The 57,671-nt window shown below is 42.3% G+C and carries 38 protein-coding genes, 2 tRNA genes, 3 rRNA genes and 3 pseudogenes (1 of these 46 running past the window's edge); 28 read left to right on the top strand and 18 right to left on the bottom strand.

Going from position 1 to position 57,671, the window contains the following annotated elements:
* The 9 genes from secE to BFG52_RS15015 all read left to right on the top strand — a co-directional run.
* Positions 1-91: the final stretch of a preprotein translocase subunit SecE gene (gene secE / locus BFG52_RS15055; RefSeq protein ID WP_067558058.1), read on the top strand. The gene continues 350 nt to the left of window position 1, outside the view; the window shows 91 of its 441 coding nt (coding positions 351-441); the start codon falls outside the window, past its left edge; the stop codon is at positions 89-91.
* Positions 92-98: 7 nt separating this feature from the next.
* Positions 99-632, top strand: a complete 534-nt coding sequence (nusG, locus tag BFG52_RS15050) for a transcription termination/antitermination protein NusG (protein ID WP_067558056.1) — start codon at positions 99-101, stop codon at positions 630-632.
* Positions 633-743: 111 nt separating this feature from the next.
* Positions 744-1,172: a 50S ribosomal protein L11 gene (gene rplK / locus BFG52_RS15045; protein ID WP_004868049.1), complete on the top strand. Its 429-nt coding sequence runs from the start codon at positions 744-746 to the stop codon at positions 1,170-1,172.
* Positions 1,173-1,175: 3 nt separating this feature from the next.
* A complete protein-coding gene (gene rplA, locus BFG52_RS15040) occupies positions 1,176-1,871 on the top strand; it encodes a 50S ribosomal protein L1 (RefSeq protein ID WP_067558053.1) in 696 nt (231 codons plus the stop codon).
* Between the two features lie 314 nt (positions 1,872-2,185).
* Positions 2,186-2,692 (top strand): 50S ribosomal protein L10, encoded by a 507-nt coding sequence (rplJ, locus tag BFG52_RS15035; RefSeq protein WP_067558050.1) that lies wholly within the window; start codon positions 2,186-2,188, stop codon positions 2,690-2,692.
* Between the two features lie 48 nt (positions 2,693-2,740).
* Positions 2,741-3,112, top strand: coding sequence for a 50S ribosomal protein L7/L12 (gene rplL, locus BFG52_RS15030; RefSeq protein WP_067558047.1), 372 nt, complete (start codon positions 2,741-2,743; stop codon positions 3,110-3,112).
* 306 nt (positions 3,113-3,418) lie between these two features.
* Positions 3,419-7,507, top strand: coding sequence for a DNA-directed RNA polymerase subunit beta (gene rpoB, locus BFG52_RS15025; RefSeq protein ID WP_067558044.1), 4,089 nt, complete (start codon positions 3,419-3,421; stop codon positions 7,505-7,507).
* Between the two features lie 124 nt (positions 7,508-7,631).
* A complete protein-coding gene (rpoC, locus tag BFG52_RS15020; RefSeq protein WP_067558041.1) occupies positions 7,632-11,825 on the top strand; it encodes a DNA-directed RNA polymerase subunit beta' in 4,194 nt (1,397 codons plus the stop codon).
* 85 nt (positions 11,826-11,910) lie between these two features.
* Positions 11,911-13,452 (top strand): IS1182 family transposase, encoded by a 1,542-nt coding sequence (locus BFG52_RS15015; RefSeq protein WP_067552400.1) that lies wholly within the window; start codon positions 11,911-11,913, stop codon positions 13,450-13,452.
* 195 nt (positions 13,453-13,647) lie between these two features.
* Here the strand turns inward: BFG52_RS15015 and BFG52_RS15010 are convergent, their stop codons facing one another.
* The 5 genes and pseudogenes from BFG52_RS15010 to BFG52_RS17135 form a co-directional block, all read right to left on the bottom strand.
* A complete protein-coding gene (locus BFG52_RS15010) occupies positions 13,648-14,361 on the bottom strand; it encodes a PqiC family protein (RefSeq protein WP_067558038.1) in 714 nt (237 codons plus the stop codon).
* Entirely contained in the window at positions 14,362-16,014 is a 1,653-nt protein-coding gene (locus tag BFG52_RS15005; RefSeq protein WP_067558035.1) for a PqiB family protein, read from the bottom strand.
* Positions 16,015-16,016: 2 nt separating this feature from the next.
* The gene (locus tag BFG52_RS15000) at positions 16,017-16,838 is read right to left on the bottom strand and encodes a paraquat-inducible protein A (protein ID WP_067558032.1); all 822 of its coding nucleotides are present in this window, start codon (positions 16,836-16,838) and stop codon (positions 16,017-16,019) included.
* Positions 16,835-17,485: a paraquat-inducible protein A gene (locus BFG52_RS14995; RefSeq protein ID WP_067558029.1), complete on the bottom strand. Its 651-nt coding sequence runs from the start codon at positions 17,483-17,485 to the stop codon at positions 16,835-16,837. The genes BFG52_RS15000 and BFG52_RS14995 overlap by 4 nt, the downstream gene beginning before the upstream one ends.
* A gap of 142 nt (positions 17,486-17,627) precedes the next feature.
* Positions 17,628-17,792 (bottom strand): annotated as a pseudogene (locus BFG52_RS17135) (RNA-guided endonuclease InsQ/TnpB family protein); the annotation flags it as partial.
* A 41-nt stretch (positions 17,793-17,833) separates the two neighbouring features.
* On the opposite strand from BFG52_RS17135, the pseudogene BFG52_RS17355 reads away from it, so the two are divergent.
* The 4 genes and pseudogenes from BFG52_RS17355 to BFG52_RS14980 form a co-directional block, all read left to right on the top strand.
* Positions 17,834-18,018: pseudogene (locus BFG52_RS17355) on the top strand (transposase); the annotation flags it as partial.
* Positions 18,019-18,111: 93 nt separating this feature from the next.
* A complete protein-coding gene (locus BFG52_RS17350; RefSeq protein ID WP_228703771.1) occupies positions 18,112-18,837 on the top strand; it encodes a hypothetical protein in 726 nt (241 codons plus the stop codon).
* 438 nt (positions 18,838-19,275) lie between these two features.
* Positions 19,276-19,698: pseudogene (locus BFG52_RS14985) on the top strand (hypothetical protein); the annotation flags it as partial.
* A gap of 60 nt (positions 19,699-19,758) precedes the next feature.
* Positions 19,759-20,136 (top strand): hypothetical protein, encoded by a 378-nt coding sequence (locus BFG52_RS14980; protein ID WP_067558023.1) that lies wholly within the window; start codon positions 19,759-19,761, stop codon positions 20,134-20,136.
* Positions 20,137-20,201: 65 nt separating this feature from the next.
* Here BFG52_RS14980 and fadA read toward each other — a convergent pair whose 3' ends face one another.
* Entirely contained in the window at positions 20,202-21,374 is a 1,173-nt protein-coding gene (gene fadA / locus BFG52_RS14975; protein ID WP_067558021.1) for an acetyl-CoA C-acyltransferase FadA, read from the bottom strand.
* Positions 21,375-21,386: 12 nt separating this feature from the next.
* Complete coding sequence (gene fadB, locus BFG52_RS14970; RefSeq protein WP_067558018.1) at positions 21,387-23,540, bottom strand: fatty acid oxidation complex subunit alpha FadB; 2,154 nt, start codon at positions 23,538-23,540, stop codon at positions 21,387-21,389.
* A gap of 501 nt (positions 23,541-24,041) precedes the next feature.
* Between fadB and lpxO the strand changes: the two genes are divergently transcribed.
* From lpxO to adhP, 5 genes are all read left to right on the top strand, one after another.
* The gene (lpxO, locus tag BFG52_RS14965) at positions 24,042-24,962 is read left to right on the top strand and encodes a lipid A hydroxylase LpxO (protein ID WP_067558015.1); all 921 of its coding nucleotides are present in this window, start codon (positions 24,042-24,044) and stop codon (positions 24,960-24,962) included.
* Between the two features lie 890 nt (positions 24,963-25,852).
* Positions 25,853-28,537 (top strand): TonB-dependent receptor domain-containing protein, encoded by a 2,685-nt coding sequence (locus tag BFG52_RS14960; RefSeq protein ID WP_067558012.1) that lies wholly within the window; start codon positions 25,853-25,855, stop codon positions 28,535-28,537.
* Between the two features lie 198 nt (positions 28,538-28,735).
* Positions 28,736-30,535: an excinuclease ABC subunit UvrC gene (gene uvrC / locus BFG52_RS14955; RefSeq protein WP_067558008.1), complete on the top strand. Its 1,800-nt coding sequence runs from the start codon at positions 28,736-28,738 to the stop codon at positions 30,533-30,535.
* Between the two features lie 210 nt (positions 30,536-30,745).
* Positions 30,746-31,333, top strand: a complete 588-nt coding sequence (gene pgsA, locus BFG52_RS14950; RefSeq protein ID WP_067558005.1) for a CDP-diacylglycerol--glycerol-3-phosphate 3-phosphatidyltransferase — start codon at positions 30,746-30,748, stop codon at positions 31,331-31,333.
* A 203-nt stretch (positions 31,334-31,536) separates the two neighbouring features.
* Positions 31,537-32,568 carry an alcohol dehydrogenase AdhP gene (gene adhP / locus BFG52_RS14945; protein WP_067558002.1) on the top strand — a complete coding sequence of 344 codons (1,032 nt, stop codon included), beginning with the start codon at positions 31,537-31,539 and terminating at the stop codon, positions 32,566-32,568.
* 187 nt (positions 32,569-32,755) lie between these two features.
* Here adhP and BFG52_RS14940 read toward each other — a convergent pair whose 3' ends face one another.
* The 4 genes from BFG52_RS14940 to BFG52_RS14925 form a co-directional block, all read right to left on the bottom strand.
* Positions 32,756-33,343 carry a hypothetical protein gene (locus BFG52_RS14940; protein WP_067558000.1) on the bottom strand — a complete coding sequence of 196 codons (588 nt, stop codon included), beginning with the start codon at positions 33,341-33,343 and terminating at the stop codon, positions 32,756-32,758.
* Between the two features lie 168 nt (positions 33,344-33,511).
* Entirely contained in the window at positions 33,512-34,036 is a 525-nt protein-coding gene (locus BFG52_RS14935; RefSeq protein WP_067557997.1) for a hypothetical protein, read from the bottom strand.
* Between the two features lie 392 nt (positions 34,037-34,428).
* A complete protein-coding gene (locus BFG52_RS14930; RefSeq protein ID WP_067557994.1) occupies positions 34,429-34,974 on the bottom strand; it encodes a glutathione peroxidase in 546 nt (181 codons plus the stop codon).
* A gap of 253 nt (positions 34,975-35,227) precedes the next feature.
* Positions 35,228-36,475 (bottom strand): MFS transporter, encoded by a 1,248-nt coding sequence (locus BFG52_RS14925; protein WP_067557991.1) that lies wholly within the window; start codon positions 36,473-36,475, stop codon positions 35,228-35,230.
* Between the two features lie 125 nt (positions 36,476-36,600).
* On the opposite strand from BFG52_RS14925, the gene BFG52_RS14920 reads away from it, so the two are divergent.
* A complete protein-coding gene (locus BFG52_RS14920; RefSeq protein WP_067557988.1) occupies positions 36,601-37,257 on the top strand; it encodes a TetR/AcrR family transcriptional regulator in 657 nt (218 codons plus the stop codon).
* A gap of 177 nt (positions 37,258-37,434) precedes the next feature.
* The gene (locus tag BFG52_RS14915) at positions 37,435-38,325 is read left to right on the top strand and encodes a DMT family transporter (RefSeq protein WP_067557985.1); all 891 of its coding nucleotides are present in this window, start codon (positions 37,435-37,437) and stop codon (positions 38,323-38,325) included.
* Between the two features lie 186 nt (positions 38,326-38,511).
* Here BFG52_RS14915 and BFG52_RS14910 read toward each other — a convergent pair whose 3' ends face one another.
* The 3 genes from BFG52_RS14910 to def form a co-directional block, all read right to left on the bottom strand.
* Complete coding sequence (locus BFG52_RS14910) at positions 38,512-40,641, bottom strand: TonB-dependent receptor domain-containing protein (RefSeq protein WP_067557982.1); 2,130 nt, start codon at positions 40,639-40,641, stop codon at positions 38,512-38,514.
* Between the two features lie 66 nt (positions 40,642-40,707).
* Positions 40,708-41,178, bottom strand: a complete 471-nt coding sequence (locus BFG52_RS14905) for a DUF2946 family protein (RefSeq protein WP_067557979.1) — start codon at positions 41,176-41,178, stop codon at positions 40,708-40,710.
* An 82-nt stretch (positions 41,179-41,260) separates the two neighbouring features.
* Positions 41,261-41,779 carry a peptide deformylase gene (def, locus tag BFG52_RS14900; RefSeq protein WP_067557976.1) on the bottom strand — a complete coding sequence of 173 codons (519 nt, stop codon included), beginning with the start codon at positions 41,777-41,779 and terminating at the stop codon, positions 41,261-41,263.
* Positions 41,780-42,029: 250 nt separating this feature from the next.
* Between def and dprA the strand changes: the two genes are divergently transcribed.
* The 7 genes from dprA (at position 42,030) to rrf (ending at position 49,748) form a co-directional block, all read left to right on the top strand.
* Positions 42,030-43,157 carry a DNA-processing protein DprA gene (gene dprA / locus BFG52_RS14895; RefSeq protein WP_067557973.1) on the top strand — a complete coding sequence of 376 codons (1,128 nt, stop codon included), beginning with the start codon at positions 42,030-42,032 and terminating at the stop codon, positions 43,155-43,157.
* A 44-nt stretch (positions 43,158-43,201) separates the two neighbouring features.
* Complete coding sequence (locus BFG52_RS14890) at positions 43,202-43,771, top strand: Sua5/YciO/YrdC/YwlC family protein (RefSeq protein WP_067557970.1); 570 nt, start codon at positions 43,202-43,204, stop codon at positions 43,769-43,771.
* Between the two features lie 607 nt (positions 43,772-44,378).
* Positions 44,379-45,915: ribosomal RNA gene (locus tag BFG52_RS14885) — 16S ribosomal RNA — on the top strand.
* Positions 45,916-45,972: 57 nt separating this feature from the next.
* Positions 45,973-46,049: transfer RNA gene (locus BFG52_RS14880), tRNA-Ile, on the top strand.
* Positions 46,050-46,124: 75 nt separating this feature from the next.
* Positions 46,125-46,200, top strand: a tRNA-Ala gene (locus tag BFG52_RS14875).
* 355 nt (positions 46,201-46,555) lie between these two features.
* Positions 46,556-49,447 (top strand): 23S ribosomal RNA (locus BFG52_RS14870).
* A 186-nt stretch (positions 49,448-49,633) separates the two neighbouring features.
* Positions 49,634-49,748 (top strand): 5S ribosomal RNA (gene rrf, locus BFG52_RS14865).
* The 16S, 23S and 5S rRNA genes sit together here with 2 tRNA genes alongside, the layout of an rRNA operon.
* 242 nt (positions 49,749-49,990) lie before the next feature.
* Here the strand turns inward: rrf and sfnG are convergent.
* Together sfnG and msuE are read right to left on the bottom strand one after the other, a co-directional pair.
* A complete protein-coding gene (gene sfnG / locus BFG52_RS14860; RefSeq protein ID WP_067557967.1) occupies positions 49,991-51,109 on the bottom strand; it encodes a dimethylsulfone monooxygenase SfnG in 1,119 nt (372 codons plus the stop codon).
* Between the two features lie 44 nt (positions 51,110-51,153).
* Positions 51,154-51,891, bottom strand: a complete 738-nt coding sequence (msuE, locus tag BFG52_RS14855; protein ID WP_067557964.1) for an FMN reductase — start codon at positions 51,889-51,891, stop codon at positions 51,154-51,156.
* 365 nt (positions 51,892-52,256) lie between these two features.
* Between msuE and BFG52_RS14850 the strand changes: the two genes are divergently transcribed.
* Entirely contained in the window at positions 52,257-52,907 is a 651-nt protein-coding gene (locus tag BFG52_RS14850) for a response regulator transcription factor (RefSeq protein WP_067557961.1), read from the top strand.
* A 74-nt stretch (positions 52,908-52,981) separates the two neighbouring features.
* Here BFG52_RS14850 and BFG52_RS14845 read toward each other — a convergent pair whose 3' ends face one another.
* The gene (locus BFG52_RS14845) at positions 52,982-53,752 is read right to left on the bottom strand and encodes a hypothetical protein (RefSeq protein ID WP_067557958.1); all 771 of its coding nucleotides are present in this window, start codon (positions 53,750-53,752) and stop codon (positions 52,982-52,984) included.
* Between the two features lie 392 nt (positions 53,753-54,144).
* Positions 54,145-57,636 carry a PAS domain-containing hybrid sensor histidine kinase/response regulator gene (locus tag BFG52_RS14840; RefSeq protein ID WP_067557955.1) on the bottom strand — a complete coding sequence of 1,164 codons (3,492 nt, stop codon included), beginning with the start codon at positions 57,634-57,636 and terminating at the stop codon, positions 54,145-54,147.
* Positions 57,637-57,671: the final 35 nt, after the last annotated feature.

Below are 57,671 nucleotides of genomic sequence, written 5' to 3'. Positions count from 1 at the left end.
GCAAGTGTTATTGGTTGTGATTATTGCAGCACTGGCATTGTGGGGCTTTGATCATCTGATCAACTGGTGCATGAAGTTTATTATCGGGTAAGAAAGCGATGAAACGTTGGTACATTATTCATGCCTATTCAGGTTATGAAAAACAAGTGATGCGTTCACTTAATGATCGAATCCAGCGCAGCGCTGTAGCTGATAGCTTTGGTGAAGTCCTTGTTCCTACCGAAGAAGTGGTAGAAATGAAGGATGGTAAAAAACGTAAATCTGAACGTAAATTCTTTCCAGGCTATGTATTAGTTGAAATGGAAATGAATGATGAAACTTGGCATATCGTAAAAGAATGTCCAAAAGTTTTAGGATTTATCGGTGGTACTGCGGAAAAACCGGCACCAATTACCCAAAAAGAAGCAGATGCCATTCTAGCTCGCGTGAAAAACATTGGTGAAGCACCGCGTCCGAAGACGATGTTTGAGCCAGGTGAAGAATTATTGGTTATTGACGGTCCATTCACTGACTTTAAAGGTGTGGTGGAAGAAGTCTTATATGAGAAGTCGCGGTTAACCCTGACCATCAACGTATTTAATAGACCGACACAAGTTGAACTTGAGTTTCGCCAAGTCGAAAAAACAGTTTAATTTGTATTGGAAGAAAAAGGCCCGACCTTGTCGGGCATTGTTGTTGTAACGCATCGCGTTATATTAAATATTGGGGAGCCGTAAGGCGTTTGTACCCAGAGGTAATAGATAATGGCTAAGAAGATTGACGGCTATATCAAGCTGCAAGTTCCAGCTGGTAAAGCGAATCCATCTCCACCGATCGGTCCTGCACTCGGTCAACGTGGTGTAAACATCATGGCATTCTGTAAAGAATTCAATGCTGCTACACAAAAAGTTGAAGCGGGTCTACCAATCCCTGTCGTGATCACAGTGTACAACGATAAGTCGTTCACTTTCATCATGAAAACTCCACCTGCTGCGATCTTGTTGAAGAAAGCTGCTGGTATCCAAAAAGGGTCAGCTGTACCAAACAAAACTAAAGTTGGTAAATTGACTCGCGCTCAATTAGAAGAAATTGCAACCACAAAAGAACCAGATTTAACTGGTGCTGATTTGGATGCACGTGTACGTACCATCGCTGGTTCTGCGCGTTCTATGGGCTTGGAAGTGGAGCTATAAGACATGGCAAAGTTAACTAAACGCCAAAAGGCCATCGCTGCAGCTGTTGAAGCAAACAAAGTTTATACTTTGGAAGAAGCAGTACAAGTCCTCAATAGCCTACCTGCTGCAAAATTCAAAGAATCTTTGGATATTTCAGTCAACCTAGGCGTAGACCCACGTAAATCAGACCAAGTGGTACGTGGTGCAACCACATTACCAGCAGGTACTGGTAAAACTGTACGTGTTGCAGTATTTGCACAAGGTGCTGCTGCTGAAGCTGCTAAAGCTGAAGGCGCTGATGTTGTTGGTTTTGATGATCTTGCTGAAAGCATCCAACAAGGTAATCTTGACTTTGATGTTGTTATTGCTGCTCCAGATGCAATGCGCGTTGTGGGTAAGTTAGGTACAATTTTGGGTCCACGTGGTTTGATGCCAAACCCGAAAGTGGGCACCGTAACACCTGACGTTGCAACTGCTGTGAAAAATGCTAAAGCTGGTCAAGCACGTTATCGTGTAGACAAAGGCGGTATTATCCATGCTGCAATCGGTCAAGTAGGCTTTGATGTTGCTGCTGTTCGCCAAAACGTTGAAGCACTTGTTGCTGATTTGAAAAAAGCGAAACCTGCTACATCTAAAGGTGTATACATCAAGAAAATTACTTTGAGCTCAACAATGGGTCCTGGTTTAACGATTGATGTAAACAACGTTTCACTTTAAGTTTAACGTTTGCAAGAATTTTAAAGTCCTAAACCAAGGATGAATAGAGCAGAAGCATGTTTATGATTCGCACTGTTCGGGCAAACTTTTAAAGTTGTGCTGTTTCTTGTTTGGGCAAGCTTTGAATTGATAAATGTATATTTATCAGCGTCAAAGACCTCAGGAGTAACTGATGTTCGCATTGGCTACTTAATATTTCCTGAGTAGACGCGGTGGTGTGATTTATTCCTCCTCCGCGTTTAAGTCAAGTGATTGGCTTAAGAACTGGGAGTGCATCTTTGCGGATGCATGAATCACCATTAGGAGGTTTTACAATGGCTCTTCGTTTAGAGGACAAAAAAGAGATCGTTGCTGCGGTAAATACTGCTGCTTCAACTGCTTTCTCTGCTGTTGTTGCTGACTACCAAGGTTTGAACGTTACGCAATTGACTGAATTGCGTGTTCAAGCTCGTCAAGCAGGTGTTTATTTACGTATTGTTCGTAACACTTTGGCGAAACGTGCGTTTGAAGGTACTCAATTCGATATCTTGAACGACACCTTGACTGGTCCAACAATCATCGGTTTATCAACTTCTGAAGATGACATGGGTGCTGCTGCACGCGTATTTGAAGACTTTGCAAAAACAAACAAAGCCTTTGAATTAAAAGCTGCTGCATTCGATGGCAAAATTTATCAAGGTGCTGAAGTTAGTACAATTGCTAACCTTCCGAACCAAGAGAAAGCACTTACTATGCTTGCCAATGTTCTTCAAGCTCCTGTTTCAAAATTGGGTCGCCTACTTACAGCACTCAAAGAGAAAAACGAGCAAGAAGCTGCTTAATCGCACATTTTATTTCACACCATTCAATATCCATTTGGAGTTTATCTCATGGCTTTAACTAACGAAGAAATCTTAAATGCAGTTGCTGAAAAAACTGTTCTTGAACTTGTTGAATTAATCTCTGCTTTCGAAGAAAAATTCAATGTATCTGCTGCTGCAGTTGCTGTAGCTGCTGCTCCTGGCGCGGCTGGTGCTGCTGCTGAAGAGCAATCAGAATTCAATGTTGAATTGACTTCTTTCGGTGCGAACAAAGTTGCTGTAATTAAAGCAGTACGTGAAGCTACTGGCCTTGGTCTTAAAGAAGCAAAAGACCTTGTTGAAGGCGCTCCTTCTGTTATTAAAGAAGGCGTTTCTAAAGAAGAAGGTGAAGAGCTTAAGAAAAAACTTGAAGAAGCTGGCGCAGCTGTTACACTTAAGTAATTTCTTAAGGAGTCGTTTTTTTTCAAAACGACTCCAAAAATTGGCTGATGGCTCTTGGGTCATCAGCCTTTTTGCGTTACAATAATCGGCTCGATTTTGAATTGCACGGCATTGTTGTGGCAATTTTTTAAATAAGCATTATAAATCAAACGCTTAGCAATATTTTCAGTTTTTTAAAATATTGCTAAGCGTTTTATACCACTGAACATTGCAGCATTTGTAAAAGGTGGTGGTCATATCGACCTGCGTAATTCCTTCTAAGTCCGTTCTGCAGGCGGGCTTGGTTTTACTTTCCGAGGACTCCAGATGGCTTACTCATATACCGAAAAAAAACGGATCCGTAAGAATTTTGGTAAATTGCCCCAAGTGATGGATGCTCCGTACTTGCTCGCGATACAAGTCGACTCGTACCGAACATTCTTGCAAGATGGCAAAACGCCAAAAAACCGCGAAGATATCGGTCTCCAAGCCGCATTTCGTTCAGTATTTCCAATTGAAAGTTATTCGGGCAATGCGGCTTTAGAATTTGTTGAGTATAGTCTTGGTAAACCAGAGTTTGATGTACGTGAGTGTATTCTTCGCGGCTCAACTTATGCGGCACCAATGCGCGTTAAGATTCGTCTGATCATCAAAGATCGCGAAACAAAATCTATCAAAGACGTACGTGAACAAGAAGTCTACATGGGCGAAATGCCTTTGATGACAGATAACGGTACTTTCGTTATTAATGGTACAGAGCGTGTGATTGTATCCCAATTACACCGTTCACCAGGTGTGTTCTTTGACCACGACAAAGGAAAAACACACTCAAGCGGTAAAGTACTGTACTCTGCGCGTATTATTCCTTACCGTGGTTCATGGTTAGACTTTGAATTTGACGCCAAAGATTTGGTCTACGTGCGTATTGACCGTCGTCGTAAATTGCTTGCAACCGTTATTTTACGTGCGCTCAATTATAATGATGAACAAATCTTATCTATGTTCTATGAGAAAGTACCGGTCTATGTGGACATGGGAAGCTATCAAATTGACTTAGTGCCTGAGCGTCTGCGTGGCGAAATGGCGCAATTTGATATTGTAGATAATGATGGCAAAAGCATTGTAGAACAAGGTAAGCGTATCAACGCACGCCATGTTCGTCAAATGGAAGCAGCAGGTTTAAGCAAACTTCCTGTTCCAGATGAATACCTCTATGAACGCATCACGGCAGAAGACATTACTTTACGTGATGGTGAAGTGATTAGTGCCAATACCGTACTGAGCCATGAAGTGATGGTGAAGTTGGCTGAAGGTGGTGTTAAAGAGTTTAACATCCTATTTACCAACGACATCGACCGTGGTCCATTCGTTGCAGATACACTACGTGCTGATTTAACCCGTGATCGTGCTGAAGCGCTAGTTGAAATCTACAAAGTAATGCGTCCAGGTGAGCCACCAACACACGAAGCCGCAGAAAATCTATTCAATAACTTATTCTTCTCTTCAGAGCGTTATGACTTATCGCCTGTGGGTCGTATGAAGTTTAACCGTCGTTTGGGTCGCCCTTACGATGTTGGTACAGATCAGAAATCACGTGAAGTCGAAGGCATTTTGTCGAATGATGACATCATTGATGTACTGAAAACACTGGTTGAAATCCGTAACGGTAAAGGTGAAGTCGACGATATCGATCACTTGGGTAACCGTCGTGTTCGTTCTGTTGGTGAAATGACTGAAAACCAATTCCGTGTTGGTTTGGTGCGTGTTGAACGTGCGGTCAAAGAACGTTTAAGCCAAGCAGAAACAGATAACTTGTCACCACAAGATTTGATCAATGCGAAACCTGTTGCAGCTGCAATCAAAGAATTCTTTGGTTCAAGCCAATTGTCACAGTTCATGGACCAAAACAACCCATTATCAGAAATCACGCATAAACGTCGTGTTTCTGCACTTGGACCGGGTGGTTTAACCCGTGAGCGTGCAGGCTTTGAGGTACGTGACGTACATCAAACGCATTATGGTCGTGTTTGTCCAATTGAAACACCGGAAGGTCCAAACATTGGTTTGATCAACTCGTTGTCGGTATATGCCAAAGCTAACGATTTCGGTTTCTTAGAAACGCCATATCGTAAAGTGGTTGACGGTCGTGTGACGGAAGAGGTTGAGTACCTTTCTGCAATTGAAGAAGTGGGCACTGTGATTGCACAAGCCGACTCTGAAATGGATGAGAGCAACCACTTAACAGAAGAATTCGTTTCTGTACGTTACCAAGGCGAATTTGTACGCATGCCGCCAGAAAAAGTAACGCATATGGACGTTTCTGCACAGCAAGTTGTATCTGTTGCAGCATCATTGATTCCATTCCTTGAGCACGATGACGCCAACCGTGCCTTGATGGGATCAAACATGCAACGTCAAGCAGTACCTACTTTATTGGCAGATAAGCCTTTGGTCGGTACGGGTATGGAAGCGCACGTTGCGCGCGACTCTGGTGTGTGTGTGATCGCTAAACGTGGCGGTATGATCGAATATGTTGATGCATCACGTGTGGTGATTCGCGTCAATGAAGATGAGATGGTTGCGGGTGAAGCAGGCGTTGATATCTATAACTTGATCAAATACACCCGTTCTAACCAAAACACCTGTATTAACCAAAAAGTATTGGTGAATTTGGGTGATAAAGTTGGTCGTGGTGATGTTCTTGCCGATGGTCCTTCAACTGATGGTGGTGAATTAGCACTGGGTCAAAACATGCGTGTCGCATTTATGACTTGGAATGGCTATAACTACGAAGACTCGATCTTACTGTCCGAACGTGTGTTACAAGAAGACCGTTTAACATCGATTCACATTCAAGAATTGTCATGTGTTGCACGTGATACCAAATTGGGTTCTGAAGAAATTACTGCAGATATTCCAAACGTTGGTGAAGCAGCACTGTCTAAATTGGATGAATCCGGTATTGTGTATATCGGTGCTGAAGTCACAGCGGGCGATATTCTGGTCGGTAAAGTAACCCCTAAAGGTGAAACACAATTAACCCCAGAAGAAAAACTATTGCGCGCCATCTTTGGTGAAAAAGCGGCTGACGTGAAAGATTCTTCTTTACGTGTTCCATCTGGCACCAAAGGTACTGTGATTGACGTACAAGTCTTTACCCGTGACGGAATTGAAAAAGACGAACGTGCTCAGGCGATTGAGAAATCTCAATTAGATTCGTATCGTAAAGACTTGAAAGAAGAATACAAAATCTTCGAAGAAGCGGCACGTGAACGAATTATTCGTTTGTTAAAAGACCAACAGTCAAATGGCGGTGGTCGTACTAAACGTGGTGATGTACTCAGCGAAAACTTGTTATCTGACCTTGAGTTGGTTGATCTACTTGAAATCCAACCTAGTGATGAAGCGATTGCTGAACGCTTAACACAAATCCAAGTATTCTTAAAAGAAAAGAGTGCTGAGATTGATGAAAAATTCGCTGAGAAAAAACGCAAATTATCTACGGGTGATGAGCTGACTTCTGGCGTATTGAAAGTTGTTAAAGTGTATTTGGCAGTAAAACGTCGTATCCAACCTGGTGATAAAATGGCGGGTCGTCACGGGAACAAGGGTGTGGTGTCAAACATCCTTCCTGTAGAAGATATGCCGCATGATATCAATGGTGTACCTGTAGACGTGGTATTAAACCCGCTCGGTGTACCTTCACGTATGAACGTGGGTCAGATTTTGGAAACACATCTAGGTTTGGCTGCCAAAGGTTTGGGTGAGCAAATTGATAAAATGCTCAAACAACAACGTACCATTGCTGAACTACGTGAATTCCTAGACAAGATCTACAACAAAGTAGGTGGTGAACAAGAGCAGCTCGATAGCCTGACCGATGAAGAAATTCTGAAGTTGTCTGGTAACTTGCGTGCCGGTGTACCACTTGCTACACCAGTATTTGATGGTGCAGAAGAAGGTCAAATCAAAGAATTGCTCGAACTCGCTGAATTGCCACGTTCAGGGCAAACTGTTTTATATGATGGACGTACTGGTGAACGTTTTGACCGTCCAGTAACTGTTGGTTATATGTACATGCTGAAATTGAACCACTTGGTGGATGACAAAATGCATGCGCGTTCAACAGGTTCTTACTCACTTGTTACACAGCAGCCATTGGGTGGTAAAGCACAATTCGGTGGTCAGCGTTTCGGTGAGATGGAGGTCTGGGCACTTGAAGCATATGGCGCGGCATATACCTTGCAAGAGATGCTAACTGTCAAGTCGGATGACGTCGAAGGTCGTACCCGCATCTATAAGAATATTGTAGATGGTAACCATTATATGGATCCGGGCATGCCTGAGTCATTCAACGTATTGACCAAGGAGATCCGTTCTTTAGGTATCAACATTGAACTGAAAAATGGTGACTAATTTGTCATAACCTCAACTCCCTTGTGTGCGCTTATAAGCGCAGACAAGGGAGATTTTTCAGTGAAAAAACAATATTTGTGACCCAGTTGGGAAGTGTTTATTTCTCAACACACGGAGAAAAAAATTGAAAGACTTGCTCGATATCATGCGTAAAAAGACGGATTCAGAGGGTTATACACCAGTTGAATTTGACCGTATTCGTATTGGTCTTGCGTCACCAGAAATGATTAAGTCATGGTCTCACGGTGAAGTAAAAAAACCGGAAACCATTAACTATCGTACTTTTAAACCTGAACGTGATGGTTTGTTCTGTGCCAAGATTTTTGGTCCAGTAAAAGATTATGAATGCTTGTGTGGTAAATACAAGCGCATGAAATACAAAGGCGTAATTTGTGAAAAATGTGGCGTTGAAGTCACTACCGCAAAAGTACGTCGTGAGCGCATGGGCCATATTGAGTTGGCATCTCCTGTTGCACACATTTGGTTCTTAAAATCATTGCCTAGCCGTATCGGTCTATTACTCGATATGACGTTGCGTGATATTGAACGTGTTCTGTATTTCGAATCTTATGTGGTGACCGATCCTGGTATGACACCACTTGAGAAAAACCAGTTATTGAATGATGAAGAATACTTCGCTGCGCTTGAAGAGCATGGTGATGAATTCACAGCGAAAATGGGTGCTGAAGCGGTTCAAGATTTGTTAAAAGACATTGATCTTGAAGCTGAAATTTCTCGTTTACGTGAAGAAATTCCACAAACAACGTCTGAGACGAAGCTGAAAAAAGCGTCTAAACGTTTGAAATTGATGGAAGCATTCAAAGACTCAAATAACAAGCCAGAATGGATGGTGATGAATGTACTACCAGTACTTCCACCAGACTTACGTCCATTGGTACCGCTAGAAGGCGGTCGTTTTGCGACTTCTGACTTGAACGATTTGTATCGTCGCGTGATTAACCGTAACAACCGTCTCAAACGTCTACTTGATCTTGCTGCGCCAGATATTATTGTGCGTAACGAAAAACGGATGTTGCAAGAATCAGTCGATGCCTTGTTAGATAACGGTCGTCGTGGTCGTGCCATTACCGGTTCGAACAAACGTCCATTGAAATCTTTGGCAGACATGATCAAAGGTAAACAAGGTCGTTTCCGTCAAAACTTGCTCGGTAAACGTGTTGACTACTCTGGTCGTTCGGTCATTACCGTTGGTCCAAACCTACGTTTACATCAATGTGGTTTACCGAAAAAAATGGCGCTTGAACTGTTCAAACCATTTATTTTTGCCAAACTACAAGCCTCTGGTCAAGCAACCACCATTAAAGCTGCGAAGAAAATGGTTGAGCGTGAAACACCAGAAGTATGGGACGTGTTAGCCTCTGTGATTCGTCAACATCCTGTGATGTTAAACCGTGCACCGACTTTGCACCGTTTGGGTCTACAAGCATTTGAACCGATCTTAATTGAAGGTAAAGCAATTCGTCTGCATCCTTTGGTATGTGCCGCATTTAACGCCGACTTTGACGGTGACCAAATGGCGGTACACGTACCATTGACGCTTGAAGCTCAGCTTGAAGCGCGTGCATTGATGATGTCAACCAATAACATCTTGTCACCAGCCAATGGTGAGCCAATTATCGTACCTTCTCAGGACGTGGTCTTGGGCTTGTATTACATCACACGTGATGCAGTCAATGCCAAAGGTGAAGGCATGGTATTTGCCGATACTCACGAAGTAAACCGTGCCTTGGCAACAGGTCAAGTTGATTTACATGCGCGTGTAAAAGCACGTGTACACCAAACGGTGATCAATGAGCAAGGTGAACGTGAGCAACAAACCATTGTGGTAGAAACCACACCAGGTCGTTGTTTGTTGTGGGAAGTTGTTCCTGAAGGGATGGATTTCCAACAAATTAACATTGAGATGACCAAAAAGAACATCTCTAAGCTGATCAACTCTTGTTATCGTAAATTGGGCTTAAAAGATACAGTTATCTTTGCTGACCAATTGATGTACCTCGGCTTCCGCCAAGCAACCCGTTCTGGTGTATCGGTTGGTATGGAAGACATGGTTATTCCGCCACAGAAACAAGCAATTATTGACAAAGCTGAAGCTGAAGTGCGTGAAATTGAACATCAGTTTGAACAAGGCTTTGTAACCGCGGGTGAACGTTATAACAAAGTGGTCGATATTTGGGCACGTACCAACGACCAAGTTGCCAAAGCGATGATGGACAACTTGTCTTATACCACTGTGAAAAACAAACAGGGTGAAGACGAGAAACAAAAATCGTTCAACAGCATCTACATGATGTCTGACTCTGGTGCCCGTGGTAGTGCGGCGCAGATTCGTCAGCTTGCGGGGATGCGTGGTTTGATGGCGAAACCAGATGGTTCGATCATTGAAACCCCAATTAAAGCCAACTTCCGTGAAGGCTTAACCGTACTGCAGTACTTTATTTCGACACACGGTGCGCGTAAAGGTTTGGCCGATACCGCATTGAAAACCGCGAACTCTGGTTATTTAACCCGTCGTTTGGTGGACGTGGCACAAGACTTGGTGATTACTGAGCCAGATTGTGGCACCAATGAAGGTCTAGTGATGACCCCATTGATTCAAGGTGGTGATGTAATCGAAGCGTTACGTGACCGCGTATTGGGTCGTGTAACTGCCGAAGATGTACGTCGTGCTGTTGATGATGAAGTGGTGTTACCGCGTGGTACGCTCATTGATGAGAAAATCGCAGCGGAACTTGAAGATGCCGGTGTCGATGAAGTCAAAGTACGTTCAGTGGTGAGCTGTGAATCCACCTTCGGTGTTTGTGCTAAATGTTATGGTCGTGACTTGGCACGTGGTCACTTGGTAAACCCAGGTGAATCTGTCGGGGTAATGGCGGCACAATCAATTGGTGAACCGGGTACCCAGTTAACCATGCGTACATTCCACGTCGGTGGTGCGGCAAGCCGAACTTCTGCTGCCAATAGCGTACAAGTGCGTAACAAAGGTACAGTACGTTTCCATAACGTTAAAACTGTACAACATGCCAAAGGTCACTTGGTATCTGTTTCCCGTTCAGGTGAAATCGGTATTGCGGATGATCTAGGTCGTGAACGCGAACGTTATAAACTGCCATACGGTGCGTCTATCTTGTTGAAAGATGGCGAAGCAGTAGAAGCAGGCGGTATCGTTGCGACATGGGATCCACATACCCATCCATTGGTTACAGAAGTTGCAGGTAAAGCACGTTTCAGCCAAATTGCTGATGGTGTGACTGCGACCTCTAAAACGGATGATGCAACAGGTATGACCACTGTTGAGATCCTACCAGTGACTGCACGTCCAGTATCTGGTAAAGATTTACGTCCTGCGATTGTATTGGATACCCAAGACGGTGGTGAACAGTTCTACTTCTTGCCACAAAATACCATTGTGACCGTCCGTGATGGCGAAACCATTGGTGTGGGTGACGTTATTGGTCGTGTACCACAAGAAACTTCACGTACCCGTGATATTACCGGTGGTTTGCCACGCGTAGCTGACTTGTTCGAAGCACGTAAACCCAAAGAGCATGCGATCTTGGCAGAAGTGTCTGGTATCGTGAGCTTTGGTAAAGAAACCAAAGGTAAGAACCGTTTAGTGATTACACCGGATGATGGTTCAGAAGTTTACGAAGAACTAATTCCAAAATGGCGTACCATTAACGTGTTCGAGGGTGAGCATGTTAACCGTGGTGAGGTTGTTTCTGACGGCCCACAAAACCCACATGACATCTTACGCTTGAAAGGTGAAGTGGCGTTGACCAACTACATCGTAAACGAAGTACAAGACGTCTATCGCTTACAAGGTGTAAAAATCAACGATAAGCACATCGAAGTCATTGTGCGTCAAATGTTACGTAAAGTTGAAATCACCGATGGCGGTGACAGTAGCTTTATCAAAGGCGAACAAATTGACTATAGCCGCGTGGTGCAAGAGAACCAAGCTGTTAATGCGCAAAACAAGTTCCCTGCGAAGTTTGAACGTCAATTGATGGGTATTACCAAAGCATCGTTGTCAACTGACTCATTCATCTCCGCTGCATCGTTCCAGGAAACCACACGTGTGTTAACTGAAGCGGCTGTCACTGGTAAAGAAGATGATCTACGTGGTCTAAAAGAGAACGTTGTTGTGGGTCGTTTGATTCCTGCAGGTACAGGTTTGGCATACCATCTTGAGCGTCGTCGCCAAGAAGCGGAAGCTGCTGAATTTGAATTGGCGAATGACTTCTCTGAAGTTGACCAAGCTTTCTCTCAAGCTTTAAACGAAGAACAATTCTAAGTTTAAGTTGAGATCTAAAAGAGGCTGTCTCAAAAGGCAGCCTTTTTGCTGTATAATTAAGCCATCTTAAAAAAGGATATTTAAGATGGCTATAAAGACATATCACCAAAACCAACTTCACTTAATTCCTCATAGCTTTGATGACTTGATTCCTGAGAAACACCCTGTTCGCTTAGTGAATAAAGTATTGGATCAAATTGACAGTAGCCCATTAGTAAATGCGTATGATGAATCTGGTCGACCAGGTTATCACCCACTACTCATGCTTAAAATCATGGTCTACGCTTATATGACCAATACCTATTCCTCTCGTAAAATCGAAAAAGCTCTACGTGAAAATATTAATTTCATGTGGTTAAGCAATATGACCATTATTGATCACAATACGATTAATCGCTTTAGAAATTCAAAGTTAGAGCAATGCTTTAAAGACATATTCAAACAGATCGTATTGATGTTAGCTGAAGAAGGAGTCATTACTTTAAAAGAGATTTACACAGATGGCACCAAACTTGAGGCACAAGCCAATCGCTACACCTTTGTGTGGGGTAATGCGATTAAAACCAACAAAGCTAAGATGCTTAAACAGCTAGATGAACTATGGAAGTATGCTCACCAAATCGAAGTTGGCGATCAAGAGCCGAGTAAGCTTGAAATCACAGAAATATCATCGCATACGATAGATCAAGTTTTAAAAGCGATAGATGATCGTTTGAATGAACATTCGATTCAACCGGATCAAGCGACTAAAAAGAAATTAGGTGCGGTAAAAAAAAACTTTAAGAATCGACTAATAGACTACGAAGAAAAAGAAAAGATCCTTGATGGGCGCAATTCGTATAGCAAGACTGACCATGATGCAACTTTCATGCGGATGAAAGAAGACCATATGAAAAATGGTCAACTTAAGGCTGGTTATAATGTTCAAATAAGCACTGAAAATCAGGTAATTGTTAATTATAGCGTGCATCAAAATAGTAATGACTTTCCTACATTAAAGCCCCATTTAGAGCAAATGCGTGAACTTTATGGCGAAGAACAGTTTCAAGAACTTGAAGTTATTACCGCTGATGCAGGTTATGGTAGTGAGGAAAACTATCAATATTTAGAACAGCAAGGGTTATTAGCGTATATCAAATACAGCACCTTTGACTTAGAACGTCGTCAACAACGTGGTAAAAAAGCCAAACAGAATTTAAAAAATAAGCAATATCTACATTACAACGCGATTGATGACTATTATGTTTGCCCAATGGGACAACATATGACGAAGATCAAAGATAAACAAACAAAAACCAGTAGTGGATTCATTCAACATATCAGTATTTATGAGGCACAGCGATGCGAAGGATGCCCGCTTAGAAGTAGCTGCCATAAGAGCCAAGGCAATAGACGAATTGAGAGAAACCATCATTTAGAGCATTACAGGACGTTAATGTATGAACGCTTACTAAGTGAAGAAGGAATCGAAAAGCGTAAGCGACGAAGTATAGAAGTTGAACCGGTGTTTGGACATATAAAGTCGAATCGAGGCTTTAAGAGATTCACGCTTAGAGGGATGCGAAAAGTGAATTTAGAGTTTGGATTACATGCTTTAGCACACAATATGATGAAAATGGCAGCTTAAAAGGCTGCATTTTTACTTTTAGAAGTAAAAAGAGGAATAATAAAAATATTTTAAGGATCAAAAAAGAATATGGTGAAAATGAAGATGACTTAAACAAAAAGCCGCCCCATTGAGTTAATGGGACAGCCTCTTTTATGCGGAATACTTAAGGGTTTAGTACACTTCAATATGCTGATATATCAATACCTTAAACTTCTATGAACAGTTGCCCTCAGTAAGAGGGGCGGTTTTCTGGGCATCGAATGCGACAATTGACAGTGCCATAGCATTGACCACGCGATTTAAAGCAATATTGGCACCACTGATGGTATCTTGCATTTGATGATGCTGTGGCGGTTGATCTTGCTGTGGTGGTGAGACGGACTGGGTAAAATGCATTCGACAGGTCAATTGCTGATGCTGCGTTGTGTTTTTTTCTAAGCTGGTGTTGGGATCATTGCGCTTTACAATCCATGCCACCGCAACCTCAATCTGCTGCTGTGCATTTGGGTTATGGATGATATCGAAATGAGAAAAATCGCTGGCAATCCGATAAGCCACCTTACCACCGACCATACCACTGTTATAGCGATCAACTGCACCGAGTTGTTGTTGCAAGCCTGCAGATAAATTATCACGTAATTCCGCTGCTAAAGTTGAGGTCCAGCGTTCATTTTCTAAAATTTTAATTTTCCCGTTTAGATCCTGCACCACGATGGGTACGCGATTAATACGATCTGGTAAGCTCACGGGTAAGACCTCAATCACCCTGACCTTGGAGTCGGTCAAAACTGCACCCTGCGTGTTTAAGGCATAATAGTTTACTACAGGGGCACTTGAGCAGGCTGAAAGCGCGAACACAGCCGCTATCATGGTGGTAAAGCGCATCATTAAAATAGTGTTGCAAGATCGTTGAGCGATGCTTTTCATTTATTTCTTAGCCTCTGCTTTCTTACCACGAATCAATGATTCAGGATGTTGTTCAATATAATCTGCCATAAGCTGTAAGGATGCTGCTGCACGGGTCAATTGTTGGAGTGCTTGTCGTATATCTTGTTGCATTGGCGCATCACTGGATAAAATCGACTCACTCGATTGCATGGTTTTACGTACATCATCCAGTGTCGCCTGTAAGTTGGGCGCGACTTTGCCATCGAGCTGTTTGACTAACTTGTCGGTAGATTCTATGGTTTTATTCATGTTGTTCAATGTTTTGCGAACATCTTGCCCAATTTCATCTAAGGGGAATTTACTCACTTTATCTGCGATTTGCGAAACCTGCGCTTGTAAACCACTTAATTCCGTTGCTGTTGTTGGCACTTCGGTCGCACCATCTGCGGCAATTTTTAAGCGTGCTGCTTTGGCTTTGGGAAAGCGATCAAAGGCAATATAATTTTGCCCAGTCAACAAGTTTCCAGTGCGAATCTGGGCACGCCAACCATTGGCAATAAAGTTTTTGAAAATCTCACCTTGTGGATCAATCTCTTTGCCATGTGCTAGGCGACTTGGATAAATATTGGCATCTACACGCATGCGTAATTGCGTATAAGAGCGATCAAATACGACATTAATGGCTTTAACATTGCCAATTTCGATACCCATAAAATCAATCGGCGCCCCGATACTAAGACCGCGCAATGAGCTATCAAAATACATGATAATTGGCGCGGCTTTACCATCTGGTGCTTTCATGGCTTCTTTTCGGCTGTTGGACAAATTAAAAGCACTTTGATTGGGTGCAATGCTACCTGCTGCGTTGTCTGGATGATCAAATGCAATACCGCCTGCAACAATACTGGCCAGTGATTGAGTATCTAAATTAAAACCGGATGCATTTAAGGACACATCGACACCACTGGCTTGCCAAAAGCGTGTATTGGTTGTGACAAATTGATCATAAGGCGCTTGAATAAAAGTTTGTAAATCAACACTTTTCCCATCGCTTGCCAATTTGTATGCGGTAATTTGTCCGACATTAATTTTACGATAGTAAATCGGCACACCGATATCGAGAGAGCCAAGATCTTGTGCTTTTAAGAAAAACACTTTACCGGGCATGTCCGAATGCACCACAGGCGGAATTTCAAGTCCAGTAAAAGTATTTTGTGTTTCTGTGGCTTTACCGCCATCTACTTCAATATAAGCACCAGATAATAAGGTATCAATTCCCGAAATTCCGCCGGTACCAACACGCGGTCTGACCACCCAAAAGCGCGAATCTTTGGCGGCAAAATTACTTGCATCTTTACGTAAATCAATTTTGGCAATAATGTGCGAACGATCATCAGAAAGATTAATTTGGCGGACTAAGCCAATATCGACTTGCTTATAGCGTACAGTGGTTTTGCCTGCGATCAACCCTTCAGCGGTCCGAAAAGAGACATCAATAGACGGTCCTTTATCGAGTACTGCTTTGGCTGCAAGCGAGATTGCGATGAGCAAAGCGACAAATGGAACTAACCAAATCAGTGCAGGACGCCAGCGCTTCTGCTTTTTTTCAGGTTCAGTCAGAAGCACCGCATGCTCAGAAGTCTGCGTTCTGTCTTGTGTTGTTTCTGGATTATTTACAGTATTATCGGCCATAGTCATCTTTCTTTTATTATTGAATCATGTGAGGACGGTTCGGTTTTATCTTGTCGTTCATCTGCCGGCAGCTGTTGTGCCAGCGGCGAATTGATCTGGTGTGCTTTGTTATAACTGTCCCAAATGAGTCTTGGATCAAAGCTCAGTGAAGCAAACATGGTTAATATGACGACAGCACCAAATGCAACTGCACCGGGTCCAGCCAAGATCGTTGCCAATGACTGAATCTGAATCAGTGCCGTCAATAATGCCACGACAAAAACGTCGATCATTGACCAACGTCCAATAAATTCCACAATACGATATAAAATAGCACAGTGCTCAGGGGAAAATTGCCATTTTGCTGAAGATTGCATGGTCACGGCAATCAGAAGAAAAATTAAAATAAGTAATTTTAAAATGGGAATAAAAATACTGGCCATGAAAATAACCACAGACACCAGATAATCGCCATTTTGCCAAAAGTAAATTACCCCACTAATAATAGTATCTTGCTGATGACCAAATAACGAGTCGGTAAGGGTCATGGGCAAAACATTGGCTGGAATATATAAAATGGCAGCGGCAATGACTAAGGCAAAGGTACGGTTCAAGCTTTGTGGTTTGCGCGCATGTAATCTACTGTTGCATCGAGAACATCTCTTAATGCCAGTAATGCTGGCGTCATCGCCCGTCGAGTGAGGTGCATTCAGTACACCACAACAATGACATTGAATGAGTCCAAAATCTATCGCACGGAGGTGCTTTGTGTGTGCTGCGGCGACATGCGCATGTTGTGCATCCTGAGTATTGCTCTGCGTCGGCTGGTGATGATCTTGCTTCATGCTAAGCTCCGGTCGACTTCATTCCAAAGGTCTTTGATTTTGATTGAGGCAATATAAACCATCAGCATACTTAAAATCGTAAATGCCCACAGTGCAACCCCGGGAATAATCGTGACCATCGCGACCAGTTTAACCAGTGTGACCAAGACACCAATTAAAAAGACTTCAACCATGCCCCATGTCCGAAAAGCAAAGAGCAGTCGAAACGCCAGTTTTAGGTAGCGTGGTCTATATTGCAATAGCCCCACGCAGCTTAAGATATAGCTGAGTAAGAGCAGCTCAATGAAAGGCACAATAAAGGTGGTCATGAGAATGAGAGCGCCAACAAATGGACGATCAATATGAAACATCGTCCATGCCGCACCGATTAAGGTGGTTTGTGAAGTATTACCTTGTAACTCAATGATGACGATCGGAAAACTATTGGCAATCACAAAGATAATCAATGCTGTAATCACCAGCGCCAGCAATGAGGAAAAGGATTGGCTGCGACGATACAACTCCGCGCCACAACAGGTGCAATACACGCGCTCGTTGGATAAGAGCTTAACCTTAAGATAAAGCGCATCACATTCTTCGCAGCCAACCAGTTCATTTTGTTGCAGATGCGATTCTAAAGCGCAAGGCTGTTTATTTTTATGCGTCATAAACTTACATCCGTTAAATTGATCCTTTTGCTCAAAGAATGCATTGAATTAAGTTTTACCTTTTGTTTTTAGAATGTTTAAGTGACTAATTTTCACATATTTTTTAAATATTTATTATTAAATAAATGTAATTTCTAGCTGCAACTGCCTGTATGGTTTGGCTATGCAAACTACACTGTTTGGATGTGTCTTTCGTGTATTTAGCAATATCGTATGCAGAAAAAATTGTTGTTTTCTTTGCAGGTGCTTAAAACACAAATCATTGACATGTAGTGGCATAATAAGCCTAGACAAAGTTCACCTCCAATGCGAGTTGGTCTAGGCTATTGGGTCTATGGCTAACCGTAAATAGCAATTTCTAGCTTAGTGAATAGTTTAAAGGGTGCTTGTCGCATTCTAACAAGCAAACACGCTGAAATTAAAACAAGCTATGGGGAAATGTTCTGTGGTCGCCTAGCGACTGTACTGCATCATGTGGTGGTGTGCCAATTGAGATGATTAAGCAATACATCCAACAACAGCAAACACCACACCAATGGCTTAGGACAGTCGCTTATATCCTTGGGCTAAACCCTAGGTTTTACGCTCCAAAAGATAATTTTCTGGTCTTTATATTGAGTTATATTATGCAGCTTATTCAAAGTATTGTGATTCTGAGTTTGGGAATACTCTTAGCTGGCTGTGAGAAAAGCTCTGAACCTACGGCAGAATCTCATGCCGCATCAGCACCTTTCGCGGCAGCCTCAACGCTTACAGTGAATCAAGCGCTAGAAGCTTCACTTCCCGTCGAGCTACAACAAAAACTGCAAGATATGATTTTAAATCCCAAAACCAGCAGTGAGGATGTCTTGCGGGCAAAGCAATATCTTGCTGCTAGGGATGATGTGCAAAATGATGTACGGCAGTTTATCCAAGCACATGCGCAGGTGATTACCGCGCAACAAGATGCAAATCCTGAACAGAAAATTAAGTTTCTCAAACAGCTCTATGTCCAGCAGTTAGATGATGAGTTGATGGGTGTTGACTTGATTAAGCTTTATGGCACATCAGAAATGCGCAAGTTAATTGAGCAAAGAGATCTCATTGCAGATCAATATGCCGGTGAAATGTGTGATTGGGTACGACCTATTTTAATTCCGGGCAGTGGGGATCATGATTTCAGTGCAAATAGCATTCAATACACAGTATTAAGTGATGGGCGCATTCGGGTTGAAGCTGTCAATTTTGGTGAAAAAATCCGTATAGATTTCGAGCTTGACTGTCAGGATGAGCGTTGCAAAATCAATGATATTTTTGCTCCTCAAAGTTATAAGAAAGAGCTCATCGAAATTGTTAAACATGAGCGTTGTTAGTTGTTAAAAGTCGATTGTGACATGCGACTAGACTCATGCTGAGTTACAGCGTCGTAATAAGGCCGCAGCTTGATAATAATGCACTCAGGCGTGATGCTTGTTCTTGTTGAGACGGTTAAGGCGATTGATATTGTTTTGCTGTGCGCTAATCGCTTTTTGCGGTTTTATCGTTGTTTAAAGGTTTAAAGGTTTAAAGGTTTAAAGGTTTAAAGGTTTAAAGGTTTAAAGGTTTAAAGGTTTAAAGGTAATGCTTTTGAGAATGAATTGCGCAGATCTCTTCACTTAAAAGCGTTATATTTCAGCTGTATTTTATGCTACAAAGACATCATTATTGATGGGAGTAGCACAATGTTGAATAATTTTTATAAAGTCGCTAAAGCAAAAATCTCCATTGCGGGCAAAGCCGCATGCTTTTCAGTCACAGTATTTGCAGGAGCTCAATCGGCTATGGCTAGCCCTGTTGTCGATCAATTGAGCGATTGTTTAGTCAAGTCGACCACTGCGAGTGACAAAACCATAGTCTTACAATGGACTTTTGCTGCGTTGTCGGCACATCCAGATTTAAAAAGCTTTAGTGCTGTTACACCAGAACAAAAGACACAATTAGATCAGAAGCTTGCACAGGTTTTACAGCGTATTGTTGTTGATCAATGCGCAGTACAAGCCAAGGCTGTGATTAAAGCAGAAGGTATTCAAGCTGTTGCTGATAGCTTCCAGCAATTGGGGCAAATCACTGGGCAAGAGATTATTGGGACACCTGAAGTGAAGCAGCAGTTAAATGGTGTGGTACGTTATATTGACTTAAATAAATTAGTGACTTCATTTCTAACACCAGATGTCCTGTCTAAATTTGGCTTATAATCCTTTGCAGATGATGACCAGGATGGTTATATTTTTTTACGCTAAGCTTGGAGCATTCACGTGAATAAAACGCGCTTTAAAAAATTAAATGTATCGATAGCTGCACTCTGTTTGGGGCTAGCTTTGAGTTCGACCTCTTGGGCAAAAACAGCCAACTGCCAAGTCGAAGAAGGGGGGAAGCTGAGTTTTAAAGGGCAGTGTGAGTTTATCTTGCATGAAAATGGCTCTTTTTCTTTGCAAAATGCAGATAGCACCAAAGCTTTACTGCGAGAAATCATGAGTTTAAATGTCGATATCACTCAGCCCAATGTGGCTGAAGTCAGTGATTCCTTGACGTATGGCAATTATACTCAATGGGGTGCAGCACAACGTTCCAAGACGGATAAATCCTGTTGGGTGGGGAATGATTTTAGAATCTGTGCCCGCGCAACGAAGTAAGCTTGATCATTAAAAAATCCCCGTTTAAAACGGGGATTTTTTAGAAGTGTTCAGAAAATTTAATCTTAAACACGCTCAATAATGGTTGCGATGCCTTGACCTAAACCGATACACATGGTGGCAAGACCGATTTGCGTGTCTTGTTGTTCCATCACGTTTAGCAAGGTTGTGGTAATACGCGCACCAGAACAGCCCAATGGGTGACCTAATGCAATTGCACCACCATTGTGGTTAACGATATTTTGTTTTTCGTATAAACCAAGACCTTTCAGTACAGATAAACCTTGCGCAGCAAAGGCTTCGTTGAGTTCTACGGTCTGGATGTCTGCAACAGAGAGACCCGCACGTTTCAGTGCTTTTTGTGTTGCAGGTACAGGACCATAACCCATAATTGCTGCATCACAGCCAGCAATCGCCATAGAGCGAATCACAGCACGTGGTTTCAAACCAAGTTCTTGTGCACGTTGTGCTGACATAATCAACATGGCAGACGCACCGTCAGACAATGCTGATGATGTTGCTGCCGTTACTGTACCGTTCTTTGGATCAAATACAGGGCGTAAGCTTTGGAATGTTTCTAAGTTTGCATCTGGACGAATCACTTCATCGACATCACACAAAATTTTGAAACCGTCGGCATTATGACCTTCAATCCCAATAATTTCGTTGTTAAAACGACCTTCTTGCGTAGCAGACCATGCTCGTAAGTGTGATTCAACACCAAACTTATCTTGCTCTTCACGGCTAATGCCATTCATACGACCGAGCATTTCAGCCGTTAAGCCCATCATATTTGATGCTTTGGCATAGTGCTTAGATGCTTCAGGGTTGAGGTCAATACCATGCATCATGCCAACATGACCCATGTGCTCAACACCACCAATGATGAAAATTTCACCTTGGTTGGTCGCAATCTGCGCTGCCGCAGTGTGCAAGGCTTGCATAGATGAACCACATAAACGGTTTACGGTTTGACCGCCAACTGTTTTAGGAAGATCAGCCAATAACGCGATGTTACGTGCAACGTTCATCCCTTGTTCGAGGGTTTGGTTGACACAACCCCAGATTACATCTTCAACTTCATTGACATCAAACTGGTTACGAGCAACGAGTGCACGTACCAATTCAGCAGACATGCTGTCGGCACGTACATTGCGGAACATACCGTTTTTCGATTTGCCCATGGCGGTACGTACACCATCAACAATCACAACGTCACGTGGATTTAAAGTAGCCATTCACGTCGCTCCTTAACCGTAGAATTTTTTATTGTTTGCAGCCATGTCACGCAACAATTGTGGCGCTTCATAAGCCTTACCTAAGTGTGCATATTTGTCGCAAAGCGCAACATATTCAGCAACACCTGTTTGGTCGATATAACGGCATGGACCACCACGGAATGGTGGGAAACCGATACCCATAATCATCGCCATATCTGCTTCTGCAGGTGTTGCCACAATGTTGTCTTCTAAGCAACGCACTGTTTCGTTACAAAGAGCTAACATCATACGGTCAATGATTTCTTGTGCGTCGTACTCACGTTTTTCACCGGTAACAATCGGTGCGATGAGTTCGTATGCAGTTGGATCGACAGTTTTTGCTTTTTTACCTTTACGGTCTAGCTGATAGGCATAGAAACCAACATCGTTCTTTTGACCTAGACGTTTGTTGTCATACATGACTTCAATAGCGCCTTTATAGTCAGGTTTCATCCGGTCTGGGAAGCCTTCAGCCATCACTTCTGCACCATGTACACCGGTATCGATACCGACCACATCGATGAGATAAGCAGGACCCATTGGCCAACCGAATTTTTCCATGACTTTATCGATTTGCTGGAAATCAGCACCGTCTTTTAACAATAAGTCAAAAGCACCAAAGTACGGGAACAATACGCGGTTTACCAAGAAACCTGGGCAGTCATTGACAACGATTGGGGTTTTACCCATTTTTTGTGCCAATACGACCGTGCTTGCAATCGCTTCATCAGAAGTTTTTTCACCACGAATCACTTCGACCAAAGGCATCATGTGTACCGGGTTGAAGAAGTGCATTCCGACAAAGTTTTCTGGACGTTGTAGCGCTTCAGCCAAACGTGTGATTGAAATGGTTGATGTATTGGATGCAATAATAGTGTTGTCACGAACCGCTTTTTCAGTATCTGCAAGTACCGCAGCTTTGATTTTAGGGTTTTCAGTAACCGCTTCGATGACGATGTCAACATCTTTGAACTCGTCATAGCTTAAAGTTGGGCGGATACGTGATAAAACTTCACCCATTTGAGCAGGTTTAAGTTTTTTACGTTCAACTTGTTTGGTAAGCAATTTGCTTGCTTCGCTCATACCAAGCGCTAGTTGTGGATTACCAATATCTTTCATGATAATCGGTGTACCTTTGCTGGCTGCCTGATAAGCAATACCACCACCCATGATCCCTGCACCGAGTACCGCAGCTAAATTGACTGGGTGAGCGCCTTTCTCATGTTTTTTCGAAGTTTTCTTCACTAGTTGGTCATTTAAGAAGAGACCGATCAGTGCTTCTGCTTGTGGGGTTACTGCGGCTTTGGCAAAACCTTCAGCTTCTACTTTAAGTGCTTCATTACGTGGCAAACTAGAAGATGCTTGTAATGAGTCGAGTAGTAATTTTGGCGCAGGATATTGTGCTGGATTGGCTTTGGCGAGTACCACACCTTTCGCAGCATTAAATGCCATCATTTGCTCTAATGGGCTAAGCTTCACTGGATCAAGCTTTTCTTGACGTTTTGCTTTCCAGTCTAAACGACCTTCCAATGCTTGTTTTACTAAGTCAATTGCGGCAGCTTGTAATTTATCTGCTGGCACAACTGCATCAACCGCACCATCTTTCAGTGCTGCAGCTGGTTTTTTCGGTGCTGCCATCGCCATCCATTCAATGGCATTGTCGATACCAATTAAACGGCTTAAACGTACAGTACCACCGAAACCTGGGTAGATACCGAGTTTAATTTCAGGTAGTCCAACTTGTGCAGCTTCTGACATCACGCGATAGTCACAGACTAAGCACATTTCAAAACCACCACCGAGTGCGGTACCATTGATGGCAGCAACTGTGGGAATATCTAAGTCTTCAAAGCTGTTGAAGACTTCATGAACAGGCATTGCCCATTCAACAATGGCTTCTGCACCTTGCGCAAAATTGTCACCGAACTCGGTAATGTCAGCACCAACGATAAAAGTGGATTTGGCACTGGTCACGATGAGACCTTTGATTTGGGTATCTGCTTTCACCGCTGCAATTGCAGCTTTAAAATCTTCTAATGTCGCACGGTTAAATTTATTGACCGACTCACCTTGTAAGTCAAAGCGGAATTCTGCAATACCGTCCTGTAGCATTTGAACGGTAATGGCATTGCCAGCGTGGATCATGCCCTGATCTCCCTATTTTGGAGGATTTCTAAGTTGATGTTTTTGAAGCGTGTATGCAATGATGCACACAATCCTGCTTCACTAATCTTACGATAACTATATCTAAAAAGAACATATCAAGTTGTATCAAGCCGTGACGCAATGGTCATGTATTTTTTTGTTGAATCTCATGGTGGGGAAATAGCCAAAAATTCTTTAAAATATTTGTAAAATTAAAGATTTTGTTTTTATTAGGATTTTATTCTACGATTTATAAGGGATTAGCAGCTTTTATACAGAATAAACATGAGCGTATTTTGTCATAAATGTCAAAAGCCAACATTAAAGCAGCCATGGTAAAAAATTAAATAGTCGCTCTATGACATAGAATAGATTTCAGCTTGATGCATTTGTTACACTTACTCGCTGTGTTTGGTAATATTGACCCGTTATTTATTCGAATGTGATTAGATAACACGCCAAACTTTCTTTATAAATGACTTGATATGATTGAGTAGCGTTATGATTAAATGGATCATATTGGCGATATTTATTATTTCTGCATTATATATACAGTATCGCGGTAAGGTGCGTCATTCGTTTTATCGTCAATTCTTTGACCATTCAACGTTATTCGCACCGATAAACTTCCTAATGTATGCTTTTTCTAAAGTTCCCAACCAACCTTATGTCAGTGCACAGTATTTTGAGGACTTAAAAGTTCTTGATGACAATTGGGAAATGATTCGTGAAGAAGCGCAAAATTTATATCGGCAGGGTGGGATTAAAGCATCGAGCAGTTATAATGATTTAGGATTTAACTCCTTCTTTAAAACTGGTTGGAAGCGTTTTTACCTAAAATGGTATGACACAGCGCATCCTTCCGCTGCTGAATTATGCCCCAAAACCACAGCATTATTAAAAACCTTACCGTCTATTAAGGCCGCAATGTTTACTGAACTTGCACCCGATAGTCGTTTGGTGCGGCATCGTGACCCTTATGCAGGCTCACTACGTTATCACTTAGGTTTAATGACCCCCAATGATGACCGTTGTTTTATTGATGTAGATGGGCAACGTTATTCTTGGCGAGATGGTAAAAGTGTGGTGTTTGATGAAACTTATATTCATTATGCTGAGAATAAAACAGAGCAGAATCGTATTATCTTATTCTGTGATGTAGAACGACCATTAAAATCTAGGCTGGTTACTGCATTGAATAACTGGTTTGGTCGTAATGTGATGACCGCTGCAACCTCTCCCAATGAGGCACATGATAAAACTGGTGCATTAAATAAATTATTTGCCTATGTTTATCAGGTTCGTCTAAAAGCCAAAGCATTGAAGAAAACCAACCGTACGCTTTATTATGTATTGAAATGGGCGTTGATGGGTGGCGCATTTTATATGATTTTCATCCGACCTTATATTATGGCGGTATAGATAAACTGACTTTATGGTGTGACTATTTAAACGATCACTTTTAAATGCTTTACAGCAGATAAATGTTTTGCAGCAGATTTTGCCAGAATTTGAAAAAGCGACGACAGTAGTCGCTTTTTTGTTGAGCATGCATTTATTTTTAGCCCTAAAACCTTACCCATCAGGGCTTGGATATAGGGCAGCAATCCGCTAGCCTTCTGGTGGGGGCAAATCTAAAATTTTAACGCAATCGCCTGCCTATTCAGCCGGTCCGGTTTTGCAGTCGGTTAGTTTTGCGTCGCTTGCTCTTCAAATCAATTTAAGCCAAGTGGAGGCTTGGCTTAAATTCTTTTGCTACAGCTTTAAACGATTTTGGCCAAGAAAGTCAACTGAGCGCTATGCGAAATTGAATAAAATATTAATATTTGATTTTATTTGCACTTATAAAATAAATACTGGTTTAACATCAAGCGTTATAGCGCAAATAAAAAATCTAATACATTGAATATTCAATGCAAAATATTATCAAAGCATGCTGTATCGCTCTATTTATTACAGCAAAAAATATTTTTATTTATAAACTTTAAAATAAATCAGCAGTTAATTTTTAATGTATTTTAGATGATATTCATTATCGTTTACAAAAAGAAATAAGTGTTTTATTTTGGTATCCATTGTTTGATCTCAGATCGATAAACAAGCAGAAAAAACAATTTATCTATTTGATTTTTATTATCTATATATTTATTTTCTCATCAGGTAAAACCTATTTGATGATGACGAGGCATTGCTGTGTAAAATGTAAAAAAATACAGCAGGCAGCATAATGCCATCGTTGGTTGTATTGAATAGGGCAGATGAACTGATGGCTGATAAATATTTAAAATTTATTTTAGGCGGCTATTAAATTCATGAAATGTCGAGATATACAACAAGGAATATATCCACTCCAACAGCATAAAGACGATCACAATGTTGCTGTGAGTCAGCATCTGGTGCGTTTTAATGCTTACCCGTTTTTAGTGTTTTGTTTTATCTCTAGCGGATATATAGGGGTAGCACAGGCACAACCAGATACGCCCAATGCAAAAACATCAACGGTGGCAAAGCGTGCAACTGAGATAAATGCCCCTTCAGTACGGTTATCCGAAATTACCTTATATGCTCAGCCAGAGAATCCACTGGATCATATTGACGCCAAAGCACTTTCCCGATTTGCTGTCATTTCATCTGGAGATATGCTTAAAGGTCAAGCCAGTGTACAACTGGGGGACTCAAGAAATGGTGGTGCATTGGATGTTAATATTCGTGGTGTACAGGGACAAAGCCGCGTTGCTGTCACGGTTGATGGCGCACAGCAGAGCCTAGATGTTTATCGGGGGTATGCTGGAATGCAAAACCGCAGTTATGTGGACCCGCTATTAATTTCCAGCGTTGATATTCACAAAGGTCCATCTGCCAAAGCTGGCGGTGCCATAGGCGGAACGGTTGCAATGCGCAGTTTGGGCGTTGAGGATATTCTGCTACCAGGCAAAAGTTCGGGGCTGCGGATTACTGGACAGCTCAGTGATAATGGTCGTAAAGCGCAAAGGCAGCCGGAACATTATGATCCTAAAATTGCCTTGCAAGTACCAACGTCTCAACATCAGGGCGATTTATTCTCCTCCCAAGCACGTTCAGGCAGTATCGCCAGCGCTTGGCGCAGTGATCAGCTCGATTTAATCGCAGCTTATGCCCAACGTATACAAGGTAATTATTTTTCTGGCAAACATGGTCAAGATCGTTACCGCAAATTTAATCCCAATGGCGATGAACTCAGGAGCGTTGCTAAAATGTATGGCGAAGGTGAAGAAGTGCTCAATTCATCTTCCGATACGCGTTCCTTATTACTCAAAGCGGTATTGCGTCCACGTCAAGGTCATCAAGTAAATTTAAGTTATATCGATAGCGACAGCCAGTTTGGTGATGTGATGCCTTCGGATATTTATCGTTATGGCTCAGCCAATATTAATCAGTATCCATTGGGCAAAGTCCGTATGCATACCTTGAGTGCTCGTTATGATTATCAACCGAAGCAATATGATTGGATTGATTTCAATACGCAGTTTTGGATGACACAAGCCAAAACCAATCAGCTTGGCGCTGCATTTTTTGCGCCAGCCAGCCAGATGTTTCGTCGCGATCGCGCGTGGTCACCCCAAGAAAATAACCGCTATGGATTAGAGTTTAATAATAAAAGCAAGTTAGATAGTCCATGGGGTAAGTTTGTATTAAGTAGCGGTGTTGCCTTGCAATACGAACGCTTAAAACCACAGTCTAATGCCAATATTAGTATTTTTGACTTATATCAAAATAAAGTCATGCGTGATGCTGAGCGCCAAGATTATAGTTTGGCATTGAAGCTTGATTATTTCCCGATCGAAAGATTAAATATCTGGGCGGGATTGAATTATAACCACAACAAGGTTCGTGATTTTAATAAACAATATCGTGCCATTCGGGAAAATAAACTGCTACGTTTTGTCAATGTACGAAATGCTGCAGGTGAGTCTGGTCAGATGTATTGGTTTGCCGATGCCAATGGGCAATTCACAGACAAGACAGACCCACGTTTAAATAATGCAGTGGTTTTTACCGATACCAATAATCCGCTACAGGGCAAGTTATTGAATGACTTTGGTGCAGGGGTGAAAACGAATGTGCAGAAAAGTGAATATTCGAGTGTAGTGGTCGGATATAAAGGTCTAGAAAAACCCGATCAACGCCAACATGGGTTGGCTCCGCATATGGGTGTGAGCTATCAATTTACCCCGCAGCAGCGTGCTTATTTAAGTTATACCGCAAAACATCGTATGCCCTCTTTATTGGAAACCAGCTTGGGAACGCAGCAGATTAAACCTGGGGAAGACTTAAAACCAGAGTTAGCGAAAAGCTGGGAATTGGGCTTTATACACGATAATCAACAAGGCTTTAGCGCTAAACTAAACTATTTCCATAATGATATTGATCATTTTATTACCCGTTATTATGATCCGCGTAGTTATGGTGCAATGACCTTTAGTAATCTCGATCATTTTAGAAATAGCGGGCTAGAATTACAAAGTAAATATGATCAGGACACGTTCTTTATAGACTTTTCTGCGACCAGATATTTTAAAATCGAATCTTGCGATGCGCGTTTTGCTGCCCATCTACGCAGTACGGGAGGTCGCTTGGCGAACACGCCAGACTGTACCGCTGGTGGTTTTATGGGATCTTATTTAAATACCCAAAATCCGCCTAAATATTCAAGCAATCTGACCATTGGGACGCGCCTGTTTGATCAGAAGCTGGTGCTAGGGTCACGCTATAGTTATAGTGCGGGACCAAAGAATACCCTCAATAAGCCTTGGCAAACCGGGGCGACAACACCGCAAATGAAATATGAATCTGTACATTTGATTGATCTATTTGCCGACTATCAAATTAATCCTCATATTGCTTTAAACTTTTCCATTCAAAATATCACCAATCGTTATTATCTAGATCCTTTGGCCTTAAGTTATATGCCAGCGCCTGGTCGTACCATGAGCTTAGGTCTTCAGCTAAAGTTATAAACAGTGATGCCTATAAACCTATAAAATAGTGCTGCAGAGATTGTTATGGTTCTAGATTCTAAGTTTTAGATTTTAGAAGAATGCCAATCTCTAGCAGATCTAGTTAAATCGTTTACAGCTTGATCTTTAAAAGTTGTGGCTTGAAAATAAGCGCAATGACATCCATTAAGATAGTTCAAGCTAGCGCGAAGGTCCACTGTGAACGAAAATGCCCGCCAACATATTGAAAAGCTACTCACGCATATGACCCAATTACCCGGCGTTTATAAAATGCTTGGTAAAGAGGGGGAGTTATTATATGTGGGTAAAGCAAAAAATCTAAAAAATCGTGTATCGAGTTATTTTGTAAAGACCCTTGAGCATCCCAAAACGCTAGCTTTGGTCGCACGAATTTATGATATCGAAACTTTGGTGGTACGCTCAGAAACAGAAGCACTGTTACTTGAGCAAAATCTAATTAAACTACATCGCCCGCCTTATAATATTATGCTGCGCGATGATAAGTCCTATGTTTATATCTTTGTGTCGAGTGATAAGCCCTATCCACGGATTGCTAGCGGGCGTGGTAAAGGCAAACACCAAGCAGGCAAATTTTTTGGTCCTTATCCAAGTGCCTATAATGCACGAGATACATTATTGGTATTACAAAAATTATTTAATGTCCGGCAATGTGAAAATAGCTATTTTTCACAACGTAAACGACCATGTTTGCAATATCAAATTAAACGCTGTTCTGCCCCCTGTGTAGGGCTTATTTCAGCGGCTGAGTATCAAGAAGACGTACAGAATTCGATTCGTTTTTTACAAGGTGATAGCCAAGAACTGAATCAAGAATTGATTACAAAAATGGAAGCGGCGGCCGAAGCTTTAGAATTTGAAAAGGCAGTGTTTTATCGTGATCGAATGGCTCTATTAAGAGATGTACAAGCACAGCAAGCGATTTATAAAGTCAAAGGTGAGGCCGATATTTTAGCCATTGCCAGCCAGTTTGGCGTGACTTGCGTGCAAATTATGCATGTGCGTAATGGCAAAATGTTAGGCGGAAAAGCTTATTTCCCCGATATGCAAGGCGATGACTTATCGGATTTGTTATCTGAATTTATTGCCAATTTTTATTTCCAAGTTGCCGATGAAGTACCCAGTGAATTGATTGTCAATGTAGCACTGCCCAACAGTGCTGAACTGGCTTTGGCCTTAGCACAACAATTTCAACAAAAAGTTCAGATCAAACATCATGTCCGAGAAACTCGTGCTGAATGGCTTGAGCTCGCCGAAATGAATGTACAACATGCTATTAAGGGTAAATTGAGCAATCATTTAGAATTACATGAGCGTTTTCATCAGCTACAAGAAGTATTGGGGCGATCTATTGATCGTATAGAATGTTTTGATATTTCTCATACCATGGGGGAGGCAACCATTGCATCTTGTGTGGTATTTGACAGCGGTGGGGCACGAAAACGGGATTATCGCCAGTTTGCTATCGATGGTATTCAAGCGGGTGACGATTATGCCGCAATGCGTCAAGCATTAACGCGTCGTTATAAGAAAAATATGTTGCCAGATTTACTGTTGATTGACGGCGGTAAAGGACAGCTGCATATGGCGATGCAAGTCATGCAAGATTTAGGGCTCAATGCTTTTATGGTCGGGGTATCTAAGGGCGAGGGGCGTAAACCTGGCTTGGAAACCTTACACTTTACCGATGGTCGTAAGATTCAACTGGCACATGATCATAAGGCATTGCATTTGATCCAGCAGGTACGAGATGAAGCGCATCGTTTTGCCATAACGCGGCATCGTGCTAAACGAGATAAACGGCGTAGCACATCGGTATTGGAAGCGATTCCGGGCTTAGGTCCTAAACGTCGTCGAGATGTATTAACCCATTTTGGTGGCATTCAAGGCGTACTCAAAGCAGCAGAAAAAGAACTTTTGTTGGTTCCTGGTATTGGTCCCAATATGGCACGGACCATCTATAAGGTGTTGCACGAATAGCCTTATGATGAAACAGAGGGGATGTCATCTATGCACTGCTGGCATACTCGTCAAAACTGATAACCATAAGTCAACTTTAAGGTGAAAAAGCTGCTGTAATGAGAACCACTGCGTTTCGCTAGTCGACAGTTGCGGGGGAATCGTTTAAAGTAAGCCAATTGATTTTTACCTCAGTTTTATGTTTATTGAGGAAGCAAACTGGCGGTGTCTATGACTACAGGTCGTATCCTGAATATCCCAAATATTTTGACGCTGGCGCGTATTGCCTTAATTCCAGTATTTTTATTGGTCGCTTACTGGCCGCCGGCAATTGGGGTGGGCGAATATAATGGCGGCATGCTACGTCATGCAATTTTAACCGGTATATTTATTGTTGCTGCGCTAACAGATTGGTTTGATGGTTATTTGGCTAGAAGCTTAAATCAAAGCTCTGCTTTTGGTCGTTTTTTAGACCCAGTCGCCGACAAACTTATGGTTGCAACAGCGTTGATCGTATTGGTGCAATGGCGACCCAGTATCGCCATGGCATTTGCTGCAATTGTGATTATTTCTAGAGAAATAACCGTTTCTGCACTACGAGAATGGATGGCAGAGCTGGGGGCAAGAACCAGTGTTGCGGTATCAACTGTGGGCAAATATAAAACCGCCTTTCAAATGATTGCGATCTCGGTATTTTTATTGAACTGGCAAGCGCTCGATATTTTGGCTTATACCTTGCTCTACACCGCAGTAGTGCTCACGTTATGGTCGATGTTCATTTATTTAAAGGCAGCTTGGCCATTCCTAAAACAGCCTTAGACTTAAACTGAAATATTGTTTTAATCTGATCACAAGACCGATGTCATGCATCGGTCTTGTTTTTTTGAGCTGATTTTTTGCTATAAAAATAGCACTTTAAATAAAACGACATTCGCAATACCTACCTAACTCCTACCTAAGTCATCATATTGTCAAATGAGAAAGATTTTCAGATGTACATGTGGATTAAAAGGAGATAAAGCATGACAACAATGAAAGCAGCAGTGGTAACAGAATTTGGCCAACCATTAGAAATAAAGGACGTAGAAATACCAAAAGTAAGTCACGGTAAAGTATTGGTTAAAATGATCGCAACAGGGGTTTGTCATACCGATTTACATGCGATGCATGGCGACTGGCCGATTAAACCAAGCTTACCGTTTATTCCAGGTCATGAAGGCGTGGGCAAGGTGGTGGAAATTGGTGAAGGAATTAACCATTTAAAAGTGGGTGATACAGTCGGTATTCCTTGGTTATATTCAGCCTGTGGTCATTGTGATCATTGCTATGCTGGTTGGGAAACACTATGTAAGCAACAACAAAACTCTGGTTATTCAGTTAACGGTAGTTTTGCCGAATACTGTTTGGCAGATGGTGAATATGTTGGAGTGATTCCAGAAGGTGTTGACCTACTCGAGATCGCACCGATTTTGTGTGCGGGTGTGACGGTATATAAAGGTCTGAAAATGACCGAAGCACAAACAGGCGAGTGGGTTGCAATTTCAGGTATCGGTGGTTTAGGGCATGTTGCTGTGCAATATGCAAAAACCATGGGCTTTAATGTTGTAGCGATCGATGTGGATGATTCTAAATTAGATTTAGCCAAAAAACTTGGTGCGGATGTGGTGATTAACGCCATGAAGCAAGATGTGAAACAAGCGGTATTCGATGCAACCGGTCAAGAAGGTTGTCATGGCGTACTGGTTACTGCTGTATCGCCAAAAGCGTTTGAACAAGCTGTATCGGTGATTCGCCGTGGTGGTACCATGGTGCTGAACGGTTTGCCACCAGGTAAGTTTGATCTGTCTATTTTTGATATGGTACTCGACGGTATTACTGTACGTGGTTCGATTGTCGGTACACGTTTAGATTTGAAAGAAGCACTCGATATTGCTGCACGTGGTAAGGTCAAAGCGCATATTGCTGTAGAGCCATTGGAAAATATTAATGATATTTTTGCACGGATGGAGCAAGGTAAGATCGATGGTCGTATTGTGATTGATTTTAATCAATAATTTTTTGATTCCTAGCGCAAGCGGTATTGAAATCACGGTAGCATCATTGTTCTCATGATCTAAGAACGCCAGCATATGCTGGCGTTTGTTCTTGAAGCATGGCTGGTCTATTAAAGTGCAAGTCTGTTAAAGCCGGCATCTTTTAAGATGCATGCCTGTGCTCTGTACAAATGCCAGAAAATATCGCTTAATTTGATGTTTTTGTGCTGTGCTGCGCTGTGGTACTGGATGCGGCATCCTCTGTAGTTGTTGTAGCCTCGAATAGGGTATTGAGCTTAAAGATATCGTTTTGTATACGATCGAGTTGTATTTGAATTTTCTCAATGTTTTGAGTTGCCAATATAGATTGATCTTTGAGATTGGCATTGTTGAGCAATTTATCTGTCACTTGAATAATATTTTGGCGTAGTGCGGTCGCTTCTGCTGTGCTGAGATTGACCTCGTTGAGTGCCAGTTTAAAATCGGTCAGTTGTTGGTTTAATGCTGCAAGGCTGTTTTGAATCGCTGGTCGATCACCTTGAGCCAGCGCATCTTGTAAATCTGCTTGGCTTTGTTTGATTTGACTAATATAGCGGCTGGTTTGTAGTTGCACACGGGCAATATCTTGGATCGTCGCGAGTAAACTACTGTCTTTAGGCGTGCTTGCTACAGAAGCACTGGCACTTGAACGCTCATGCGCTGCTGTATCTTCTGGTGGAGGGGTACAGGACAATAAAAGAATGCCGCTTGCAAATAAAATAAAGGGGAGCAAAATGCCCGATAGAAATTTCCCCATGCTGAACTCACCGCTGCTAGGATCGACTTTAGAGTTTAGACGGCGCTCATGAAGAAACTTTGAAGTATTTGTGCACCAATCAATACAGTATAGAACCAGCACGCCACGGCTGAGCGATATGGAATGGAGATGAGATCGTCATGAAGCACGACCCCATCTTTGGATGCATTATTTTGCAGCATCGATTTTGGTTTGAATCTCATCGAATGATGCTTGGAATGCGGTTGTAGATTCAGTAATTTTCTTTTGTAATTCCATCATTTTGTTGGCATCTGGTTGACCAGAAGTACTGATTTCCATCATTTCAACAACTTGACCTTGCATGTCTTTATATTTATTACGAAGATCATCGACTTCAGCACTTTTCAGCTTAATCTCATCAAAGCTTTTGCTAAACTCTTCAAAGAATTTTTTAAATTCTTTGATGCCTTCTTCCTGTGCTTCTTTACCACCTTTTTGCATTGCAGCGGTGACTTTGGCTTGGAATTCATTTACTTTTGCTTCTTGAGATTTTTGCAAGTTGCTGAAGCTTTCTAGATCGCTCTTAATATCAGCAACATTGTCATGGCTTAATACAAGGGCAGTTGCACCAGATGTGGTTGTAGCACTTTCCGTTGCAGGTTGTTTTTTATCACAGGCACTTATCGTTAAAGCAGTTGCTACACACATTGAAGCAAGCAGTAGTTTTTTCATAGTTTTATCCTAATGTTTTATCTGAGGATTGGTATTAAAGTTTCAATGATATCTTTTAGGGATTAAACACTAAGAGTATTAGAATAAACCCTAATAGATCAAATATTTGCGAATTACATCACTTTATTACAATAACTGATAAGGATATATTTTACTAGATAATGCTAACGATTCTATGACAAATCATCCATTCTCTCTATGCAAACTTTTCTACAAATTTATCGAAATTACAGTATTTTATCTAAAATTAAAAAGCCAAAAAATAATCAGTAGTTTTTTGCAAAGATATTTTAAAATAAAAAAACTTGTGTGATTTTTAGTGAAATCACACAAGTGATCGAGCGTTTTATGCTGTGGAAAAGGTGCGCATCGGGATGATGGCAGCGATTGATTTACTCTGCTAACAGCTCATCAATTTTTGCCAAAAGACGCGGGTCATCGGCCGTAATATCGGGTGCAAAACGTGCAACCACTTCTCCTTTTTTATTGATGAGAAATTTTTCAAAATTCCACAAAACTTCCGGTGGGTTATTGGGGCTTAGACCATATTCGACTAAGTCATCCCACCACGGACCTTCACCTTCACGTTGTGGAATAGCGCTGATGAGCGTTTGATAAAGCGGATGTTTATCTGGGCCAACGACTGTTATTTTTGAAAATAATGGAAAGTGTACATTGTATTCGAGATTACAAAATTCAGCGATTTCAGCATCGCTACCCGGTTCTTGTTGTAAGAAGTCATTGCTTGGAAAAGCTAAAATTTCTAAACCTTGCGTATTTTTTTCTTGATAAAGTTGTTCTAGACCTTGGTACTGTGGTGTAAGCCCGCATTTAGATGCCACATTGACAATGAGTAGAACTTTACCTTGATAATGTTCAAGATTGATATGTTGAGCATCGATTGTTTTAACTGCAATATTATAAACAGACTGACTCATAGTGCTTCCTTGAAGAGTGTGTGATGGCTATATATTGATTGGGTTAGAGGTTAATCAGGTTAGGCGCAGGTAGAGATTTTTCTATCTGCGTTTTTAGTTTACAGAAAAAGCGCAAGAGATGCGCTTTCTGGCTAAAATAAGTAGGCACTTATTTTAAGACTCGGTTTGAGGACTAGGTTTTAAGACTAGGTTTTAAGACTTGGTTTGAAGGCTAGACATGCCGATGTGTATTGAATGCTAGAGAACAAAGCTTTTAACCTTCACATGAGATTTTGGGGTTATTGAGCCCACGTGACCAAGTGAAGATACTGAGCATGGCAATGGCTACAAAAATCAGTACGCTATAAAGCAAGATATTGGCACTAAAATGATCAACGATATACCCCCCCAGTAATGAACCGGTGGCAATCATGACCTGAAAAACCCCTACAAATAATGGCATACCTTTTTCTACTGCTTGTGGAGCATGTACAAACATCCAGATGTTGGCTGTGGTCGGAAATGCACCAAAGGCAAAACCCCATAGTGCAGTTAAGATAAATGCACCAGAGCTATAAATGGCGAGCGTTGGAAAGCTAACAAAGACGATGGCAAAACACAGTGCCACAAATGCAAAGCTATAACGCACATTGATATTGCCACTATAACCTGCGAAGGCATTCCCGAGTATGCCTGCTGCACCAAATAATAGCAGTAGACTACTGATGGTTGTTGGACTGAAGCCCGCAACATTTTTAAAGAATGGTGCTAAATAGCTATAAGAAGAAAAATGCGCAAGCCCGACAAATAAAATAATCAGTAAGCCTTTACGGGCTTTAACTTCTCTAAATAGGCTGGGTAAATCATGTAAGCGGATAACACTTTGAGGCTTCAGTTTGGGGAGATACATTAACTCTAAGATCAGTGCAAGAATGGCCACCATTGCGGTGATAAAAAAAGCACTTCGCCAGCCCCAGAAGGTACTAAGCCATGTACCCAATGGTACGCCAAGCACAGTTGCAAAGGTAACACCAGCCATGACGACTGCATTGGCTTTGGCAATGGGCACATGACGAGGTGCTAAACGCCCACTCAAAGCTATCGCGGTTGCCCAAAAGCCACCAATGGCAATGCCTAAAACTAATCGGCTCAACAACAATAGGGCAAAACTTTCTGACCAAGCGGTGAGTAAATTGGCAAGGATGGTGACAGCAGTTAAGGCAATAAGTAAATAACGACGGTCTAAATTTTTAATAAAAACAGGCAATAACGGTGCTGCACATGCAGCCATAATGCCGGGCAAAGTAATCACTAAACCCGCTGTGCCAGTACTGACCTGTAGGTCAGCAGCAATGCTATTGAGTACCCCAATGGGTAGAAACTCACTGGTGACCAAGATAAATGCAGTCACTGCTGTGGTAATGAGTGCGAGCCAGCTTCCTTGACGATGTTCAGATGAACTGAATGCTTCAGATGGGCTGGGCTTAGACTGTGAGGCCGTGGGCTCGGATAGAGACGTCATATGACAGGGTCCTAAAAGAGAAACTGATAATTTAGTAACGATCGTTATGAAATAAAAAATATTTGAATTTTTTCTGCCTGTCAATTAATTTGGTAACGATCGTTATAAAAAATAATGTGAACCATATGCAGAATTCCTTAACAGATAATCCAGATGTGCCGATTACAGCACCGAAGAAACGTGGGCGTCCGAAGTGTTTTGATGAACAACAAGCGCTAGAACGTGCCATGTTGTTATTTTGGCAATATGGCTATGAAGCGACCGCAATTAGTGACTTAACACAAGCATTGCAAATTACTGCACCTAGTCTTTACAGTAGTTTTGGCGATAAAGCGCAATTGTTTAAACGTTGTTTGGACTATTATTTAGAACACGAGGCTTGTCCTACCGATCTTATTTTTAAAGAAGCCAAGACCGCTAAGGCAGCACTAGAGTTGTTGATGTATGAAAATGCCAAACGTTTGGTGCAGGAAAATAAACCGACGGGGTGTATGTTGGTGGTTGCGACCATGAACTGTTCGGAACATAATCAACCGATTCAGCATGATATTGTCAGTCGACGGCAGCAGAGCAAGTTAAAGATTTTTAAACGCTTGTTACAAGGGCAACAACAGGGCGATTTACCCGATACAGTAGATATTCAGGCCATGACCGATTATTACACCACGATCTTACAAGGCTTGAGTTTGCAAGCACGTGATGGTGCATCTTTGGCTCAGTTAAATGGCGTGGTTGATCATGCCATGCAAACATGGCATAGCTTTATTGGTGTTAAGGCTTAAATCTTTAGCTCAAGGCTTACATATTGAGCTAAAGATTTAAGCCGGTATAGAGCGCTTTGATACCTTATCATCGTTGTTATTTTAATATTTAATTTTAGTATTATTGTCTGAAATTCCGCATTTTAGTCAGATCAGACATGTCTGATCTTGAAGCCTAATCCTATTTGAGTTGGTATTATGAATCAAAAGTCATCCGCAGCATGGTGGGCTTTATGCTTGCCAATGTTGGCAGTTTTTATTTGGTCGTTAAATATTGCTGTGACGCGCTATGTTGCAGATTATATTTCTCCAGTCAGTATTAGTTTTTACCGTTGGTTGGTGGCTTTTATTGTATTGACACCATTTATGCTGCATAAAACTTGGCAGCAGCGACATTTGATTAAGACTTATTTTGTAGAGTTTGCTGTCCTCAGTGCTTTTGGTATGGTGCTCTATCAAGGGCTTGCCTATGTGGCATCACATGAGACCACCGCAACCAATATGGGAATTATCAATGCATTTATTCCGATCTTCACTATTTTTGTCTCTTTGGCAATTTTAAAGGTACGTCCCAACCTTTATGCCGTGGTCGGCAGTATTTTATCCTTGGTGGGTTTGCTCTATGTCATGAGTAAAGGTGATTGGTCCAGTCTATTACAGCTGGGTGCGCACTTTGGCGATTTACTGATGATTTTTGCGGTATTTTTCTATGCCTTCTATGGGGTGTTTCTGAAAAAATGGCAATTAAAAGTACCATTACTGTTGAGCCTTTATATTCAAATTGGCTTTGCATTGATTTATCACCTACCTTTTATCGCTTGGTTAGGTCTAGACCCAATAAATGCTGAAAATGCAGCCAGCGTTATTTATGCTGGATTATTTCCATCTTTGATTGCACCATTTTTATGGATGTTAGCCGTACAAAATATTGGTCCTAATCGGACATCTATTTTCATGAATTTGATGCCTGTTTTTACGGCAATTATTGCCAATATCTGGCTGAATGAAGCATGGACCAGTGCGCATACTTTCGGTGGTTTACTCATTTTGTTGGGTATTTTATTGGCACAAAAGAAAAGCAAAATTTAATCAAGGCTGTTGTATGTAAAGCGCGTTGATTGCACAGCTGATGAGCTCACTATTTATTGTGTTCACAATCAATATAAATATTTGCATCATTGGCAATCATAAAAATAGCCAAGCCTATATAGTGCTTGGCTATTTTGAATGGTTAACGATGCGTGTTGCTTTAAAGCTTAAGCACTCATATTCAGCTTAGAACTTCATGCTCATTCGTGCCCAATAGTTGCGGCCAATATTATTAAATTGCTGGTCAACAGCATAACCAAAACCAGCGTTACCCAGTTTATTGAGATGCTCTGTATATGAGGTATTGAATAGATTGTCTACCCCTACAGATAAATCTATACCAGAACTGAGATTATATGTTGCATTCAGCGATAGGGTATTAAAAGAATCGCTTTTCTTTAAGTCATATCCAACGATATTACCGTCATTTAAACTCACTCGATTCTGTGAAGCCACAACACGCCATAATAAACCAACATTATATTTGTCGGCGACATAGCGTAGATTCATACGACCTTCTAGTGGTGAAATCTGTGCCAATGGTTTATGGTCATCTTTGTTTTTACCCCAAGCATACATCGCGCTTAGATCGGCTTGAATATGATCGTTAAATTGATAGCCAACCCCAGCTTCAGCCCCAGCGATGTTGGCATCGATATTACGGCTTTTGGCTTTACCATCCACATAACGCATCAAGATAAAATCATTCACTTGACCAGCATAAGCGGAAGCCCACGCATTGAATGCTCCACGATCGTATTGCAAGCCCATATCAAGTTGTGTGGTTTTTTCATTTTTCAGATCACGAAAAACATTGTCATTGCTATGATAAGCGGTAGTGCTAAATAGCTCCCAATAATCAGGTACACGCTCCACATACCCTAAACCGATATAGCTTTTGAGCCCCTGTTGATCCATTTCATTTTCTAAACGGATAAAAGCGCTAGGAAGTGTTTCTTTACGTGTTTGGGTCGGTTTTTGATCGCGTTGGAAATTGCTGATTTTGCTTTGGTCAACACGTACACCAGTGATTACTGTATTGGCATCATTGAGTTGGTAACTTAATTCCCCAAAGGCACCATAAGATTCAAATTTCATATTGGTAAAGAAATCAGAACTCATATTGGGCATGTCGAGCATGAGCATATTACCGCCATGCTTATTTTGCTGTGAATCTACACCCGTAATCAGTTTAAATTTGTCCCATGCCAATGTCATATTGGCGCGGGCGTTGAGCGTACGCCGTGTGACTTGCATAGACATACGATTGGGTCCCATATCATGACTGCCATGCCCCATATCGTGACTGCCGTGTTGCATTGTTTGTGCATGCGCTTTAGGCCTGCTATGTGCCATATGCATGCTATGCCCATGACCACCACCAGATCCCATGCGTGGCGGAGTACGTAAGCTAAAATTGTCCATAATATGGTCATTATAGCTATAGTCAATTTGTGCATCGACTTGTTGGATGATTGGTGTCAGGTTTTTCTTTTGTATAGAGAAACCTAAACTCTCACGTTTAAATTGTGAGCCATCCATGCCACGTCCAGCGTACATCATTTCACCATCGCTTTTACCCCCTTTGAGTTCCAACCATGTGTCATCATCCGGGGTCCAACCTAGTGCGAGGTCCGCATTCCATTTTTTCCAGTCAGATGGCACTTTGTTGCCATCACCATCTTGATAACTGTCAGAAACAGAACGACTACTATTAAGACGTGCATATTTCGTTTCATCGCCGATTGCTGCTTCGACATTATGATCTAGGCGACCATAAGAACCGATCAGTACACTGGCTTGACCGCGATAAGCTTTGTCCGCAGTTAGTTTTTCTGGTTCACGTTCAAAGCTAACGGTTGCCGCTGAACCGGTATGCGCATATTGAACGGTTTGGGGGCCTTTGATGACCGTAATGCGGTCGTAACTTTCTGGTGATATATAAGATGTTGGACTATCCATACGGCTTGGGCAGGCACCTAAATTTTCTGTGCCGTCAGTTAAGATTTTAATGCGTGAACCAAACATGCCACGGAAAGTTACATCACTGTTGGCACCACCACTTTTCACTTGGTTAAAGCCAATAATACTTTGTAAATAGGCTGCACCATCAACTGCTGGAATAGGTTGGGTCGGTTGTTTAGGATCGGCATGAATAACCAAACCATTGGCATCATTGGCTTTTTGCGCCGTAAGGACAATCGGTGCCATGGTTTTCGGATGATGTTCTTCACCATTATGTGCCAAGCTAAGGGTCGAGGTGCAGATGAGTGCCATCGCAGCCACAAGAGGCTGTAAGTTAAATTTTTGAGACATGAGTATTGCCTTTCTACATAAACGAAACAGGTAAAAGCACCACAAAGTGCTGAATTGATGTTTGATTTATGCGAAAAGTGGTGGCGCACGCCCTTGGGGAATTAGAAATAGTCGCTGTAGCGCAAAATAGATGTGGCGAAAAGCATGTTGAAATGCAAGCAGACGTACAATAATACGATCCAAGATCACTTTGATTTGATCAAGTTCTGGCGGTAGGACTAAGTTTCCATACACAGTACAGTATTGACATTGATGATTCAGATCATGGTGATGACCTTGGTGATCAGTGCTGTGTGCATTTTCTGTTTGCAGTGATATGACGTTATGATGATGTGTACTATGTTGCTGTGTGCTATGTTGCTGTTGGATCAGTTTGTTTTGAAAATCTGGATTGCTTTGTAATGCTTGGCTAATAGTTTCACAGACCGGCGCAATTTGAAATTGTGGCGGTAGCAAAGGCTGTAAAAATACAGCAATCTGTAAAAGTACGGCAGCAAAGCCGAGGAATATCCCACAGCGACCCAACAAAACGTTCATCTCAACATTTTAGCCGACTCAGTATAACAAAGCCCAAAGTGATTTGGGCTCTATCTTGCGTTAATTTATAGACAAACCGACCTTAGCGTTTTACTTTTTGTCTTTGTTTGACGATTTTTTCGACCTTATCACGTGCGCGTTGGCGTTTGAGCGGCGAAAGATAATCAACAAAGAGTTTACCTTTTAAATGGTCCATTTCGTGTTGAATACACACCGCCAATAGCCCATCCGCATCAACTTCGACGGCATTGCCATCTAGGTCTAGGTATTCGATTTTAACGCGCGAAGGACGTTCAACCGTGTCATAGATTTGAGGTACCGATAAGCAACCTTCTTCATAAGGTTGAGTGTCTTCAGTCAATACTGTTACTTTGGGGTTGATAAATACCCGTGGCTCATTCTTTTCTTCTGAAAGGTCCATGACAATCAATTGAATGTGTCGATCAACCTGTGTTGCAGCTAAACCAATGCCAGGTGCGTCATACATTGTTTCAAACATATCCGCTGCCAATTGGCGGATTTCGTCTGTGACCTTTTCAATAGGTTTGGCGACAGTACGCAAACGCGGGTCTGGAAAGCTTAAGATGGGTAATAAGGCCATGCTACATCCTCATTGGTTTATGCCATTGATCATAAAAATAATGAAGCACTGGTGTGATGATTTAAAATAAAGTGACTCAGCGAATATGCCGATTATACCCTAAAACAAAGATGCCATAAGCGAATTATTTCAATAGCATCATCCGCTAAGCAGCAGTAGAGCTTATTGTTTCGTCTTAAATGAGTGTTTTTTGCTCAAGCTTACTGGTGATACGAATGATCATAATGCGCTATTATTTTGAGATATAACCATGCTTGATGAAATTTCTGATTGCGATGTCGCAACGATTCGGCTGTGGTATCTGGTACAGCATTCTATTCATGCATATCGGAAGCTATTAAAACATTTTGGCTCCGCACTTGAAGCCACCTCAAGTACGGCATTAAGTCATTGGTCTACCCTACAATTACATCAAGGGCATATCCAGCGTGCGCAGCAGTTTAAGCAAACAGAAGGTCAAGTCGCTTTCCAGCGGTGTCTAGAGCAGGTACAACAACATACAGATCATATTGTGACCGAGCAACAGCGCCAATACCCGCAGCAGTTATCCATCTATAGTGATCGACCGCCGATACTTTTTATTCAAGGGGCATGGCAAAATTTATCTCAACCGCAGATTGCTATTGTGGGAAGCCGTAAAGCCAGCCCACATGGTAAACAAGTTGCTTATGATTTTGCCTACTACTTAAGTGAGAAAGGCTTTTTTATTAATAGTGGTTTAGCACAAGGCATTGATGAGGCTGCACATCTGGGTGCCTTGGCTCACCAACGCACAATGGCAGTGGTTGCAACGGGGTTAGATTCGACTTATCCATCTCAAAATCAACAATTGAAGCAAAAAATATTACAAAATGCAGGCAGTATTATTAGTGAATATCTTCCCTTAACTTTACCGCTACAACATCATTTTCCGCGGCGTAATCGGATTGTAAGTGGGCTGAGCTTAGGTGTGCTCGTTGCTGAAGCCAAGCATAATAGCGGTTCATTGATTACTGCCCAAGCTGCTGCAGAACAAGGTAAAGTTACTTTTGCTATCCCAGGGCATATTTATGCAGAACATCATCAAGGTTGTCATCAGCTGATTCGTGAGGGCGCTATTTTAGTCGATCATCCAGAACAGATTATTGAAGATCTTGCTTTACCGACGCAATGGCAATGCCAGCAACAAAATGAACAACCGATTACACCAACACAGATTCCAGAACATCTATATTTAGTCTATCAGCAGCTCGATTGGATTGGGCAAGATCTAGATCAATTGGCGATTAAACTAGAGATGAATGTCGCACAACTGACAGCTGCATTAATGGAATTAGAGTTGATCGGTGTTTGTATTCAGCAGTCTGGTTTGTACTTACGTTGCCGAATGAGCCATTAAAGTTCACAATAGCCAATGATGTTATGCTCTAAATAGGATGATTTATGCTTACAACCTCAGTTGCTGAAGCTGCAGAATGTTTAATGAAGGGTCAAGTTTTGGCCTATCCGACAGAAGCGGTCTGGGGCTTAGGTTGCGACCCCTTCAATCAAGCTGCTTTCTTAGAAATTCTAAGACTCAAACAACGACCCATTGAAAAAGGCGTTATTTTGCTGGCCAGTCAAATGAGTCAAGTCGAACACTTACTGGAAAACTTAGAACCACATTATCGCCAACGTGTTATTGATAGCTGGACACAACAAGCTGTTGCTGAACGCGCTACGACTTGGTTAATAGATGCGCATGATGAAATTCCAACATGGATTCGCGGTCAACATCCTAAAGTTGCTGTACGTGTAACCAACCACCCATTGTGTATTGCCTTATGTAATGCATTTAAGGGTTTTATTGTTTCGACCAGCGCCAATCCTGCCGGTTTAGCACCGGCTCGTAGTTTGCAAGAAGCCAATGCTTATTTTAATTCGGATGTACATTATCTAAATGGTGACTTGGGCTTAAGTCAGGCGCCGAGTCGTATTTTGGATGCCGTAACGGGTGAAATTATTCGCGCTTAGTTTTAGCAGATGTGAACAACAGCAGCGTAACCAGAAAATATATGAATCAGAAAATAGATAAAGACAAATTAGATGGCTGTAAGTTTGAGCTTTATTTGCGTAAAGTTCTCTTGAGTGTAGGCAAATAAAGCAAGAAGTTATTGGGTTGCTGCTATTTCACCCAAAAAAATAGAGATTTCGCCGATATCGCCGAGAAAACAAACAAGCGTGTAGAAAAGTCAAAAAAAGGGGTTGCGCCAGAAAATAGATAGCCTATAATGCACATCCATCGGCGGTGATGTTGATTAAAAGCTTTTTAAAATCAGATGCTTAGCAAATCCAGAGTGATAAGTTAAGTTGAGTGAATTAGAAAGTAATTCAATAAACATTAAATTTTGCTTGACTTATCTAAGATAAGGCGTAGAATAGCCGACCTAGCTTACTCCTGACGAAGTAGTAAGAAGATCATTAAGAGATTATGAAGAACAACTTGTGTGGATTTTTACTGGTTGATTGATCGAAAATATTATCATTGATTGATTGGTAGGAATTACTCGAAGTTTATTTGAGCAAATTTTTTGTCAGTAATTGATGAGCCAGAATTGTGACCTTAAGTCACTAATGATTTTAACTGAAGAGTTTGATCATGGCTCAGATTGAACGCTGGCGGCAGGCTTAACACATGCAAGTCGAGCGGGGGAAGGTGCTTCGGTACTGGACCTAGCGGCGGACGGGTGAGTAAAGCTTAGGAATCTGCCCATTAATGGGGGATAACGTTTCGAAAGGAGCGCTAATACCGCATACGCCCTACGGGGGAAAGCAGGGGATCGTAAGACCTTGCGTTAATGGATGAGCCTAAGTCGGATTAGCTAGTTGGTGGGGTAAAGGCCTACCAAGGCGACGATCTGTAGCGGGTCTGAGAGGATGATCCGCCACACTGGGACTGAGACACGGCCCAGACTCCTACGGGAGGCAGCAGTGGGGAATATTGGACAATGGGGGGAACCCTGATCCAGCCATGCCGCGTGTGTGAAGAAGGCCTTATGGTTGTAAAGCACTTTAAGCGAGGAGGAGAGTACCTTAGATAATACCTAAGTGTATTGGACGTTACTCGCAGAATAAGCACCGGCTAACTCTGTGCCAGCAGCCGCGGTAATACAGAGGGTGCGAGCGTTAATCGGATTTACTGGGCGTAAAGCGTGCGTAGGCGGCCATTTAAGTCAAATGTGAAATCCCCGAGCTTAACTTGGGAATTGCATTCGATACTGGGTGGCTAGAGTATGGGAGAGGAAGGTAGAATTCCAGGTGTAGCGGTGAAATGCGTAGAGATCTGGAGGAATACCGATGGCGAAGGCAGCCTTCTGGCCTAATACTGACGCTGAGGTACGAAAGCATGGGGAGCAAACAGGATTAGATACCCTGGTAGTCCATGCTGTAAACGATGTCTACTAGCCGTTGGGGCCTTTGAGGCTTTAGTGGCGCAGCTAACGCGATAAGTAGACCGCCTGGGGAGTACGGTCGCAAGACTAAAACTCAAATGAATTGACGGGGGCCCGCACAAGCGGTGGAGCATGTGGTTTAATTCGATGCAACGCGAAGAACCTTACCTGGCCTTGACATAGTGAGAACGATCTAGAGATAGATTGGTGCCTTCGGGAATTCACATACAGGTGCTGCATGGCTGTCGTCAGCTCGTGTCGTGAGATGTTGGGTTAAGTCCCGCAACGAGCGCAACCCTTTTCCTTACTTGCCAGCATTTCGGATGGGAACTTTAAGGATACTGCCAGTGACAAACTGGAGGAAGGCGGGGACGACGTCAAGTCATCATGGCCCTTACGGCCAGGGCTACACACGTGCTACAATGGTCGGTACAAAGGGTTGCTACCTAGCGATAGGATGCTAATCTCAAAAAGCCGATCGTAGTCCGGATTGGAGTCTGCAACTCGACTCCATGAAGTCGGAATCGCTAGTAATCGCGGATCAGAATGCCGCGGTGAATACGTTCCCGGGCCTTGTACACACCGCCCGTCACACCATGGGAGTTTGTTGCACCAGAAGTAGGTAGGATAACCGTAAGGAGTCCGCTTACCACGGTGTGGCCAATGACTGGGGTGAAGTCGTAACAAGGTAGCCGTAGGGGAACCTGCGGCTGGATCACCTCCTTAACGAAAGATTAGTGATTGGTAAGAATCCACAACAAGTTGTTCTTCAGTGTCTACGATGGGTCTGTAGCTCAGTTGGTTAGAGCACACGCTTGATAAGCGTGGGGTCACAAGTTCAAGTCTTGTCAGACCCACCACTAACTATGCTTGCAAGGTATCTTGTGAGAGGGTGACGGAAAAGTAGATACGAAATAATCTCGTAGATTTAAGCTGGGGACTTAGCTTAGTTGGTAGAGCGCCTGCTTTGCACGCAGGAGGTCAGGAGTTCGACTCTCCTAGTCTCCACCACTCATTATGATGAGTAAGGCTAAGAAAGAAGCTTAAAGCTAAAATGAAAGATCGATTATAGAGTTTAAATAAGAATTGGCATGAGCTGATTATATTTAACCTCTGTGATTTATCACAGTATCTTGACCTGACGAAGGCAAGATAAATCATTAACAGATTAGAAATTGAGTCTGAAATAAATTGTTCAACTTGATTTGTTTGAAAAGACAAATTGAGAACTAGTAAATGAACACTGAATCAAGCGTTTTGGTATGTGAATTTAGATTGAAGCTGTACAGTGTTTAAGTACACGAAACTTCGAACTGCGATGTTGTTAGTGCTCCTTGTAGGTGCTTGCGACTGTTTGGGGTTGTATAGTCAAGTAATTAAGTGCATGTGGTGGATGCCTTGGCAGTCAGAGGCGAAGAAAGACGTGATAGCCTGCGAAAAGCGTCGGGGAGGCGGCAAATATCCTGTGATCCGGCGATGTCTGAATGGGGAAACCCACCTACTTTAAGGTAGGTATCAATAACTGAATACATAGGTTATTGAGGCGAACGAGGGGAAGTGAAACATCTCAGTACCCTTAGGAAAAGAAATCAATTGAGATTCCCTGAGTAGCGGCGAGCGAACGGGGAACAGCCCATTAAGTCATATTTGTTTTAGTGGAATGCACTGGGAAGTGCAAACGTAGAGGGTGATATTCCCGTACACGAAAGAGCAAATATGATGATGTCGAGTAGGGCGAGGCACGTGAAACCTTGTCTGAATATGGGGGGACCATCCTCCAAGGCTAAATACTCCTGACTGACCGATAGTGAACCAGTACCGTGAGGGAAAGGCGAAAAGAACCCCTGTGAGGGGAGTGAAATAGATCCTGAAACCGCATGCATACAAGCAGTGGGAGCTCCATTTTGGAGTGACTGCGTACCTTTTGTATAATGGGTCAGCGACTTATATTCAGTAGCGAGGTTAACCGTATAGGGGAGCCGTAGAGAAATCGAGTCTTAATAGGGCGTCTAGTTGCTGGGTATAGACCCGAAACCGGGTGATCTATCCATGAGCAGGTTGAAGGTTGGGTAACACTAACTGGAGGACCGAACCCACCGTCGTTGAAAAGCCGGGGGATGACTTGTGGATAGGGGTGAAAGGCTAATCAAACTCGGTGATAGCTGGTTCTCCCCGAAAGCTATTTAGGTAGCGCCTCGGACGAATACCATTGGGGGTAGAGCACTGTTTCGGCTAGGGGGTCATCCCGACTTACCAAACCGATGCAAACTCCGAATACCAATGAGTACTATCCGGGAGACAGACTGCGGGTGCTAACGTCCGTAGTCAAGAGGAAAACAATCCAGACCGCCAGCTAAGGCCCCAAAATCATAGTTAAGTGGGAAACGATGTGGGAAGGCATAGACAGCTAGGAGGTTGGCTTAGAAGCAGCCACCCTTTAAAGAAAGCGTAATAGCTCACTAGTCGAGTCGGCCTGCGCGGAAGATGTAACGGGGCTAAAACTATGTGCCGAAGCTGCGGATGTATACTTATGTATACGTGGTAGGGGAGCGTTCTGTAAGCCGAAGAAGGTGGATTGAGAAGTCTGCTGGAGGTATCAGAAGTGCGAATGCTGACGTGAGTAACGATAAAACGGGTGAAAAACCCGTTCGCTGAAAGACCAAGGGTTCCAGTCCAACGTTAATCGGGGCTGGGTGAGTCGACCCCTAAGGCGAGGCCGAGAGGCGTAGTCGATGGGAAATTGGTTAATATTCCAATACTTCTGTGTAATGCGATGAGAGGACGGAGAAGGTTAAGTCAGCCTGGCGTTGGTTGTCCAGGTGGAAGACAGTAGGCATGCATCTTAGGCAAATCCGGGGTGCTCTATGCTGAGAGTCGATAGCAAGCTAGTTTACTAGCGAAGTGGCTGATACCCTGCTTCCAGGAAAAGTCTCTAAGCTACAGTTACACAGGAATCGTACCCGAAACCGACACAGGTGGTCAGGTCGAGTAGACCAAAGCGCTTGAGAGAACTCTGCTGAAGGAACTAGGCAAAATGGTACCGTAACTTCGGGAGAAGGTACGCTGCTGACGGTGATTCCCCTCGCGGGATGAGCGGTTGGCAGCCTCAGAAACCAGGCCGCTGCAACTGTTTATTAAAAACATAGCACTCTGCAAACACGAAAGTGGACGTATAGGGTGTGATGCCTGCCCGGTGCTGGAAGGTTAATTGATGGGGTTAGCGTAAGCGAAGCTCTTGATCGAAGCCCCAGTAAACGGCGGCCGTAACTATAACGGTCCTAAGGTAGCGAAATTCCTTGTCGGGTAAGTTCCGACCTGCACGAATGGCATAATGATGGCGGCGCTGTCTCCAGCAGAGGCTCAGTGAAATCGAAATCGCTGTGAAGATGCAGTGTACCCGCGGCTAGACGGAAAGACCCCGTGAACCTTTACTGCAGCTTGACATTGAACTTTGACCTTACTTGTGTAGGATAGGTGGGAGGCTTAGAAGTGGTGACGCTAGTTACCATGGAGCCATCCTTGAAATACCACCCTGGTAATGTTGAGGTTCTAACTCTGGTCCCTAATCGGGATCGAGGACCATGTCTGGTGGGTAGTTTGACTGGGGCGGTCTCCTCCTAAAGAGTAACGGAGGAGTACGAAGGTGCGCTCAGCGTGGTCGGAAATCACGCGTAGAGTATAAAGGCAAAAGCGCGCTTAACTGCGAGACCAACAAGTCGAGCAGGTACGAAAGTAGGTCTTAGTGATCCGGTGGTTCTGTATGGAAGGGCCATCGCTCAACGGATAAAAGGTACTCTGGGGATAACAGGCTGATACCGCCCAAGAGTTCATATCGACGGCGGTGTTTGGCACCTCGATGTCGGCTCATCTCATCCTGGGGCTGAAGCAGGTCCCAAGGGTATGGCTGTTCGCCATTTAAAGAGGTACGCGAGCTGGGTTTAGAACGTCGTGAGACAGTTCGGTCCCTATCTACCGTGGGCGTTGGAAATTTGAGAGGATCTGCTCCTAGTACGAGAGGACCAGAGTGGACGAACCTCTGGTGTACCGGTTGTGACGCCAGTCGCATCGCCGGGTAGCTATGTTCGGAAGGGATAACCGCTGAAAGCATCTAAGCGGGAAGCCTACCTCAAGATTAGATTTCCCTTGGAGTTTATCTCCACTAAAGAGCCGTTGAAGACTACGACGTTGATAGGTTGGATGTGGAAGCATGGCGACATGTGAAGCTGACCAATACTAATTGCTCGTGAGGCTTGACTATACAACACCCAAACAGTTGTTGTATAAAGCTCATTCGATTCATTTAAAATCAAATCTACTTGATTCATGTGAAATTCTAGTTACAATACAGACCCAGTTCTAATCCGTTAATAACTCATTTGGTTAAGAAAGTATGGCACTGAATAAAAATGTTCAGATCAGACCAGAAATCACCATAAACAGTTGTGCTGGCGACAATAGCAAGAGTGAACCACCTGATCCCTTCCCGAACTCAGAAGTGAAACCTCTTCGCGCTGATGGTAGTGTGGGGTTACCCATGTGAGAGTAAGTCATCGCCAGCTCATGATTACATATCCCTCGATGTCAAACATCGAGGGATTTTTTTTGGTTATATTTTAATAAAATGGTGAAATAGCGAAAGATAAAAACATAAAAATAAGCAGTGTGATGGCAGACAACTCAAGAAATATTCCCGCAATGCAATATAGAAAAACTAGCTGATCCTAACCATAAAAATTCCCTCTTAGTCCAGACAAAGAGGGAAACGGAGTTGCTGTACTATATTTCTTTATTGTTATGATTTTTATGCACTTGCACTTGCACTTGCACTTGCACTTGCACTGAGCTGCTGCTGTTCTAGTGCTCTTACTAAAGGAAGAACTTTTTCGCCAAAGTATTCGACTTCCTCGATAAAATGTAAAAAACCAATCAAAATTAGATCAATACCAAGTGCTTTTAAAGCAACGATGCGTTCAGCAATTTGTTGTGGTGTACCAATTAAATTGGTCTTAAAGCCATCATTGTACTGTACTAGATCTTCAAAGCTTGATTTTGCCCAGTTGCCTTCACCTTCTTTTGTGGCTGCACCCGCTTCTCTTGTTGCAATGGCAAAAGCTTGCACGGCTTCGACATTGGCTTCATCAATAATCTCTTGTAAGACGGCTTGGGCTTCTTGTTCAGTATCTCTGGCAATCACAAAGGCATTAACCGCAACGCGGACTTGATGTTGATGATTTTTGGCTTTAATTTTCAAATCATTGATTTGTTCTCTTAAGGCATCTGCGTTATTGCCATTGGTAAAATACCAATCAGATACGCGTGCAGCCATATCACGTGCAGCCCTTGAACTACCACCTTGGAAAATTTCTATATAAGGTTTCTGAATAGGTTTGGGTTTTAGGGTGTAATGGTTGAATTGATAGTATTTGCCATGAAAGCTAAATTGCTCTTGTGACCAAATACCTTTAAGACACTGAATAAATTCTTCTGATCGGCGATAGCGTTCATCATGTTCGGGCCAATCTTCACCAATTGCATCAAATTCACCTTTAAACCAACCACTGACAATATTGACCGCGATACGTCCTTGGGTGAGTTGATCAATTGTTGCCAATTGTTTTGCAGCTAAAGCAGGTTTCCATGGACCGGGTAAAATAGCAGCAATTACTTTTAAGCGTTCAGTTTTAGCCAAAATAGCGTGACTAAAACTGACTGATTCATGTTGATATTCAGCACCATAACCTGCGGTAAAGCGGATTTGTGTGAGTGCATATTCAAAACCATTTCTTTCTGCTGCTTGAGCCAATCGGACATTGTAGTCATAACGCCAATCGGTACGTTGTTCAATGTTACTGACAACGAGTCCGCCACTTACGTTGGGTACCCAGTAGGCAAATTTAATTTGATTTTTTGAATCAGTCATGGTTATTTCCTTTGTTATTATTGTTGGTCGTAAACACAGATTGCTTAAGCAACCTGTGTTTTAGTTTTGTCTAAATGCTTCTGTTGTAATCTTGATTCAGCGGCATCTAGGCTTGGTACTGCAACAGAGGGGAGTACTTCTTCTTGTTCGATTTGTTTATTAATTCCTAGATTTGCATTGGCCTGCTCAGTTTTGGCTTTGACAATTTCAGCACGATGACCTTTGGCTGGTGCCCATTCCAATACGGGTAAGGCACGTGCAATGGCTAAGGTAATCCGATCACGTAGGCTTTGGCTTTGAATGGTATAGTCTGCATTGAAGTCACGATCTGTAGCATAGACACCAATTGGCAAGGTCTGCGCTTGGAAAAAACTAAACAATGGGCGCAACTGGTGCTCTAAAACTAAGGCATGACGATCGCTACCCCCAGAAGCAGCCAAGAGTACGGGTACATCGACTAAAGCAGTTTGTTCTACAAAATCGAAGAAATGTTTAAATAGACCAGTGAAAGATGCACGATAAACTGGTGTTCCAACGATCAGTGCATCAGCTGCTTCAACAGCTGCGAGGTCATCTTGAACACGTTGTGGTAATTGATGACGATAAATTGCACCCCCTAATAAACTTCCAATTTCACTAAATTTTATAAAATGCACTTGCACCGGCGTTGCATCGGAAAGCTCATCTATAATTTCCTGAATAAGGCTTTCTGTCTTGGATGGGAAGTTTAAACCACCTGATACTGCAACGATATTTAAAGGTTTTTGTAAATCTGTAGACATGCTTATGACCTAAATACATAAATTTGGAATAGGCTTATTAATCAATAATTGCTTGGTCGTTGTAAAATAAGGAATAAAAAAAACAATATCTCTATTTGATATAAACTGAGATACTCAAGATTCAATATTAAAAGTGGCGCTATAAGTTATTGAGAAAAATATAAATTTTATATATATTTTCATTTCAATGGATAACAATCATGATTTATAGGAAATAACGCAGTAATTATCTGAGAAAGAGCTATAAATGAAAAAAATAGCTTTAATTGGGTAATTATTCTAGAAATTGGTTAAGATTTACGTATCCTTAATTGTAAGAGTACAGTTAAAATGAGTAACTGTGCTAGAGATGTCACGCCTTACTTATGAATATATTAATTGTTGATGATCATCCGCTATTTCGTCATGCTTTAATTCAAGCTGTACGTTATAGTTTCCCGCAGGTACAAATTCATGAAACTGCTGCAGTGAATGAATTTTATGAACGTTTGGAAAAGGGGCCAGAACCTGATTTAGTATTGTTAGATTTAAGTTTACCAGGCGCTTCTGGTTTCTCTGCTTTGATCTATGTACGTGCTCAGTATCCAGCTATCCCGATCATCGTTGTATCTGCACATGAAGAAGTATCTATTATTCAACGTGCAGTCGCACATGGAGCCGCAGGCTATATCCCAAAATCATCACACCCGAGCCATATTGGTGAAGCAATTCGTCAGGTATTGGAGGGGGATGTTTGGTTGCCACCGAATCTACCATTGAATCTTAGTTTTGATGCCCGTGCCGCAGATGAAGCTGCATTAGCAGAGCGTATCCAATCTTTGACGCCGCAGCAATTTAGAGTATTGATGATGGTTTCTGGTGGTTTACTCAATAAGCAAATTGCTTATGAGCTCGATGTTTCCGAGGCAACAATCAAAGCGCATTTAACGTCTATTTTCAGAAAACTGGGTGTGCAAAATCGTACTCAGGCTGTGCTTGCTATTAGTGCACTCAATTTGGAAGAAAAAAGGCTATAAAAAAGCCATGTATTGCAATTTGGCTATACATGGCGGGTGATGATTGACATTGAACAGTGAATATTGCTCAGCGATTAAGCCAAGCAATCTTGTTTCGGTGTTAAGCTATCGCAATACAAAGGGTTGAGAGCACATTGCAAATCATTGATTTGCTCTTGGGTAACATACTGTTTTCTAATCAGGTACTCAGCGACTCTGTCATCACGTAAGCTTAAAAAAGCTGCATCATAAACGCCTAGATCAACAAATAATGCTGCTGTAGCCAAACTATTGAAACGATCAAGGAAAACATCATCACCATACATCAGGAAGATATGGTCATCATGGGCATGCGGGTCGATTGCTAATAAATCGGCAAGTTGATCTGGCGCAGTTTTGATAAAGAGCAGATCTGATAATTCATCGAATTGATTGAGATCAAGCATATCTTGATCATGACGTACTTTGCCTAACCAGGCTTTAAAGACTAAAACAGCGCCGCCACGGAGTAACATGCTCCAGATTTGATGACGCACTGCTTGGTCTAAGGATTGGCTTTCTGTCTGTAATACGTCCAGAAATTTTTGTTCTTGTTCAGATAATTTTTCAAATAACCCTAAGCCTTGCGGATGATAGGCAGCGGGAGCGAAGACATCAAAATTGAGCTCATCAAAAACTTGTAAAGCCAAAGGTACAGTACAGCGATATAAAGTATCGAGGGCTTGAGTATGGTGCTGGGCGAGCTTACTGTTCTGAAAAAGTTCGTTCCAATGGATTTCCGGTAAAATTGCATTGAGCGCATATTGACGATGAAATTGTTGGTTTTGAAGCGCATGGTTTGAGTCGTTTTGGTTGCTTCGTGTCATGGTAAAACTCCATTTTAAATTTTTGCAGAGCATATCGCAAAATTTAAGTTGTCTATATTGGTTTTGATTTTATGATTTTTTTAAGATGCAATACAAATTAGACTAAAGTCTTATATTGTAAGAAATCAACAATATATTAATAAAATTCAGTATCTTGCAAAATAGTAACAAAGTGTACACATGTATATTTATATTTTTGATCATCTTTGCCATAGAAAAGAGCATATTGAAATTTTTGGTCAGTCCAGTAGGCTATTTTCTGAGATGATTTGTCGGATTATGCAAAACAAAAAAAATAAATTGCTAATCATGTGCTATTTAAGATCTGCTTTAGCTTTGTTCTGCAGAAATCATGGTAACAATTTATGCAGAACAAAGCAGAAATTTAAGATTTATTGTGTGACTTTTAAGCTTGAAAGCCATGCTCGTAATGACGCGGGTTTAAGTGGTTTTTTGAGTAATACAATATTGAGCGCTTTCAAACGTTGCGGTAATTCTGGGTCTGAATCTGCTGTGATTAAGGCAACAGGAATGTGCGCAGGGCGATGTTCTAAAATAAAGTTGAGTCCAAGCATATCTTGATCTAAATGCTGGTCAACCAACCAAACTTGTATTGGATGTTCTTTAATAATTTGCTCAGCTTCGGCTGGGGTTGCTGCTTTATAAATATCATAGCCCCAACGTCCTAATAAAATCGACATACAATCCAAAATTGTGCCGTCATTATCTAAGCATAAGATCTTCATGGCATGTCCTTGAATGGCAGCAACAGGATTATTACTGACATTGAGCTGAGGTGCTTGTGTCGTCGGCACTTCAACCATAAAACAAGAGCCTTTATGCAAGGTAGAGTAGACATTGACAGGATAATCCAACATGCTGGTCATGCGCTGTACAATGGCTAAGCCTAAACCCAAACCTTGCTCACTCCAAGGTGAGGTATGACCACAACGTACAAACTCCTGAAAGAGCTTGATACGTTGTTCTTCAGAAATACCTGGACCAGTATCCCATACCCCAATACGAATATAGTTAGGTCGACTGGCTGCACGTAAAACACCGACCACCACGCGACCTTTTGCTGTATAACGCAAAGCATTGCTGACAAAGTTTTGAATAATGCGTCGAATCCATTGTGGATCAGTTTCAATCCAAAATTTTGTGTCATGTACTTTGAGCTGAATATTGCGTTGTGCTGCAATCGATTTGAATTGTAATTCTAGATCATTGAGCAAGTCGCGCAAGGGGTATGCCTGTACTTTCGGCTGAATGGCTTCGCCTTCAAGACGAGCGATATCTAACAACGCCGATAACATACTTTCCGCACCATGCAGCGAGCGATCTAGCTGTTGTAAGATTTGTAAATCTTCTTCGCTTTGCACGCTGTGTTCTAATGCGGTGCTAAATAATCGTGCGGCATGCATAGGTTGCAGTAAGTCATGACTGGCTGCGGCGATAAACCGGCTTTTCGATTGGTTGGCACGATCAGCTTGTTCTCGTGCTAATTGCTGTTCTGTGAGTGCATCAGCCAATTGTTGCGTTCGTTCTTGTACACGTGCTTCCAAAATTGCTTCGTTCTCACGGAATGCTGTAATGTCGGCAAAAGTTGTGACAAAACCACCGCCTTGAATGGGATTACCGCGCATCTGAATGACACGTCCATCTTTACGAATGCGTTCAAATTCATGCGCGCTGCCTTTGACCATCCAGTTGATTCGTTTACGTACGTGCTCTTCAATTGAACCTGGACCACATTCGCCACGTTCTGCGTTATAGCGGATTAAATCGGCAATTGGACAACCGACGTAGACTAAATTTTGTGGATAATCAAACAACTTAAGATATTGGTTGTTCCAAGCGACCAAACACATGTTTTCATCAACCACACTGACCCCTTGTGTCATATGGTCAATCATGGTCATGATCAGATTCTGATTGAAACGTTGCCATTGTGAAGCTTGGTCTAAAATATTGGCAACCTGACCAAGTGCTAGCCCATCATTGACCATGGCCGTGGTTAATAAGGTTCGTGCTGAAGCTGCGCCTATGGTGCCAGCCAAATACTGTTCGGTAAAACGCCACCACATCCCGTTGGCACTGCCTTGTTCATTTAAGCTGATATTATTTTGATGGCAGAAATTTTGGAAAGCCTGAATCGTTGGCTGCTCACCAGTAATACGCTTGGCCAATACCATTAAATCACCCACTTTGAGCCGTGCGGCATCATGCTGTAAGTAATTCATTTCCACTGGGTTGTTGTGAGATGGTAAAGGTTTGGTTTGATAATAAAAGAAACTTTCAGCTTGAATCTGTTCGGCAACACTGGGGCGATAAATACGTGATACCCAAATGAAAGCCAAAATATTAAGCCCTAAAGACCATAGTACACCGTGTGTTAGCGGTGCTAAGGACTCAAAGCCGAGCAATGCTTCGGGGCGAAGCCAATTGATACCGGCAGGTCCACCATTGAGAAAATGGTAGCTAAACATTTGATATTGATCTGGTAGGCTACGCAATAAGGTGGGTAATAACAGCGTATAGCTCCATAGTGTGAAACCTACCATCAGACCGGCATTGACGCCCTGTTGGCTACCACCACGCCAGTAAAGCCCGCCAATGAGCGCTGGCGCAAATTGTGCAACAGCACTAAAAGCCAATAAACCAAATACTGAAAGTTGATCGATATCTTTAAAAAAGTTAAAAAACAAAAAGCCTAAAAGCATCACAACGACAATGCAAATTCGTCGTGTCAGTTTGAGGACGACGGGTAGAAACTTATCTTGTCGCGAGAGTATGCCAAAGCGCCATAATGCCGGAATAATTAAGTCATTACTCAACATAATGGATAGCGCAACAGAGGACACTAAAAGCATACCAGTAGAGGCAGAGAATCCACCTAGAAATGCTAATAATGTTAACCAATCATGTTGATAGCTCAGCGGTAAAGATAAAACTGCAATATCAGGAATAGTCAGATAATCGGGGGCAACATGCATTGCCCAACTGGCAATGGGAATAATCGCCAATATGGTCAAAACCAGATATAAGGTAAACCAAAGCCGCGCACCTTTGATGTGCTTTTCATCATGCAGTTCTACCACCGCCACATGAAATTGCCGCGGTAGGCAAATAATTGCTAAACCAGCCAGTAACGTTTGAATCCAAAAGGTTTCAGGCACACCAAACTGTTGTACTTTATGAAAAGTCTGTTCAACATCGTGAGAGATTTGCACAATATTGTCTGGTGATTCAAAGATAAAAAATAGCGCGACCATAATGAGCGCAAATAATTTTACAAAGGATTCAAATGCTACTGCCAACATAAGCCCGCCATGTTGTTCGGTGTTGGCAATCTGCCGTGTACCAAACATCATCGCCAAGACAGCGAGAACCGCAGTGAGGGCCAATACACTATTGGTGGTGGTGCTAACCAAATGGGTATTATGATTGAGCAGTACCGATGCACTGAGAGCGATAGCACGCAGTTGTAATGCGAGATAGGGAATAATTGCAATGACGGCAAGAATCGTCACCAAAGATGCCAATGCACCACTTTTGCCATAGCGTGCTGCGACAAAATCGGCAATAGAGGAAATAGCATGGTGTCGTCGTACACGACCAAGCCGTCGCCAGATATCATAGCCTAAACCAATAAAAATCAGGGGGCCCAAGTAGATAGGCAAGAATAAGATGCCATCACGAACAGCGGCTCCAGTTGCACCATAAAAAGTCCAAGATGAGCAATACACACCCAAGGTTAAGCTAAACAACAGCATACGACCGCGTTTACTTAGACGGCTGGCATGTTTTTCTCCGTAGAAGGCACAACCAAATAAAATCAGGATATAAAGGGCGAGGGTCCCGATAATTAACCAACTGTTCATAGAACTCAAAGCTTACTACTCCAGCGCCATAATAA

It is taken from the genome of Acinetobacter larvae, assembly GCF_001704115.1.
GTDB lineage: Bacteria > Pseudomonadota > Gammaproteobacteria > Pseudomonadales > Moraxellaceae > Acinetobacter > Acinetobacter larvae.
The sequence above is the reverse complement of the archived record's forward strand: the minus strand, read 5'-3'. Positions and strand labels throughout refer to the sequence as shown.

Coding starts and splice junctions, on each gene's coding strand:
- rplJ (WP_067558050.1), top strand. CDS start 2,186: ATGGCTCTTCGTTTAGAGGACAAAAAAGAGATCGTTGCTGCGGTAAAT.
- BFG52_RS14935 (WP_067557997.1), bottom strand. CDS start 34,036: ATGAAAAAACTACTGCTTGCTTCAATGTGTGTAGCAACTGCTTTAACG.
- BFG52_RS14925 (WP_067557991.1), bottom strand. CDS start 36,475: ATGACGTCTCTATCCGAGCCCACGGCCTCACAGTCTAAGCCCAGCCCA.
- rplL (WP_067558047.1), top strand. CDS start 2,741: ATGGCTTTAACTAACGAAGAAATCTTAAATGCAGTTGCTGAAAAAACT.
- BFG52_RS14845 (WP_067557958.1), bottom strand. CDS start 53,752: ATGACACGAAGCAACCAAAACGACTCAAACCATGCGCTTCAAAACCAA.
- BFG52_RS15015 (WP_067552400.1), top strand. CDS start 11,911: ATGGCTATAAAGACATATCACCAAAACCAACTTCACTTAATTCCTCAT.
- lpxO (WP_067558015.1), top strand. CDS start 24,042: ATGATTAAATGGATCATATTGGCGATATTTATTATTTCTGCATTATAT.
- BFG52_RS15000 (WP_067558032.1), bottom strand. CDS start 16,838: ATGAAGCAAGATCATCACCAGCCGACGCAGAGCAATACTCAGGATGCA.
- BFG52_RS14910 (WP_067557982.1), bottom strand. CDS start 40,641: ATGTCTCAAAAATTTAACTTACAGCCTCTTGTGGCTGCGATGGCACTC.
- msuE (WP_067557964.1), bottom strand. CDS start 51,891: ATGTCTACAGATTTACAAAAACCTTTAAATATCGTTGCAGTATCAGGT.
- BFG52_RS14995 (WP_067558029.1), bottom strand. CDS start 17,485: ATGACGCATAAAAATAAACAGCCTTGCGCTTTAGAATCGCATCTGCAA.
- BFG52_RS14890 (WP_067557970.1), top strand. CDS start 43,202: ATGCTTACAACCTCAGTTGCTGAAGCTGCAGAATGTTTAATGAAGGGT.
- fadB (WP_067558018.1), bottom strand. CDS start 23,540: ATGATCCACGCTGGCAATGCCATTACCGTTCAAATGCTACAGGACGGT.
- BFG52_RS14850 (WP_067557961.1), top strand. CDS start 52,257: ATGAATATATTAATTGTTGATGATCATCCGCTATTTCGTCATGCTTTA.
- adhP (WP_067558002.1), top strand. CDS start 31,537: ATGACAACAATGAAAGCAGCAGTGGTAACAGAATTTGGCCAACCATTA.
- BFG52_RS17350 (WP_228703771.1), top strand. CDS start 18,112: ATGCAGCTTATTCAAAGTATTGTGATTCTGAGTTTGGGAATACTCTTA.
- BFG52_RS14960 (WP_067558012.1), top strand. CDS start 25,853: ATGAAATGTCGAGATATACAACAAGGAATATATCCACTCCAACAGCAT.
- rplK (WP_004868049.1), top strand. CDS start 744: ATGGCTAAGAAGATTGACGGCTATATCAAGCTGCAAGTTCCAGCTGGT.
- def (WP_067557976.1), bottom strand. CDS start 41,779: ATGGCCTTATTACCCATCTTAAGCTTTCCAGACCCGCGTTTGCGTACT.
- BFG52_RS14915 (WP_067557985.1), top strand. CDS start 37,435: ATGAATCAAAAGTCATCCGCAGCATGGTGGGCTTTATGCTTGCCAATG.
- sfnG (WP_067557967.1), bottom strand. CDS start 51,109: ATGACTGATTCAAAAAATCAAATTAAATTTGCCTACTGGGTACCCAAC.
- fadA (WP_067558021.1), bottom strand. CDS start 21,374: ATGGCTACTTTAAATCCACGTGACGTTGTGATTGTTGATGGTGTACGT.
- dprA (WP_067557973.1), top strand. CDS start 42,030: ATGCTTGATGAAATTTCTGATTGCGATGTCGCAACGATTCGGCTGTGG.
- rpoB (WP_067558044.1), top strand. CDS start 3,419: ATGGCTTACTCATATACCGAAAAAAAACGGATCCGTAAGAATTTTGGT.
- BFG52_RS15010 (WP_067558038.1), bottom strand. CDS start 14,361: ATGAAAAGCATCGCTCAACGATCTTGCAACACTATTTTAATGATGCGC.
- BFG52_RS14905 (WP_067557979.1), bottom strand. CDS start 41,178: ATGAACGTTTTGTTGGGTCGCTGTGGGATATTCCTCGGCTTTGCTGCC.
- nusG (WP_067558056.1), top strand. CDS start 99: ATGAAACGTTGGTACATTATTCATGCCTATTCAGGTTATGAAAAACAA.
- BFG52_RS14940 (WP_067558000.1), bottom strand. CDS start 33,343: ATGGGGAAATTTCTATCGGGCATTTTGCTCCCCTTTATTTTATTTGCA.
- rplA (WP_067558053.1), top strand. CDS start 1,176: ATGGCAAAGTTAACTAAACGCCAAAAGGCCATCGCTGCAGCTGTTGAA.
- BFG52_RS14920 (WP_067557988.1), top strand. CDS start 36,601: ATGCAGAATTCCTTAACAGATAATCCAGATGTGCCGATTACAGCACCG.
- pgsA (WP_067558005.1), top strand. CDS start 30,746: ATGACTACAGGTCGTATCCTGAATATCCCAAATATTTTGACGCTGGCG.
- BFG52_RS14840 (WP_067557955.1), bottom strand. CDS start 57,636: ATGAACAGTTGGTTAATTATCGGGACCCTCGCCCTTTATATCCTGATT.
- BFG52_RS14930 (WP_067557994.1), bottom strand. CDS start 34,974: ATGAGTCAGTCTGTTTATAATATTGCAGTTAAAACAATCGATGCTCAA.
- BFG52_RS15005 (WP_067558035.1), bottom strand. CDS start 16,014: ATGGCCGATAATACTGTAAATAATCCAGAAACAACACAAGACAGAACG.